Origin of the sequence: Rhizomicrobium sp., assembly GCA_037200045.1 — a bacterium.
Taxonomy (GTDB): domain Bacteria; phylum Pseudomonadota; class Alphaproteobacteria; order Micropepsales; family Micropepsaceae; genus Rhizomicrobium.
In genome coordinates this window covers 1-57,156 of sequence record JBBCHM010000002.1, presented here as the reverse complement: position 1 = coordinate 57,156, position 57,156 = coordinate 1, and the positions used below count along the sequence as shown (strand labels likewise).

Below are 57,156 nucleotides of genomic sequence, written 5' to 3'. Positions count from 1 at the left end.
AGCCGAGGTTCACCGGCGATCTGATCTTGATGGTGCCAGCCCCCTGCTCCCCGCGGTATTTGTCCGTGCTGAATTCGGCAAGAACATTGAGATTGTCGATCGGCGTGTGCCAGATCGCGCCTGCGAATACGCCCGTGTCCGGGCCATGAAAGAACTCGCCGAAATTCACCGCTCCGGTGGCACCGAAAGGCCGACGATCCTTGAACGACGGAAAGACTACTGCAAACACGTTGGGTATCGTCGCATCATCCGAGAGCCGGCCCCATCCAAGCCCGGCTGTGAATTCGACAGTCGAAAATTGCTTTGTCGCTGTCAGGTATTCAGAACTGTAGATTCCCGTGCCCAAAATGTCGCGAATGCCGAGCGAAATGTCGGGCATCAGACTGGATTCCTGGACCAACCGGACCTTAATTCCAAAACTGCGATCGAACTCGTTCTTTATTCCGCCGATGCTGGCGAGGTGACTGTAGCGAAAACTTGCTTGAAGCCAGGGAAGCGCTTGAAAGCTGAAATTGAATCGTTGCGCGCCCTGTACGGCTCCGACCGTGAAAAAAATGGTGCCGTCGGGGTCCATTCGGGCGCTCGGCATTTCGAGGATACCTGGGTCACCATAGGTCGTGCGATCGTTTGAATTTGCGACGGCCCCGGCGACTGCACAACTCGCTCCGGTAATCGTGGCGACGCACAAGGCCGCCGCGCCGAGCAGCAATCTCGCTCTGGACGCACCTCTCATCTGCACGAGCGCCTGTGCGCGGTTGAATACCGGTTAGCCACGGTCGCCGCGTGAAGTTTGTCCGAAGGTTGTAATACCCAACTGCAATGTATGTCGCGATTGGTTACGGCATGCAAGTGAACCACCCGCGTGCCCTAAGGACCGGGAGGCGGTGATTGCGCCTGCGTAATTCGGCCGACTGCATTTCGAATCGGACATGCGCCTTCCGGAGATTAGCCGATACGGCCATATTGCCATCGAATTCGGAGTGCGGGATTTGTCCGCCAAACGATTGTTTCCATTTGCAGTCTTGCGTGGCCATTGCGGGTTCGCTAAAAACCGTCGAGCCGCGGGCATGGGACGAACTATTGCATAGAAGATCGCATGCGAAATGGCGGGTGGCGCGTGCGGCTGGCCGCAGTCTGTCCGTCGTTGCGTTGGTGTTGGCCGGCGCAGTGGGTATTGCCGGCGCCCAAGATGTTTCGCCGGACCTGCTGCGTGCCCTCCAGCAAAGATCAGCGGGCGGTTCTGATTCCACGAACCCATTTTCCACAAGCCCGTATTCCACAAGCCCGGTTCCCACAAATCCATTGCCTGATAAGTCCGCAGTGCAGACCTATCAGCCGGTGACGGCCCAGCCACTTGCGCCGATCTCCCATCTGGAGGAAGCCTATTCGCGTCGTGCAGGTCGTCCGCTGGTCCAAATCGGCTACGAGACGCTTGGGGTGCCTGCCGCGGTGGCGGTTGTGCAGAACGGGGCTCTTCAGGACAGCTATATTCTCGGACCTGGAGACGAACTGATTTTCGATCTGAGAGGCCAGGAAAACGCCTCCTATCGTCAACATGTGGATAAGAGCGGGCTTATCGTTCTTCCAAAGCTCAATCCGATTCCGGCGACTGGCCGGACGCTCGCGGAATTTCGCCAGGCCCTCGCCGCGGAGGTCGGCCGCGCCTACGTCTCCACCTCAGCCTATGTCTCGTTGGGCGAGGTCCACCAGGTATCCGTGCTGGTCACCGGATACGTTCGCACGCCAGGTATGCGAATCGTCAGCGCGCTCACGAGTCCGATCGATGCTCTTCTCCTGTCGGGAGGCATCACCAAGGCAGGAAGTCTTCGCAACGTCGAGCTGATCAGAAACGGCGTCGCACACAAGATTGATCTCTATTCAATCCTTCTGGGTGGAGGAAGCGGTCACCTCGGAATGCTCCAGGAGGGAGATCGCATCTATGTGGCGCCGCTGGGTACGACCGTTGCAATTGCCGGCAACGTCGGCAGACCCGGCATCTACGAATTGCCCGCCGGTCTCTCGGCGATGCCTGCCCAGGCGCTAGTAACCTTGGCCGGTGGCGTGCTCATCGCCAATTCGTACGACATTTCAAAAACGATGCTGGACAGGGACGGCACGACGCGCCTCGTTCCGGTTCAGCGAAATGATATGGTCCGATCAGGTGAAATCGTGTTCGTCGATCCAAGCCGGACCGCCAATCTAGACCGCGTCTCGATCATGGGAGCCGTTCAGGAGCCGGGAACTCGCCCCCTTCCGGTGGTTCGGTCGACGGGTGGACTGTTTCGAAGCGTCAACGATCTTCTGCCAGAAGCCTATACGCCATTCGGTCTTATCGAACGGCATGATTTGCGTACCAACGCACTCCAGCTTTTGCCGTTTTCCCTGATCCGCGCGCTTGATCACCAGACGCCGTTAGCGCTTCAATCGAACGACATGGTCTATGTATTTACACTTGAAGAAGTGCGCGCCCTCGCGCGAATAGCCACCGCGAACACAAACACACCGTACTCCGCCGCTTCGCAGCCCGCTACCGAGCGCAACCCTGCTTCGCCCAATACCGCTTCGCCCAATATCGGGTCGCCCAATACCGGGTCGCCGAATACCGGGTCGCCGAATACCGGGTCGCCCGATACCATGTTGCCTAACACCGCCCCAAAGCCGTCTAGCATGACGTTGGGTTCGAATACCTCGGCATCGGCCTCTGATGTGGGGCTCGCCGCAAGTGATCCGCGCCTGCGTGCCGCAGCGCAATCCAGTTCGCCCGAGAGTGACGCGTTGGCGGCAGCGCAAGCGCTTAGTCGCTTGGACACGGGCGCAGGAACGGCCGCCCCCACGGCGATGACCGACGACCAGATAGCTGACCGAATCGCGGATAAACTGAGGGTTCCGCGCATGATGCTGGAAAACGCCGTCCGGGATCAGCTGGTCTGGGTGCTGGATGAGGTTCGCCTACCCGGCGTCTACGCTGCGGGTCCCGGAACCACGGTGCCGGAAATAATTCAGGCTGCGGGAGGTGTGCTGTCCCAAGCGGATCTATCGTCGGTCGAAGTGACGTCCACGCAGATCGACCGGCAAAACGGCGCCTCCCGCACGACCCGCAATTCGTACACCATGGCCGATGCCGGCTTTCAATCCGTGGTTCTCAACCCTTTCGATGTCGTTCGCTTGCGTCAGGTCTATTCAGATCGATCGGGCGGAACGATCGCCGTTGCCGGTGAGGTTCGATATCCCGGAATCTTCGACGTCACACGGGAGGAGAGGCTGTCGTCGGTCCTTCAACGCGCGGGCGGCGTGACCGAGGTTGCCTATCCCTATGGCGCGATCTTCACGCGACGGTCGGCGGCGGTGCATGAGAAAGAGGGTAACGCCAGATCCGCGCGCGAGTTGGAACAGCAATTGGCGTTCTTGGCAGCAAAGCCATCTCAAGGCAACAACCAGGCGAGTGATCTGCAATTCCTCACGGGTTTGGCGCAGGAGATCCGCGACACCCCTGCGTTGGGCCGCGTCGTCGTGACGGCCGATCCGGTCGTGCTTGCTTCCCGTCCCGATCTCGATGTCATCCTCGAGCCGGGCGATGCACTTTACATACCCAAGCGGCCATCGAGTGTGGCCGTGGCGGGGGAGGTTCTCAGTCCGGGCTCGTTCCAGTTCCGCGCCAATCTGAACATTGAAGATTATATCCGGATGGCTGGCGGACCTACGCAGACCGCCGATGACGACAAGACATTCATCGTGCTGCCGGATGGAAGCGCTATGCCGACGGAGCAAAGTTGGCTGACATTCCGGGATGGAGGTCATATCCCGCCAGGATCGACGATCGTCGTTCCGAGGGACTTGCGTCCGTTCGATTGGAGTATCTTTCTGAAGGATGCCACACAGATTGTCAGCCAACTCGCCATTGCGGCTGCGTCGCTGGCTGTGTTGCAGAACAACAACTAGCGAGGGCCGCGACTTCCGCGGCAACGCTAAGGCGCAGCAGTTACGGCATCAAGTTCTTGATCAGCATGCGCAAATGTGGGGCGATATCGGGACGCTGCAGTCCCACGGCGAGATTGGCCTGGAGGAAGCCGACCTTGTCGCCGCAGTCGTAGCGGGCACAGCTCGTCTTTGCGGCGTGAAAGGGCATGCGCCCGATCAGGCGCGCCATCGAATCCGTGAGCTGGATTTCCCCACCGGCGCCCTTTTCACGCCGCTCGAGTTCGGTGAATACCTGCGGCTGAAGGATGTAGCGTCCGATGACGCAAAGCCGCGACGGTGCCTCGGCGGGCTTGGGCTTTTCCACCATGGCGTTAATCTCGATGGCGTTACCCTTGATCGCGCCGGGTGCGATCACGCCGTAGCGGCTCACTTCCTCGAGCGGCTTTTCTTCCGCGGCGATGACGACGCCGCCTCCGACCGCATTGTAGACCTCCATCATCTGGCTCAGGCCGCCGGGCGTCCCAACCAGCAGATCGTCGACCAGCAGGACGGCAAAAGGCTCGTCGCCGACGAGATGGCGGGCGCACCACACGGCGTGCCCCAGGCCCAAAGGCTTCTGTTGGCGCGTAAAGGACACGGCGCCGCTGTCCGGCAGGCTTTCGAGCAGGCTTTTGAGTTCCTTGGTCTTACCGCGGCCGCTCAGCAGGGCTTCAAGTTCGTAGGCGTGGTCGAAGTGATCCTCGATGATGTGCTTGCCGCGGCCAGTAACAAAGATGAATTGCTCGATTCCGGCCTCGCGGGCCTCCTCGACGGCGTATTGCACGACCGGCTTGTCGATCACCGGCAGCATCTCCTTCGGCACGGCCTTTGTGGCCGGTAGAAAGCGCGTTCCTAGACCGGCGACGGGGAAGACTGCTTTGCGGACCGGCTTGGGTTTGACCATGGATCACCGAGGGCTTTATGTGGACCTTATTGGCATAGACGCTTTGGGCCGTCCATATTTCGACGGCCCGAGATGTAGAGCAATCGGGTGGCACTGGATATCGCAGTGCTTCGATGTCGCGGCTGAGGGCCCACAATCGGGCGCGCTGATGCGCTTGGCGACGTCCGGAGTGGGCGTTGATCGCGATGGCCGAACGATGAGGATTTTCGCAGGCCGGACCGTCCGGTTCGCGTTCTCGGCGGTTGCCGCCGCGATCTTCGTCTTGGTTTCGGTCCGATCTGCGATCGGGGCCCGGACGGCGCCCAAAGTCGTCGGGGACTGGGCGCCGTCCGCATTACGGACTATCGGGGTCGGGATCGGATCATGGAACGTGTCGATTGCATCGTGATCGGTGCCGGCGTCATCGGGCTGGCGGTGGCGCGCGCGCTGGCGGTCGCGGGCCGCGAGGTCTTCGTGCTGGAGCGTGAGCGCGCGATCGGCACCGGCGTGTCCTCGCGCAACAGCGAGGTGATCCATGCCGGCATGTACTACCCGAAAGACAGCCTGAAGGCGCGGCTTTGCGTCCGCGGCAATCGCCTGCTTCGCGATTACGCCCGATCGCACGGCGTGCCGTTCCGGATGACCGGGAAGCTCATTGTCGCGACGGATACGGACGATCATGCAAAATTGCGCGCCATCCTGGAGGCCGGCCGCGCGAACGGCGTGCCCAATCTTGTCGAGATCCCTGCCGCCGCGGCCCGCGAGATGGAGCCGGAACTGCATTGCACCGCCGCGCTTCATTCGCCGGACACCGGCATTGTCGACAGCCATGCCCTGATGCTTTCGTATCGGGGCGAGGCGGAGTCGAACGGCGCGTCCATCGCGCTGGATGCACCGCTGGTCGGCGGTCGCCTGCACAGCGACGGAATCGAGGTCCGCGTCGGCGGCGCGGAGCCCATCGCGCTGAAGGCGCGAAGCGTCGTCATCGCCGCGGGACTGGCATCGAGCGAGGTGGCCATCAAGCTGGGCATGCCGGACGTACCGACGCCGTATCTTTGCAAGGGCAACTATTTCGCGCTGACGGGCAAGGCGCCTTTCGGAAGGCTGGTCTATCCCTTGCCGAACAAGGATGGGCTCGGCACCCACTACACGCTTGACTTGGGCGACCGCGGCCGGTTCGGACCCGATGTCGAATGGATCGCGCATGAGGACTATGCCGTCGATCCGCGGCGCGGCGACCTGTTTTACGCCGCGATACGGGTCTATTGGCCCGGATTGAAGGACGGCGCGCTGGAGCCGTCCTACAGCGGCATACGTCCCAAGATCAGCGGTCCGGGAGAACCCGCGGCCGATTTCCGGATCGCCGGCCCGCGCGATCACGGCGTGTCGGGTGTCGTCGCGCTCTATGGCATCGAGTCTCCGGGTCTGACATCGTCCCTCGCAATTGCCGAAAGGGTCCGTGCTATCCTGCAGCCGGCCTAAAGGGCGTTTCGAACACCCGGTATGGATGCATCCTGCCACTTAAAGACGTCGAAGCCGTCCGAACCGGTCGGAGGAGTTCCGCATGTTCCTGTCCGATTTTCCGCAGATGAAGAACGGCCGAAATCCAGTCAGGCGGTTCGGTGGATCGCTTGCGGAACGAAGCGAGCGCGAAATCGCGCGTTGCTACTGCGACAATTTCGTGAAGCTGTTGGGCAAAGGGCTGGCATCCGACTTGCGCCGGCCCAAGCCTCTCGCCGCGACATAGCTTGGCCGCGCGTCGCAAACGAGATGCGACACAAAATCGTGGCCGCCGACAGCGTGAGCCGAAACCACCTGAAGTAAGACAGATCGCGGTAGGCAATGGACCATGTCCACCAATTCCTTGTCGGTTACTTTCGCAATTCCTTGAGCGTTTTCGCCGCAGTCTTGTGTGCATCGCAACATCGGGTAAGGTCTTACTCGGGCAGTGTTTGCGCGAGGGCTGAATGAGCAGGAACGGTTGGCTGGTGGGTGCCTGCTTGTGCCTTGCGCTGCTCTCTGCCTCGCGAGCGTTTGCATCGCCATGGGCCGAAGTGGGCGACCCGCAGCTTCGCTCCGATATCGAAATTCTGGCGGCGGCGCATGTCATCGACGGCATCACGACGCAATGGCCGCTCCCTTGGGCCGGCATCCTGAACCGCCTGCAAGATCCGGCGGCGCTTGCCGGACAGCCGGACTTCGTTCGCGGCGCCGCCGACCGCGTGTCGCAAATTGCGCAAGCGCAGATGCGCTTCGGCCAGGTGCGGTTTCAGGCGACTGTTGATGGGACGAACGAGCCCAGCCCAGTGCGCGGCTTCGACGGCCTCGGCCGGGAAACGGCGGTGACGCAGTTTTCCGGCGAATACATGGGAGCTACGACCGCCATCCGGCTGTCGGCGGGCGCCGAAATCCACGATCATACCGGGCGCACCGCCTTCGTTCCGGACGATAGCTATATCGCCCAGAAGATCGGCGGCGCGGTGGTCTATGGCGGTTACCTGACCCATTGGTGGGGGCCGGGCTGGATTTCGGCGATGTCGCTTTCCAACAACGCCCGTCCCATGCCGCAGATCGGCATCGCGCGGGACGAAACCGACGCCTTCGAATCACCGTGGCTGTCCTGGATCGGTCCCTGGCAGATGGAATTTTTCGTGGGTTGGCTCGACGATAGCCGCATAGCGACGAACACGCTCTACAACGCCCTGCGGGTTACGCTCAATCCGCTTCCCGGGCTTGAAATCGGGTTGGCGCGCACCGAGGAATTCTGCGGCAGCGGTCATCCTTGCAAGCCGCTGGCCTATTACTTCGAATTTGCCAACGACAATTCGCACGTCAACCACACGAACGACGAAGGCGTGATCGACATCAAGTACAGCGGCATTTTGGGCCGATCCCCCTATGAGGTTTATATGCAGGTGATGAACGAGGACTCCAATCCGATCGTTCACTCCGGCACGAGCTATGTGTTCGGCGCGAGCTATTGGGTGCCTGTCGATGGCAATCCTCTTCGGCTGACGGCGGAATACGCCGATAGCGTTCCCACGCTGAATCTCTTCAGCTTCGGCGACGTCCAACACGGCTTTGCATACAACAACGCGGGCTATATGGACGGCATGCGCTATCGCGGTCGCACACTCGGTTTCAGTCTGGATAGCGATTCGACACTTTTGACGCTGCAGGGCGCTTGGCGCGATGCCGACGATTGGGCCTATACGGTTTCGTTCCACCACGCTGCCGTATCGAATCCTAACAATCTTGCCGGGAACGTCGCGACGACGGCGCCCGTGCACATAAACATGGGTGAAGCCAGGGTTGCCGTTCCGTTCCGCAACGTCGACGTTGTTTTGGAGGGTCGGCTCCAGGATGACCAGTTGAGACCGCGGCATGGCTTTCAAGCCAGCATCGAGGCTTCCCTGAGCTATGCCCTTTAACGATGAATGCCGGTTGTCTGCCTTTCGAATTGCAGCAGAACAACGGCGTCCATGAGCCCACGCCTCGCGGCCATCAGTATTTCGATATGGCCGATTTCACAGTGCTCTTCTTGATGTGTTACAAATTGGACGATTTATCGGATCGAAGGGCATGACTTCCAGCGAGACCATCTATCCTGTCATTCTTTCCGGCGGCAGCGGGACGCGGCTTTGGCCGCTGTCGCGCACCGCGCGGCCGAAGCAGCTTTTGGCCCTGAGCGGCGCGCGGACGATGATCCAGGACACGGTCCTGCGGGCGGTCGTTCCGGGCGCCCAGCCGCCCATTCTTTTGTGCAGCGAAAGCCACCGCTTCCTGGTCGCCGAGCAGATGCAGGCCATCGGCCTGTCGCCCAAGACGATCGTGCTGGAGCCGTTTGGGCGCAACACGGCGCCGGCCGCGGCGATCGCGGCGCTGTTGGTTGCGGCCGAGGATCCCGCCGGCGTTATCCTGCTGTTGCCTTCCGACCACGTCGTGGGCGACGAAGAAGCGTTTCGCGCCGCCGTGGCGCGGGCTACGGCGGCTGCGCGGCAGGGGCGGATCGTCACCTTCGGCATCGCGCCCGATGGTCCAGAGACCGGTTATGGCTACATCCAAAGGGGCGATGCCGTCGCCGCGGGAGTCGATGCGGTCAGGCGTTTTACGGAAAAGCCCGACCGCGCGACCGCGCAATCCTATCTCGCGTCCGGCGACTATCTGTGGAACAGTGGCATGTTCGTGTTCCGGGCCGACGCACTGCTGGACGAATTGCGGCGGCACGAGCCGGGTCTCGTCGAGGCATGCGAGGCCGCGCTCGCCTCCGCTTCGCGCGATCTCGATTTCGTGCGGTTGGACGCGGCTGCGTTTGACAAGGTCAAGAACATCTCCATCGACTATGCCGTCATGGAACGAACCGACAAGGCGGCGGTCGTGCCGTGCTCCATGGGCTGGAGCGATGTTGGTGCGTGGTCGTCGCTCTGGGCGCTGCGCAGCCGCGACGAGAACGGCAATGTCCTGCAAGGCGACGTCCTGGTCCATGAAGCCCGCGATTCCTTTGTTCGCAGCGAGAAGGGCCTGACCGCACTCGTCGGCGTGAAGGACGTGGTCGTGATCGTCACCGAGGATGCCGTCCTCGTTGCCGACAAGCACCGGGCACAGGACGTGAAGGCGATCGTCGATCAGATGAAGCTGGCGGATCGTCCCGAGCTGAACGAGCACAAGGTCGTTTATCGGCCTTGGGGAAGCTACCAGGGCATCGACGCCGGCGACGGTTATCAGGTCAAGCAGATCGTCGTGAAGCCGGGCGGCCGGCTCTCGCTGCAGAGCCACGCCAAGCGGGCCGAGCATTGGATCGTTGTCCAGGGCACCGCGAAGGTGACCTGCGACGACAAGGTTTTCCTCCTGCAGGAAAATCAATCGACCTTCATTCCGCTCGGCGCGCGGCATCGACTGGAAAATCCGGGTAAACGGCCGCTGCGCCTCATTGAAGTTCAGTCGGGCTCATATCTGGGAGAGGATGACATCGTTCGCTACGACGACGCCTATGGCCGTGCGCCCGATAAGTCCGTGGCGAGTTCGTGAGCGTTCTCGTCACCGGCGGCGCCGGTTATATTGGCAGCCATACCGTCTTCGCGCTCCTGGAGCGCGGCAACGACGTCGTGGTTCTCGACAATCTCTCGACCGGCCTGCGCAGCCATGTCGGCGATGGCGCGACTTTCGTCCAGGGCGAGGCCGGCGACCAGGCGCTGGTGCGCGACGTGATCTCCACCCACAAGGTCGACTCGGTCATACACTTTGCCGGTTCGATCATCGTGCCGGAATCGGTTGCCGAGCCGCTCTGGTATTACAAGAACAACGTCGTTGCGTCGCGCGACCTGCTCGAAGCCAGCGTTACCGGGGGCGTGAAACACTTCATCTTCTCGTCGACCGCAACGGTCTTCGCGGAGGATGCGGCGCAGCCGCTCGCGGAAGACGAGCGCAAGGCGCCGATCAGCCCCTATGCGCGCTCCAAGCTGATGACGGAATGGATGCTCGACGATGTCTCGCGCGCCACCGGTCTGCGTCACATCGTGCTGCGCTATTTCAACGTCTGCGGCGCCGATCCCGCGGGCCGGACCGGGCAGATGTCGCGCGTGCCCACCCATCTGATCAAGCGCGCCTGCATGGTGGCGCTCGGCCGTATTCCCCATCTCGATGTCTTCGGGACCGATTATCCGACGCCCGATGGTACCGGCGTGCGCGATTACATCCATGTCACCGATCTCGCCAACGCCCACATCCTGGCACTGGAGTCCCTCAAGGGTGGCGCGCCCTCGACGTCGTACAATTGCGGCTATGGCCGCGGCCGGAGCGTGCGCGAAGTCGTCGCCGCGGTGGAAGGCGTCATCGGCAAGCCGTTGCCGGTGCGGGAGGGTCCCCGCCGCGCCGGCGACCCGCCCACGCTGATCGCCGATCCGACCCGTATTCGAAGCGCCTTGGGCTGGGTGCCGCGTCATGACGATATCGAGGAGATCGTCCGGTCGGCGCTCGCTTGGGAGCGGCGGCTAAACAATTGACCTGTCTTGCCGCTCCGCGAAAATCGTTCCAAATTACCCAGACTGCCTGCGGAAATTCGGCGTCTGTTGCACTGCCGCAACAGCCAAACCGGCGTTTAATGCGTTGATTTGATTGACTCACATCCGGGGTCACGGTATCCATTTCTCATCTTTTCGTGGAGGACGGTTCATGTCGCAGAAGCTGAGCACTCTGGTACTGGCAACAGCTCTTTTCGTTTCCAGTTCGCTCGGTGCGTTTGCCGCAAGCGCAGACCATCCCTCGCTCGCGCCGGGTAAGGCTGCGGGTGTCAAGGAAGCTGCCCTTCGTGCTCCTATCTGGGTGTGGGTTGCCGGCGTCGGCTTCGTCGCCCTTGGCGTCGGCCTTGTCGCAAGTGGCAATGGCAACGGCACATCCAGCGGTACGACAACTTCGACCCACCTTTGATCTTAGACGGGTCTTGTTACCAGGGCGTGTGGCCGGCAATGCCGGTTGCGCGCCCTGTTCATTTGTCCCTGTCTCTGCAATACATCCGCTCGTCGTTGCCGCTCGCCGCCGACAATTTGGAAGGCTCGCCTGCAATCTACCTCCGATCGGTTCGTTGGGCCGGTCGTTGATCATAGCGACGCAAGGCTAGTTGCTGTGTCATGCAGCCCCTGAAGTCCGTCATCGCCTTCGCGCATCAATATGAGCGCCATCTCTCCGCCGCCTCGCTGGTCGGCGGCTATGCCTTCGACAGCTACAGCTTCGGCCGAATCGACCACGCCACGACGCACATCGTCTTCCTCGCCTATCTGGCGGTGGCCGGCGTCGCCATCGCCGTCTCCCACCGCCTCGAATCGCGGCCGCCCGAGCGCCAGCCGTCGGAGCGCACGCGCACGATCCTGACCGCCGTCACGCAGTTCGCGCTCGGCTGCCTGCTCAGCGGCTTCTGCGTCTTCTACCTGCGCAGCGCCTCGCTGTGGGCCTCCTGGCCCTATCTTCTCGTCCTGGCCGGCATCTTCGTCGGCAACGAGTTCTTCAGGAAATACACGACGCGCTTCGCCCTTTCGCTGCTGCTGTATTTCTTCGCGCTCCTGTCCTACGCGATCCTGCTCGTGCCCGTCGTTATCGCGATGATGGGCATGGTGCCGTTCATCGCCAGCAGCGTCCTGGCCCTCCTGACCTTCTGGTTCTATGCCGATGTCCTGCGCTGGCTCGGGCGCGAGCGCTGGCAGTCCGTGCGCCCCTATGTCGCCGGCGGCGTGATTGCCATCACGGCCGCGGTGAACCTGTTCTATTTCCTGAAGGTCCTGCCGCCGCTGCCTTTGGCGCTGGCGGATGCCGGCATCTACCATTCGGTCAAGAAGGTCGGAAACGCCTATCAGGTGGTGGAGGAACCCGAGCCCTGGACGACCTTCTGGGGCGCTCCCCCCATGCTGCACCTTGGGCCGGACGAGAAGCTCTACCTGTATGCCTCGGTTTTCGCCCCGGGGCGGCTGGCGACCACCATCGTGCACCATTGGGAGTGGTTCGATCCGAAGAAGCGCCGCTGGATGCCGCTGTCCCGGGTGGCCTTCGTCATCCGCGGCGGCCGGGATGCCGGCTATCGGGCCTATTCGATCAAGAGCCGGCCCAAGGCGGGCGATTGGCGGGTGAACATCACGACCGGCGACGACCGGCCCATCGGCCGCATCCGGTTCGCCGTCGCGCTTGGGCCGCCGCCTCAGCCGCTCCAGACGAAGATTTTGAACTAGGCTCCGTCTTGCATCCCCCTGCCATGGGGCCTATTTCACACTAACTCTCTGGGGTCCGATTTTTTGTCCACCAAAATGCCTGTTATATCCCATCTGCGGCGCCTGGAGGCCGAGAGCATCCACATCATGCGGGAGGTGGCGGCGGAGTTCGCCAATCCGGTGATGCTCTATTCGATCGGCAAGGACTCCTCGGTGATGCTGCATCTGGCGATGAAGGCGTTCTATCCGGGCGTGCCGCCCTTTCCGCTGCTCCATGTCGATACGACCTGGAAATTCCGCGAGATGATCCAGTTCCGCGACGAGACCGTGAAGCGGCTCGGCCTCAAGCTGCTGGTCCATGTCAACGAGGACGGGGTGCGGCGCGGCATCAATCCCTTCGATTCCGGCTCGGCGCTGCACACCCAGGTGATGAAGACCGAGGCGCTGAAGCAGGCGCTGGACAAATACGGCTTCGACGCGGCCTTCGGCGGCGCGCGCCGCGACGAGGAGAAATCGCGCGCGAAGGAACGGGTGTTCTCGTTCCGCAACGCGAATCACGCCTGGGATCCGAAGAACCAGCGTCCCGAGCTCTGGCGCGTCTACAACACCCGCATCAACAAGGGTGAGAGCATCCGTGTCTTCCCGCTGTCCAACTGGACCGAGCTCGACATCTGGCAATACATCCTTGCCGAGAACATCCCGATCGTGCCGCTGTATTTCGCCAAGAAGCGCCCGGTGGCGGAGCGCGACGGAACGCTCATCATGGTCGACGACGATCGGATGAAGCTGAGGCCCGGCGAAACGGTGCAAGACCGTCTGGTCCGGTTCCGCACGCTCGGCTGCTACCCGCTGACCGGCGCCATCGATTCCGACGCCGATACGTTGGAAGGCATCGTCACCGAGATGTTCACCGCGCGCACCTCGGAACGCCAGGGCCGGCTGATCGACTCCGACGAGAAGTCCTCGATGGAGAAGAAGAAGAAGGAGGGGTATTTCTGATGAACGCCCCGACCGACCTCGCGCAATTCCTTACCCAGCAGGAAAAGAAGTCGTTGCTGCGCTTCCTCACCTGCGGCAGCGTCGACGACGGCAAATCCACGCTGATCGGCCGGCTGCTCTACGATTCCAAGCTGCTGTTCGAGGATCATCTGGCGACTCTCGAAAAGGATTCGAAGAAGCACGGCACCACCGGCGGCGACATCGATTTCGCGCTTCTGGTCGACGGGCTGGAGGCCGAGCGCGAGCAGGGCATTACGATCGACGTCGCCTACCGCTTCTTCGCCACTGAAAAGCGCAAATTCATCGTCGCCGACACGCCCGGCCACGAGCAGTACACGCGCAACATGGCGACCGGCGCGTCGAATTCCGAGCTCGCGATCATCCTGATCGACGCGCGCAAGGGCGTCCTGGTCCAGACCCGCCGCCACGCCTATATCGCCTCGCTGCTCGGCATTCGCCACATCGTCCTGGCCGTCAACAAGATCGACCTTGTCGGCTTCTCGCAGGATCGGTTCGACGCCATCGTGCGCGAATTTACGCTGTTCGCCGAGCGCCTCGGCTTCTTCACCGTCGTGCCGATCCCGATCTCGGCGCGCTTCGGCGACAATGTGATCGCCAAGAGCGCGAGCACGCCCTGGTACGACGGACCCGCTTTGCTCGACCATCTCGAGACGGTCGATGTCGATACCGCGCTCGCGGCCAAGCCATTCCGCTTTCCGGTGCAATGGGTCAACCGTCCCAATCTCGATTTCCGCGGCTTTTCCGGCACGGTGGCGAGCGGACGCATCGCGCCCGGCGACGCCATCGCGGTCGCCAAGTCGGGCCGCACCAGCACGGTCAAGCGCATCGTCACCCTGGACGGCGATCTGGCCGAGGCGACGGCCGGCGCGGCGGTCACGCTGGTCCTCGACGACGAGGTCGATATCTCGCGCGGCGACGTGCTGTGCGCCCCGGTGGCGCGGCCCGACGTCACCGACCAGTTCGCCGCCCATCTGCTCTGGATGGCGGAGGACGAGTTGCTGCCCGGCCGGCAATATCTCCTCAAGCTTGCGACCACGACGGTGCCCGTCACGGTCACCACGCTCAAGCACAAGATCGACGTCGACACGCTCGACCAGCATGCCGCCAAGACGCTGCAGTTGAACGAGGTCGGCTACGGGAATTTCTCGACCTCGCAGCCGATCGCCGTCGATCCCTATCGCGAAAACCGCGACATGGGCGGCTTCATCCTGATCGACCGCTTCACCAACGCGACGGTCGGCGCCGGCATGATCGATTTCGGCCTGCGCCGTGCCACCAACGTCCATTGGCAGGCGCTCGATGTCGACAAGCTGGCGCGCGCCGGTCAGAAGGGCCAGAAGCCGGCCGTGCTGTGGTTCACCGGCCTGTCGGGCTCGGGCAAGTCCACCATCGCCAACCTCGTGGAGCGCGCGCTGTTCGCCGAAGGCCGCCACACCTATCTGCTGGACGGCGACAATGTCCGCCACGGGCTCAACCGCGATCTCGGCTTCACCGATGCCGACCGCGTCGAGAACATCCGCCGCGTCGGCGAGGCGGCGAAGCTGTTCATCGACGCCGGCCTGATCGTGCTCGTGTCGTTCATCTCGCCCTTCCGCTCCGAGCGGCGCATGGCGCGCGAACTCCTGGGCGCCGGCGAGTTCATCGAGGTCTTCGTCGACACGCCGATCGAGGTCTGCATGCAACGCGATCCCAAGGGCCTCTACCAGAAGGCCAGGGCCGGCGAGATCAAGAACTTCACCGGCATCGACAGCCCCTATGAGGCGCCGGAACGGGCCGAGCTGCACATCGAGACCGTGAAGGGCGACGCCGCGGCGCATGCCGCGGCCATCGTGGCCCATCTCCGCGAGCGCGGATTCCTGACCTAATAGACGCCGGGGAGAAGCCGCGCCGTCCGGCGCCGATAGGCGTCATAGGCCGGATAAGTCTGTGCCAGGATGTCTTCCTCGAAAGCCATCCGGCGCAGTTGCAGCGCCACGGTCGCCAGCACGATCAGGATCGCCCAGGGCTGGCGAAAGCCCAGCATGATGCCGAGCATCGAAACGATCTCCGCCAGATAGAGCGGGTGGCGCGCGAACCGATACGGTCCTGTGCGCACGAAATCTCGCGCTTCCGGAAATACCGCGAAGGCACGGCCGAGCCGGATGAGGACGGCGATGGAGCCGATCGTGCCGGCCATCGTCAATGCGAAGGAAACGCTGGTCCACGCCGCGCCCAAGGTTGCGCGTGGCAACAGCAGCAGTGTCAGATTGAAGTTCGCGCCGAGTACGGCCGCGACGCGGGGCCAGATGCCGTCGGACTTGGCGACCGGGAGGCGGCGGACCAGGAACAGGCACGCTTGCAGGCCGAAGAACAACAGGGTCGCGATCTCGTTCGCGATCGTGAAGCGGGACGGCATATCCACCGCGTTCTGCCACTGATGCGCGATCCGTATGCCGTTTCCGGCCACCGCGAAGGCGTAGAGCACGGCCACCGGCGCGGCGAAGGCGAGGTCGTACGCCCGCGAATGCGCGAAAGCCCTGGCCGCCTCAGGGACCGACGGTGGCGCGTCCGACGCTGACATAGGTGAAGCCCGCCGCCGCCATCTGGGCGGGGTTGTAGATGTTGCGAAGATCGACCATCAGCGGCCGCTTGAGCAGGGATTTCATCCGGTTGATGTCGAGGGCGCGGAATTCGTTCCATTCGGTCAGAATGGCGACGCCGTCGGCGCCGTCGAGCGCATGATACGCGTCGTCGCACAATTCGATATTGAGCAGCTTACGCGCCTCGCGCGCGCCCTGCGGATCGAAGGCGCGGATCTTGGCGCCCGCCTTCTGGAGCCACGGAACGATGACGAGGCTCGGCGCGTCGCGCATGTCATCGGTGTTCGGCTTGAAGGTCAGGCCCAGCACGGCGATCGTCTTGCCGCTCACGCCGGAAAAGGCCCGTTCGATCTTCTCCGCCATGGAGAGCTTGCGCGCGTCGTTCACGGCGACCACCGCTTCGACCAGCCGCGACGGGGCGCCGGCTTCCTGCGCGGTCTGCAAGAGGGCCAGCGTATCCTTCGGGAAGCATGAACCGCCGAAGCCGGGGCCGGCATGCAGGAACTTGTTGCCGATGCGGCCGTCCAGCCCGATGCCGCGGGCGACGTCCTGCACATCGGCGCCGACCTTCTCGCACAAAGACGCCATCTCGTTGATGAAGGTGATCTTGGTCGCGAGGAACGCGTTGGCGGCGTATTTGATGAGCTCCGAACTCTCGCGGCTGGTGAACAGCATCGGGGTCTCGTTCAGGTAGAGCGGGCGGTAGACCTCGCGCATCACCTGGCGCGCGCGGTCCGTGTCGCAGCCGACCACGACGCGGTCGGGCCGCCGGAAATCGTCGATCGCCGCGCCTTCGCGCAGGAATTCCGGGTTCGAGGCCATGTCGAATTCCGCCTTGGGATTGATCTCGCGAATGATCTTCTCGACTTCGCGGCTGGTGCCCACCGGCACCGTCGACTTCGTCACCACCACGGCATAGCCGTCGAGCGCGGCCGCGATTTCCCGTGCGGCGGCATAGACATAGGAGAGGTCGGCATGGCCGTCGCCGCGCCGGCTGGGGGTGCCGACCGCGATGAACACGGCGTCGGCGCCGCGCACCGCAGCCCCGATCTCGGTCTCGAATTTGAGCCGGCCGGCCTTGGCATTGGTCTCGACCACTTGGTCCAGCCCAGGCTCGAAGATCGGAATCTCGCCGCGCTTCAGGGCGGCGATCTTCTCCGCGACCTTGTCGACGCAGACGACCTCGTGGCCAAACTCCGACAGACAGGCGCCGGAAACCAGGCCCACATAACCCGTGCCGATCACTGCGATGCGCATCGTTTACCTTTTCCTAACCGTAAAATTGCCGAAATGAAGTACTAGCACAGCCTATCCCGGACAATAAGACGACAATTCGAAGCTTTCCGGAACCACTTGTTAAGCACGTTTGGGGAGACTGCAAAGGTCGAAAAGGACCCCGAGCCCATGAGCAAACCTGCCGTCGCCTTCGCGCGCACGCAGTTCGCATCCGAGCCGCCCCCCGCCGCGCCGCCACCGCTGTTTCGCGACTTCAGCCAGCCCTGGCTCGATCTGAACGACAAGTCCGTGCTGGTTACGGGCGGCACCGGCTCCTTCGGCAAGCACTTCTTGAAGACCGTCGTGGCGCGCTACAAGCCCCGGCGCGTGATCATCTATTCGCGCGACGAACTCAAGCAGTCCGACATGCAGCTCGAGTTCCCGATGTCGCAATATCCTTTCATCCGGTATTTCATCGGCGATGTCCGCGACCGCGACCGCCTCGACCTTGCCTTCCGGGATGTCGACTACATCGTCCATGCCGCCGCGCTGAAGCAGGTGCCGGCCGCCGAGTACAACCCGTTCGAGTGCATCCGGACCAACGTGTTCGGCGCCGAAAACATCGTCTACGCCTCCCTGCGCCGGAACGTGAAGAAGGTCATCGCGCTGTCCACCGACAAGGCGGCGAACCCGGTGAACCTCTACGGCGCCTCCAAGCTCGCCTCCGACAAGATCTTCGTCGCCGCGAACAACCTCGCCGGCGCGGATGGGACGAAATTTTCCGTCGTGCGCTATGGCAACGTCTTCGGCTCCAGGGGCTCGGTCGTGCCGTTCTTCCGCAAGCTGATCGCGGACGGCGCCGACAGCCTGCCGATCACCGATCCCAGGATGACCCGGTTCTGGATCACGCTCGGCCAGGGCGTGAATTTCGTGCTCTCCAGCATGGAGATGATGCGGGGCGGCGAGATCTACGTGCCGAAGATCGCCTCCACCACGATCACCGATCTTGCCAGGCTGATCAGCCCCAAGCACGCGCAGAAGATCGTCGGCATCCGACCCGGCGAGAAGCTGCACGAGACGATGATCCCGGCGGACGATTCGCACTGGACCGTCGATCACAACGACCGCTATGTCATCCTCGCGAGCTTCGCCACCGCGGCTCGCGAAGCCTATCTGGCGCGCGGCGCGGTGCCCGTTCCGGAAGGGTTTTCCTACTCCAGCGACACCAATCCCGAGGCGCTCGACGTGCGCGGGCTGCAAGCGCTTCTGCAGATGGCCTATGACTGAGCGCCAGGCGCGCCGGCCGGGGCGCTTTGGCGCTTGTCGAAAATCCGTTTACTGTCTATTGCACATTCAAGCTGCGGCGTTCACCACGATTTAGCGGCGCGGGATGTGTTGGGGCATGATCTTGGCCGAGAACAAAAAAACCGCTCTTGTCACGGGTATTACCGGCCAGGACGGTGCCTATCTGACGGAACTCCTGCTCCAGAAGGGCTACGAGGTTCACGGCGTCAAGCGACGCTCCTCGTCGTTCAATACGGGGCGCATCGACCGGTTCTACCAGGACCCCCATGAGGCCCATCCGAGGCTGCATCTCCACTACGGCGACATGACGGATTCGACGAACCTCATCCGCATCGTGCAGGAGACCAAGCCCGACGAGATCTACAATCTGGCGGCGCAATCGCATGTGCATGTGAGCTTTGAGACGGCGGAATACACGGCAAACGCCGACGCGATCGGAACGCTTCGCCTTCTGGAGGCCATTCGACTTCTCGAACTGTCCAAGACGACGCGGTTCTACCAGGCCTCGACATCGGAGCTGTACGGCAAGGTACAGGAAGTGCCGCAGCGCGAAACGACCCCTTTTTATCCGCGTTCGCCTTATGGCGCCGCGAAGCTTTACGCCTATTGGGTTACGGTGAACTATCGAGAAGCCTATGGCATGCATGCCTCGAACGGCATCCTGTTCAACCATGAAAGCCCGCTTCGGGGAGAGACTTTCGTCACGCGGAAAATCACCCGCGCGGTCGCCGCGATCGAGCACGGTCTGCAGGAATGCCTCTACCTCGGCAATCTGGATTCGTTGCGCGATTGGGGACATGCGCGCGACTACGTCAAGGGCATGTGGCTGATGCTGCAGCAGCCCGAACCCGACGATTTTGTATTGGCGACGGGCGAGATGCATTCGGTCCGGGAGTTCGTCGAGGCATCATTCGCCCATGTCGGCCGCAAGATCGCGTGGTCCGGCGCCGGGGCGGAAGAAGTCGGCGTGGATGCCAAGACGGGAACGGTCGTCGTGCGGGTCGACCCGCACTATTTTCGGCCGACGGAGGTCGACCAGCTCCTCGGCGATCCGCGCAAGGCACATCAGAAATTGGGCTGGCGGCACGAAACGACATTCTCGCAGCTCGTTTCTGAAATGATGAAGGCCGATCTCGATGCGGTCGCCCGCGAAGACCGCAACAACCGGCGCGATTGAGCCGATGTCAGCCGCATCCGAATCGAAGCCGTTTTCGCTCGCTGGAAAGCGCGTCTGGGTTGCCGGCCATCGCGGAATGGTGGGTTCGGCGATCGTTCGCCGGCTCGCAAGCGAGAATTGTATCGTGCAGACGGTCGCGAGATCCGAGCTCGATCTGCTCGACCAGCACGCGGTCGCGGCCTGGCTGCGCCAAAATCGCCCGCATGCCGTCTTTCTCGCGGCTGCCAGGGTCGGCGGCATTCTTGCCAACGATTCCTATCCCGCGGAATTCCTGCACCAGAATTTGGTGATCGAGACGAATATCATCGAGGCGGCCCGCCTGGCGGGCGTGGAAAAGCTCCTGTTTCTCGGCTCGAGCTGCATCTATCCCAAATTGGCCGAGCAGCCGATCCGCGAGGACCGGCTCCTGACCGGGCCGCTGGAGCCGACAAACGAATGGTATGCGATCGCCAAGATCGCCGGGCTCAAGCTGGCGGAAGCCTATCGTCGCCAATATGGCTGCGATTTCATTTCCGCGATGCCGACCAATCTCTACGGGCCGTTCGACAATTTCGATTTGCAGTCCAGTCATGTCCTGCCCGCGCTGCTGCGCAAGGCGCATGAGGCCAAGAATTCCGGTGCGCCAGAGCTGTTGATTTGGGGCACCGGTACGCCGCGGCGCGAATTCCTTCATGTCGACGACTGCGCCGACGCCTTGGTCCATCTGATGAAGGTTTATTCCGGCGCGCAGCACGTCAATGTCGGCACCGGCGAGGACATCGCCATCGCCGACCTGGCGAGGCTCGTGGCAAAGACCGTTGGTTTCACGGGCTCGATCGTGCACGACACGAGCAAGCCCGACGGTACGCCGAGAAAGCTTCTCGACGTGTCCAAGCTCAATGCGCTCGGCTGGACGCCCCGCATCGACCTGAGCGACGGGATCAGGAATACGTATCGCTGGTTCTTGGAGAACCGCGGCTAGCCGCTCACCAGCGCGACGGCGTGAGCACGATCTCGTCGTCGAGCGCGCAGGCGCTCCAATCGAGTTCGGGTGCGGGATGCGCCGCCGCGTCGAGAATCTCTTCGAATTCCGCCGGCGCGGTCACGCCGACCAGCGCGACATCGATCTCGGGCCGGCTCAAAGCGAAGGCGAGGGCGGCGGCCAGCGGGGTCGATCCGGCCACGGCGATCCGCGCGCGCAAGGCGCCCAGATGCGGCGCCGCCGGGCGAAGCTTCGGCGGCAGCTTGTCCTCCGAGAGGAACAGCAGGCCCTGCAGGAAGATCGACCGGGCGTGGATCTCGACGCCGAGATCCTTGATGGCGCCGAGCGCGCCGCTTCGGATCAGGCGCTGGTCCAGCAGGCTTGCCGGTATCTGCATCGCGTCGGGCCGGAAGCGCCGCGCCAGCGCGACGGGATCGTCCGCGACATAGGCCGAGATTCCGATGCCGCCGAACAGGCCTTCCTCGCGCAGGTTCAGCAAGGCGTGCCACAGCGTCTTGCCCTCCGCGCCCACCAGATCCTGTGCCGCGTGGACCAGCAGCAGATCGACCGGCTTGCGCCCCAAGGTTTCGGCCGATTGCCGCGCCCGCGCCACGACGGCGGCGAGCCCGTTCTTAAGGGCGATGGTCTTGGTCACGATGCGAAACGAAGCAGTAAGACCGCTGTTCGCGCCCAGCACGGCTTCCGCCTCGCCATAGCCGGCCGCGGTGTCGAGCGTGCGCAGGCCCGCCGAGGCCGCCCGGCGCAGGATCGCGCCGACGCCGTCGGCCGGCACGCGGCCCGTTGCGTTCGATATTCCATAGGCCTGACCGAACTGCACCGTGCCCAGTCCCAGCCTTGCGAAGATGCCGCCGCGAGTCATGCCGCTATTCCGTCATAGTGCCGCCCGATATGATAGGTCTTGTTCCGCCCTGGGAAACGCGCTCGTCCATGATCGAAGTCGAGGACCTCGTCTACGAATACCCGAACGCGCGGGCCTTGAAGGGCGTGTCGCTGAAGGTCGCCGACCGCACGATCACCGCTCTGGTCGGCCCCAACGGGGCGGGCAAGACGACGCTTCTGCGCTGCCTGGCGGCGCTCGAATACCCCTATTCCGGGCGGGTCCTGGTGAACGGCCTGGATACGACCCAGGCGCCGCGCGACATCCATGCCGGCATGGGCTATCTGCCCGACTTCTATGGCCTCTACAACGATCTCACGGCGCGCCAGTGCCTGATCTACGCGGCGCGTTCGCACGGCATCGCCTCGGCGCTCACTGCCGCGGCGGTCGAGAAGGCGGCCGGCCGCGTCGGGCTGCTGGACCGGCTCGAATCGCGGGCCGGCGAATTGTCGCGTGGCCTGCGCCAGCGCCTCGCCATCGGCCAAGCCATCGTGCACGAGCCCAAGGTGCTCCTGCTGGACGAGCCGGCCGCCGGGCTCGACCCGCAGGCACGGCGCGATCTCTCCGCGCTGCTGATCGCGCTGCGCGACACCGGCATGACGCTGGTCGTCTCCTCGCACATCCTCGCCGAGCTCGAGGATTACTGCTCGGAGATGGTCATCATCGAGAACGGCAGAATCGCCGGCGGCAAGGCGATCAAGGTGCGCGACGACGCGCGCCCGCGCTACATGATCGAGCTCGCCACGGCGCGTAGCGACCTCAAGGACTTCCTCGCGGGCAAGGGCGCCGACGTGGTCGAGGCCGACCAGAACCACGCGCTGATCGCGTTTACGCGCAATGCCGGGGCGCGCGCCAAGTTGCTGCGCGATCTGATCGGCGCCGGCTTCGACGTCGCGAGCTTTTCGGAATCGAGCAAGGCGCTGGAAGACGCCTATTTCGCGCAGGTGGGCCGGTGAATCCCGAATTCGAACGCAATGTCTGGCTGGAACTGACGCCGCGCCGCGTGCTCCTGATGATCGGGCTGCTGGCGCTGATCTTCTTCGCCACCGCGCTGGTCGGCGACAATTGGACTCCCTCGGAGGCCGCGTCCTGGCTCTATTATCTGATCGTGGTGGTATGGGGCTCGCGCAGCGCCGCGCTGAGTGTGGTCGGTGAGATCCGCGACCGCACCTGGGACGGCCAGCGGCTTTCCTCGCTCGGCGCCGGCACCATGACTTGGGGCAAGCTGTTCGGCTCCACGATCTACAACTGGCTGGGCGGCGCAATCTGCCTGGCGCTCATCCTCGTCAATGTCGTGACGCATCTGGGGCCGGTGACGGCCGTGCTGGAGCTCGCCTATTACCTGGCCATCGGCGTCATCGCCCAGGCCGCGGCGCTGCTCGCGAGCCTCGTGGCGGTCGGCCGCGGCCAGAACCATTCGCGCTTCGAGATCTTCGTCTATCAGATGGTCGGCCTCGTCGCCGCCGCCGTAGTCTATTGGGTGTGGAGCATGGCCGATCCGGTCGCCGCGCTGCTGACGCACAAGCCGGCGGTCGATTTCATCCTGTGGTGGGGCATCAGCCTCGACGCGCGGGCTTTCCTGCTTGCCTCGGTCGCGATCTTCGCGGGCTGGACGCTGATCGGCTGCTATCGCGAGATGCGGCTCGAGCTCAAGATGCGCAACGGCCCGCTGGTGTGGCTGGCCTTCCTGGCTTTCATGGGCGTCTATGTCGCCGGCTTCGACGCCTGGCTGTCGGCCGATCTGGCGAACTGGGACGCGGTGGCGCTGCGCCTTTTGCTCGCCGCGTCGGCGTTCGGTGTCCTGACCTATGTGATGGTGCTGCTGGAGCCGAAGGACCGCGTGCACTACCGCTGGATGGCGGGGCAGTTCGCCCAGGGCCACATCGCCAATGCGCTGTCCGGTCTCCAGGCCTGGATGATGAGCTATGGCGCGGGCTTTGCCGTCGCCGCGGCGCTGGCGCTCTGGCTGCTGCGCGATCCGTCGGCGGCCGCGACCGGCCAGCCGCTGGTGCTCGCGACGGTCGGTTTTGCGACCCGCGACGTCGCGCTGTTCGTGCTGATGCAGACGCTCCCCGGCAAGCGGCGCGGCGATTTCGGAGCGCTCGCGATCCTGTTCGCGCTCTATGTGCTGACGCCGGCGATCCTGACCGGCCTGCACGCCAATGGCCTGCTGTTTCTCTTCTATCCGCAGGTCCAGGCGCCCGACTGGATCGGTGCTGCCGCTGCCTGGATCGAGGGCCTCGTCGTCGCCGGCCTGGCGATCGGCCGCCTCGCCCTGCCCGAGCGTGAAGCCAAGGCCGTGCCGGCCTAATCGGCGAGGAAGCGCTTCAATCCGCTATAGTTCGGCTGGTCGATCGCGACCTTGTCGCGGGTCGTCAACGCCAGATGGTCGGCGAGGCCGGGCGTTTCGAGACCGATATGTCCCTGCCGGATCTGCCGGCACAGTTCGCGGTTCAGCTCTGTCAGCGCGCCGTCATGGCCAAGCAGTTTCGCGAGTCTCGCGCGTTCGGCGTCCGCGGATTTGGAGCCCTGCTCCAGCTCGCGCGCCACGATACCGAGCGCGTTCGCCGCCACGCGCGCGTGAAAGGCGGTGTGGCCCTTCAGTTCCGGCATGGCGTGCTGTTCGAGGAAGTCGCGCACCGCGCCGACCAGTTCGAGCATCGAAGGCTGATCCATCATGGCTCAGAGCTTTCCCCGGATGATGAGGTTCACCAGATCGATCTCGTTCTCCGAGGCGCGCCGGCCGATCGCGGCGCGCTCGACGGAGTGGTCGCGCACGAAGCCCTGATACATGCTCATGCACATGATTCCCCATTTGAGCGAGCCGTAGACGATCCAGGTGCGGGCCTCCTCCTCCGAGACGCGTCCGCCGCCCGCCGCCGCGTAGCCCATGAGAAGATCGGCGAGGTCGCCGAAGCCGCCCACCACCTTGTCCTGCACGCCGAAGCGCCAGGAATTGGTGCAGATCCAGCCGATATCCTCCAGCGGATCGCCGATATGGACCAGCTCCCAGTCGAGCGCGGCCTCCACGCCCCTGGGCGAGATGAGCAGATTGCCGTGCCGGAAATCGCCGTGCACCAGCGCCTGCCGCCGCGCGCCCGCCATCCGCGGCTCCAGCCATTTGAACGCCATCTCGAACACCGGATGGGGATAGTCGTAGAGATCGTAGGTGTCGCGGTAGCGGCGAAGCTGCGTCGGGCCGTCCGCGACCGGCAGCACCGCGCGCAGCGCGGGCGTCAGTTCGACGGCATGGATGCGCGCCAGGATCTCGCCGCATTGCCGCGCGAGGTCGGGGCGGACGGCATCGAATTCCTTGTCGCGCAAAATCTTGCGCGCGATGGTCTCGCCGGGGAGCCGATCCATCACATAGCCCTCGCCGAGGCCGTCGGCCTTGTTGAGCACATAGCGCACGCGCGGCGCGGCGACGCCGGCGGCCCGCGAAGCCTCGATCGCGATGGCCTCGGTCCGCAGCGGCACCGAGGCCGATGTCTCGCTCGCGCGGGGCGCGCCGCCCGGTGTGCGGCGCAGGATCAATGGGATCGCCACGCCGTTGCAATCGGCGTCCAGCGCCCAGGTCTCCTGGCTGGCGCCGCCGGAGAGCCGTGTCAGGCCGGTCAGCCGGATGAAGCCCGGAAGAACCGGACGCAGCGCCGCTTCGAGCGCGGATCCAAGATCGTTCATGAGACGAATCATACAGCCTGACGTTCGGTAATCCGCAATGGGCGATCCGCGTCCGATGACGGCGGGTTGGCCTTCGGCCTCGGTTTGAAATACAGGTTCTAGGCTGGGTACGCAGACGGATGCCCTGCGGTGTCGTCGGAGAAAAGGTCCGGTGCCGGGAATTCGCATGAAGTCAATCCTGCTGGGCACGATCCTGCTTTGCGCGGCGGCCGTGCCGTTGACCGGGTCCGACGCCGCTTCTCCGACGGTCGATGAAGTCTCCGTCGCATTGCACGCCGGCGACGCGTCCGGTGCGCTCGCCCTGGCGACCCAGGCTTTGGCCGGTACGAGCTTGGCGCCGTACGATCGCGCGCGCCTTCTCATCGAGCGAGGCCTCGCCCATGATACGCTGGGCGAGCGGGACGACGCCCTTGTGGACTTTACCGAGGCTCTCAACAGCCATGCCTTGACCTCGCCGGAAGTAGCGCTCGGCCTGTACTATCGCGGTGCCGTGCTCGACGAGCTGTCGCGGACGGAGGATGCGATCGGCGATTACTCGGCCGCCATCAGGATCGAGCCGGACCTGTCCGGTGCCCTCAACAACCGCGGCAATGTCTATCGCAGATCGGGGCGGCTTGCCGAAGCGCGCCGGGACTACGAAGCTTCCATCGCGGCGGGCAATCCGCATCGCGAATACCCCGATTTCGGACTGGGCCAGATCGCCGAAGCTTCCGGCGACGCCGAGGCCGCGCGGGCCTACTATCAGGCTGCGCTGATCGCCGATCCGGCGTTCGACCCGGCGAAGGAGCGGCTCGCCGCGCTTGGCGCGGCCGCCGACGGCAGTGACGCACCGATCGTGCTTCGTCGGCCGGCGGAGGGCGTCATCCACCTGAAGCCGCCGGGGCGGCACCGCGAACCGGCGATCCCGGCGCCGGCGACCGAGGTGCCCGTTTTGCGCTCGGCACTGAACGACGGCGCGGTGAACGGCGCCGCCGTCGTCCAACTCGGCGCCTGGCGCAGCCAGGGCGAAGCCGCCATCGCCTGGAGCAGGATCGCGCGCGTTGCCACCACCGAATTGGTCGGGCTTACGCCGCAGGTGATCTCCGTCGATCTGCCGGGCAAGGGGCGCTACTACCGTCTGCGGACCAATCCGGCCAAGGGGGCTTTGGCGTTGTGCGCGGTGCTGAGAGCAAAGGGGCTGGCGTGCATCGTCGTAAGGGATTGACCGGCGCAGCCCGTCCGGCAGCCGCCTAGCCGGCGCGCAGATAGCGCACCGCTTCGTCCCGTCCAAAGAGGTAGAGCAGCGTGCGCAGCCGCTGGCCGCGTTCGCTTTGCAGGTCCGGATCGCGAGTCAACATGAGCTGGGCATCGTCGCGCGCCGTCGCCAGCAGGTCGGCATGGACGGTGAGATCGGCGAGGCGAAATTCCGGCATGCCGCTCTGGCGCGTGCCGAGCAGTTCACCGGCGCCGCGCAGGCGCAAATCCTCTTCCGCGATGACGAAGCCGTCGTCGGTGTCGCGCATGGTCTTCAGCCGCGCCTTGGCGGTTTCGCCGAGCGGGCCGTGATAGATCAAGAGGCAGCTCGATCGGCCCGAGCCGCGCCCGACGCGGCCGCGCAATTGATGAAGCTGGGCCAGGCCGAAGCGCTCGGCATGTTCCACCACCATGATGGTCGCCTCCGGCACGTCGACGCCGACCTCGATGACGGTGGTGGCAACGAGAATCGAGAGTTCGCCCGCCTTGAACTTCGCCATCTCGGCGTCGCGCTCGGCGCCTTTCATGCGGCCGTGCACCAGGCCGACCGAGGGGCCGAGCACGCGCTTGAGCATCGCGGCGCGTTCCTCGGCGGCGGCGAGGTCGATCTTCTCGGATTCTTCCACCAGCGGGCACACCCAATAGGCGCGGGCGCCGCTGGCGGTTGCCTTGCGCAGATGCTCGACGACCTCGTCGAGGCGCTCGTCCGAGATCGTGCGGGTCTCGACCGGCTTGCGGCCCGGCGGCCGTCCGGTGAGGCGCGAGACATCCATGTCGCCATAGGCCGTCAGCGCCAGCGTGCGCGGGATCGGCGTCGCGGTCATCACCAATACGTCGGCGGGCCGGCCGCCCTTGCCCTGCAGCGCCATGCGCTGGTGCACGCCGAAACGGTGCTGCTCGTCGATCACGGCAAGGCCGAGATCGGCGAAGGCGACGTCGTCGGAGAACAGCGCATGCGTGCCGACCAGGATGTCGATCTCGCCGGCGGCCAGCGCCGCCAGCGTCGCCTCGCGGCCCGCGCGCTCGCGCCCGGTCAGGAGCGCCAGGCGCACGCCCGTCGCCTGCGCCAGCGGGGCGAGCGATGCCATGTGCTGGCGCGCGAGGATCTCGGTCGGCGCCATCAGCGCGCCCTGGGCGCCCGCCTCCACGGCGTTCAGCAGCGCCAGGAACGCGACGATGGTTTTTCCGGCGCCGACATCGCCTTGCAGCAGCCGCAGCATGCGCGTCGGGGCGGCGATGTCGGCCTCGATTTCGGCAAGGGCGGCGAGTTGCGGCTCGGTCAGCGCGAAGGGCAGGGCGGCGATGGCTTTCGCCTTCAATCGCCCATCGCCGTGCAGCGCGCGGCCCTTCTTGGTCTGGCGCATCTGGCGGCGGATCAGGAGCAGGGCAAGCTGGTTCGCCAGAAGCTCGTCATAGGCCAGGCGCATCCGCGCCGGCGTTTCGGGATTGAGATCGGCCTCGTTCGCGGGCGCGTGCGCGGCGAGCAGGCTTTCGTGGAACGGCTTCCAGCCGCGTGTTTTCAAAAAAGCCGGATCGTCCCATTCGGGCAGGTTCGGCACCTTGTCGAGCGCGCCGCGGATCGCCTTGGCGAGCGGCTTGTTCGTCAGCCCCTCGGTCAGCGCATAGACCGGCTCGTGCAGCGGCAGACTGGCTTCGTCCTCCGGCGCCACGATGTGGTCGGGATGGTTGATCTGCAGCGTGTCGCGAAAGCGCTCGATCTTGCCGCTCACGATGCGCCGCGCGCCGACCGGGAGCATGCGCAACAGATAATCCGCCTGGCCGTGGAAGAAGGCGAGTTCCAGCATCGAGGTCTCGTCGGAACAGGTGACGCGATAGGGCTGGCGCCGGTTCGGCGGCGGATGGTGGCTGAGCACGTTCACCGCCACGGTCGCGATCCGCCCGATCTCGGCGCGCGCGAGCTTGGGGCGATAGGAGCGGTCGATCAGCCCGACCGGCAGGTCGAAGGCGAGGTCGGCCAGCCGCGGCCCCACCAGCTTGGAGATCGCCTTCTCCAGCTTGGGGCCCACGCCGGACAGCGTGCGGATTTCGGCGAAAAGCGGGAACAGAATCGCGGGGCGCATCGGCTGGGAACAATATGGCCGCAGGGCGTTGTGCTCAACGCAACGCGTGCTATATCCGGCCCATGACGAGCGATGAAAACGGTGGGTCTTTCGGGGCCCGCCGCAAAAGGCTTTTGTTCCGGGCCCAGCGGCGCGGCTTCAAGGAGGTCGACCTGATTTTCGGCGCCTTCGCGGCCGAGGAATTGGCCGGGCTCGACGATGCCGAACTCGACCAGTTCGAGGCGCTGCTGAGCGCGCCCGACCAGGAGGTCTATGCCTGGCTGCGCGGCCATGCCGAGCCACCGGCGCAATACGACACACCCCTGTTCGCGCGGCTGAAGGCCGTGTGCGGCCGCAAAGACCCGAAATGGAACGTGTAGATTACATCGCCAAACAGCCGGGCCGCTTCGCGGTCACCGGCGCGCCATCGGGCTACGACGCCTGGCTGGGCGTCGAGGCGGCGCGGCGCACCGAAGGCCTCGTGGTGTTCGTCGCGTCCGACGATGTCCACGCCGCCGCAGTGATGGAAGCCGCGCGGTTCTTCGCGCCGGGGCTTGCCGTTCTGTCCTTCCCGGCCTGGGATTGCCTTCCCTATGACCGCGTTTCGCCCAAGCCGGATATCGAGAGCACGCGGCTGGCGACGCTGGCGGCGCTGGCGCGCGACGACGGCCCCCGCGTCGCGCTGGTCGTGACGACGGTCAATGCGGTGACGCAGCGCGTGCCGCCGAAGGATTGGGTCGCCCGGGCGAGCTTCTTCGCCCGCGCCGGCCATGCGGTCGACCGCGAGCGCATGGTCGCGTTTCTCGCCGGCAACGGTTACGTGCGCGCCTCGACGGTGCGCGAGCCGGGCGACTTCGCCTTGCGCGGCGGCATCGTCGATCTGTGGCCGCCGGGGATCGCGCAGCCGCTGCGGCTCGATTTTTTCGGCGAGGAGTTGGAGGCGATCCGCCGCTTCGATGCCGAGACCCAGCTCTCCAACGACAAGATCGACGCGATCGAGCTGTTGCCGGCCAGCGAGGTGCCGCTCGGCAAGGACGAGATCAGCCGCTTCCGCGCCGGCTATGTCGCCGCCTTCGGTCCCGCGAACACCGACGACGTTCTCTACGAAAGCGTCAGCGCCGGGCGCAAGCATCCGGGCATGGAGCACTGGCTGCCGCTGTTCTACGAGCGGCTCGACACCTTCTTCGATTTCGTGCCGCGCGCGCTCATCCTGCTCGGCCACGAGACCGAGGAGACCAAGAACGCCCGCCTCGAACTGGTGAAGGACTATTTCGAGACCCGCGAGCAGTTCCGCCGGGCCGCGCGTGGCGAAGAGAAGACGGCGATCCAGGCGCCGCCCTACAAGCCGCTGAAGCCGCAAACGCTCTATCTGACCGACAAGGAATGGGCCGACGCGCTGGCGCGGCACAAGGTGCGCGACCTGTCGCCGTTCCAGGCGCCCGAGTCGAACAAATCCGTCGATGCCGGCGGCAAGCAGGGCCGCGACTTCCAGCCCGAGCGCGCGACGGGCAAGACCAATGTGTTCGAGGCGGCGGTGGCGCATATCGATGCGCTGCAGGCGGCGAAGAAACGCGTCGTCGTCGCCTCGTGGAGCGCCGGATCGTCCGAGCGCATGGGCGGCGTGCTGTCGGATCACGGCCTGGCGGCGATCCGCTCGGTCGCCAACTGGACCGACGCGCAGAAGCTGCACGACGCGGCGGTTGGCATCGCGGTGCTGGGGCTGGAGCGCGGCTTCGAGGCGCCGGACTTCGCCGTCGTCTCCGAGCAGGACATCCTCGGCGACCGCATGGTGCGGGCGCAGACCCGCGCGCGGCGGGCGCAGAACTTCCTCACCGAGGCGTCGGCGCTGGCACCGGGCGATCTGGTCACGCATATCGAACATGGCGTCGGCCGTTATCTCGGGCTCAAGACCATCGACGCGCTGGGCGCGCCGCACGATTGCCTCGAACTGCAATATGACGGCGGCAAGCTGTTCCTGCCCGTCGAGAACATTGAACTCCTGACGCGCTACGGCGCCGATGACAGCGGGGCGCAGCTCGACCGGCTGGGCGGCGCCGGCTGGCAGCTCCGCAAGGCGCGCGCCAAGGAACGGGTGCGCGAGATCGCCGCCGAGCTGATCCGCATCGCCGCGGCGCGCGAATTGAAATCGCTGCCCTCGGTCGATCCGCCGTCCGGCCTTTATGACGAGTTTTGCGCCCGCTTCCCCTGGCAGGAGACCGACGACCAGGAGAAGGCCATCGCCGACACGATGGAGGATTTCGCGCGAGGCCGCCCGATGGACCGGCTGGTCTGCGGCGATGTCGGCTTCGGCAAGACCGAGGTCGCGCTGCGCGCCGCCTTCGTGATCGCGATGAGCGGCCAGCAGGTCGCCGTGGTGGTGCCGACCACGCTCCTGGCGCGGCAGCATTTCCGCAATTTCTTCGAGCGGTTCCAGGGCTTTCCGGTCACGGTGCGCCAGCTTTCGCGGTTCGTGGACGCCAAGGAAGCCAAGCAGACCCGTGCCGAACTGGCGGACGGCAAGGTCGATATCGTGGTCGGCACCCATGCGCTGCTCGCCAAATCGATCAGCTTCAAGAATCTCGGCCTCGTGATCGTCGACGAGGAGCAGCATTTCGGCGTCACGCATAAGGAACAGCTCAAATCGCTCAAGGCCGACGTGCATGTGCTCACCCTGACCGCGACGCCGATCCCGCGCACGCTCCAGCTTGCGCTCAGCGGCGTGCGGGACCTGTCGCTGATCACCACGCCGCCGATCGACCGCCTGGCGGTGCGTACCTTCGTCACGCCGTTCGATCCGCTGGTGGTGCGCGAGGCGCTGCTGCGCGAGCATTATCGCGGCGGCCAGAGCTTCTATGTCGCGCCGCGCATCGCCGATCTGCGCGAGGCGGAGGAATTCCTCAAGGCCACCGTGCCCGAGGTGAAGGTCGCGGTCGGCCATGGCCAGATGTCGGCCTCGGTGCTGGAGGAAGTGATGACCGCGTTCTACGAGCGCAAGGTCGATGTGCTGATCTCCACCAACATCGTCGAGAGCGGTCTCGACATCCCGACCGCCAACACCATGATCGTGCACCGCGCCGACATGTTCGGCCTGTCGCAGCTCTATCAGCTGCGCGGGCGCATCGGCCGCGCCAAGCAGCGCGCCTATGCGTATCTGACGACGCCGGCCGACCGGAAGCTGACCGACACGGCGGCGCGGCGGCTCGAAGTGCTGCAATCGCTCGACCAGCTCGGCGCCGGGTTCTCGGTCGCGAGCCACGACATGGACATTCGCGGCGCCGGCAATCTCTTGGGCGAGGAACAGTCGGGCCATGTGCGCGAGGTCGGCATCGAGCTCTATCAGGAGATGCTGGAAGACGCGGTGTCGCAGATGCGGCTGGGCGAAGGCGCCGCCGAGATCGCCGACCAGTGGTCGCCGACCATCAATATCGGCGCCGCCGTGCTCATTCCCGAATCCTATGTCGCCGACCTCAATGTCCGCATGGCGCTGTACCGCCGGCTCGCGACCATCGAGAGCCGCGAGGACATCGACCGCTTCGCCGCCGAGCTGATCGACCGCTTCGGCCCCTTGCCCGACGAGGTGAAGCATTTGTTCGACATCGTGGCGATCAAGCAGCTCTGCCGCATCGCGCTGGTCGAGAAGATCGACGCCGGGCCGAAGGGCGGCACCATCGCGTTCCGCGGCAGCCAGTTCCCCAACCCGCTGGGGCTGGTGAAGCTGATCAGCCAGCACGCCGGCACGATGCGCGTCAGGCCCGACCAGAAGATCGTCGTGACCCGCGACTGGCCGTCGCCGGAGAGCCGGCTGAACGGGGTGAAGAACTTGATGAACCAACTCGCCAAGCTCGCCGTGGCGGCGTGATTCGAACGCAAAACGCGGTTCGAATGGCAATTTGCGGCCGCACGTGTCTGCTAAGACTTTGGCGCGACGATATTCTCCGCGCGGGCGCGGCATGGATAGCTGCTCCATTCGGGTCTTCCATCGGTTCGGTGCGAATATTTTTTGCGGCGCCCATGCGTCCGTCTCACGCCGACGCAAAAGCAAAGGAAGCGGCGCCTCTTTCGAGGGCCGCTTCGGCCTGCCTACATCTGTGGGGATTTAACGGAAATGGTGCTTGGACCGACTCGGTTCAAGGGGGGGGTGCTGGCCGGTTTCGGGGTCAAGTGGCCTAGTTTCATTTTCCAGTGGCTCATTTTGAATTGCCGCCATCGATTACGGTGAAGCGCCCAACCTTGCGGCCCGCAGGCATTGGCGAAGGGTCCGGTGTGTTAACTGTGGGCGGAATAGGTGCGGCCTTCAAGGCCACGTCAACGAGTTCCGTAATCGTCCAGACATGATCGGTCACGCCAAGCTGCATCGCGGGCGTGACGCGCAAGGCTTCATGCACGCGGCACAGATTGTAATGCGCGACATACAGGGCGACGGCAGCACAGTGGTTCAGGTAGTTCTTGCTAAAGCCGTTTGTCAGGCGCGTGAAGCGGCGCTGCTGCATCCGCAACGTCAGGTTCTGGCGTTCCACAAACGACGTGCTGATATGCTCAGGAGCGCCCTGTGCCGCATGATACTTTACCGTCGTTACCCGACCCGGCGAATAGCGGCGCGCGGCTTCGGGGGAGCCGTTTACTGCGTAGTGCTTTTCGACCACGCCATGCGCAACGTTCTCGCCAAAGGCATGGCGGATACACCACGGATGCGTTGAAGCCGTCCGTTGAAATCTCAGGCGAACCGATCACGCGGGCGCGGAGGTCGTCGGCAAAGTCCTGCGTATTGATCGCGGTGCGCTTGCCGGTGCGATAGGTGATGATTGCCTTCGCGGAGTCGGCCAGTGCGATGAATGTGTACTGATCCCCGACCATGTCGCTGTCATCGTGCGTCACAAGGCGCTGCTTCTTGCCGACGAAGGCCCAAATCTCGTCTAACTCGATCCGGTTGACGTGCAGGCCCCGCATCATGGCGCTGTGGAGCTTCAAGCAGCCCTCTCCCGACGCGGACGCCAAGGGACAGGATGGTTCCGCGATTGACGCCCGTAAGGCGTTCCGTGGCCCGGACGCTGACGCCCTCCACCAGGGCGCAGATCGCGGCCACCTGTTTCTCGCGGACAAAATGTTCATTACACAAATCCCTCAAAACTGGCTCCCCGGCTGGGTGTCGATCCCAAGTCTTCCGGCTGTAAGTCGTCTGTCCTACCGTTAGACGACCGGGGAGTTCTCTCGTTTTCGTGACCTAACGAATATGGGAGGTTTGAGAGGGGTTGTCAAGCGCGATCTAACGAATATAATAGGTCACGAATTTGATAGGATGGCACAATGGCTTACGCAAAGACTGAGGAAGAGTGGGGCCAACGGGCCGCTGTCCACCTCAAGGCAGAGATGAAGAAGGCGGAGGTGACCTATGCCGAATGGTCAAACGCCTGAAAAAGCACGGATTCCGCGAGACTGAGGCTTCCCTGACCATGAAGCTCAAGCGGGCGGCCTTTTCGGCCTCGTTTTACTTGGCCTCTCTAGCGGCCTTGGAATTGTCAGGCGTAAGCTTGGAGGATGTTTAGGGACGAAGGGGCGAATGTCAGGAGCGATGAAGGCGGCGATGTCGGGGGAGAACGCGGCAATGAGTATCCCGATGACGAGCGGCGGTATGCTGAGCAAGAGATAGCGTGGTCGGAGTCTGGCCGCTCCGACGGAACCAGCAATCGCGCTGGCGATAGCCATGACTGTGCCAAGAGCCAAAGCGCGATTGGATAGACTACCTCACGGTCATCGCGCTCATTGCAACCTTCGTGGCTGCATCGATTGCTGCTGTTGAAGCTGACAGGCTGGCCCGTGACACCGAAAGAGCTTGGGGTGACGCTAGACTCGCCGCTCAGACCGCGCACAACGACAATGTGGCCGCGTTGGACAATACTGCTAATGCCATCGGACAGGCTCAGGCTGCTGCCAATCTCGCGCACTCTGACAACACTGCCGCCCTCCAAGCGGCCAATGATGCAAACACCGGCAGTGGAGAGGCTGCAAGAGTCCAAGAGCGCCTTACTGCCATAAGCAACGATATAACAAGCAGGCTTTTACCGCCGTTCAGCGTGCATTTGTCGTTGTGGACACCTTGGGAACATCTGATGTATTCCACAAAACGCCCGCCGGTCCGGCATTTTATGGAGAGTTTTTCTTTCCATTATCCAAAATAGCGGCAACACGCCTGCGCTTATCATCAAGGCAGTTCTTTTGACCCCAAGGACACGCCCTGAGGTGATCGGGGTTGCAGCGGCAGAGCAGGCCGCATTTATTGGCGCGCCACCTGACCCATCTAAAATGCTAAGAGCCGATCCACGAAGTTTGGATTCATGTTGAGGGATTTGGCTTTGTGAGGCGCCGGAGCATGATGCGGACCATGGCGAGACGGATGAAGGCCGCGACGGTGTTTGCATAGCGTTCGAAGTCGCGGCAAAGGCGTCGATTGCGGCTGATCCAGGCGAAGGTTCTCTCGACCACCCATCGTTTGGGCAAGACAACGAAGCCCTTTGCGATGTCGGATCGTTTGACGATCTCGATCTTCCACGTGCCGGTTCTTGCGGCAGCGGCGCGAACGCGTGGCCCCCGATAACCGCCATCGGCGTAGATGCGCTCGATGAAGGGAAACAGCGCCCGCGTCCGTTTGGTCGAGCACCAGCGCCGCGCCGTCGCGGTCCTGGATGCCGGCGGAATGAACGGCAACGCTCAGCAACAGACCGAGCGTGTCGACAAGGATGTGGCGCTTGCGGCCCGTAACCTTCTTGCCCGCATCGAAGCCCTGCGGATCGAGGCTTTTGCCCCTTTTTGAGCCGCCTTGGCGCTCTGGCTGTCGATGATGGCCGCGGTCGGGCTGGCCTCGCGGCCTTCCTTCTCGCGCACCGCCACATAGAGCGCATGGTGGATGCGCTCCAGCGTGCCGTCCCAATCCCACAGCATGAAATAGAAATGCGCCGTGCTCTTCGGCGGCAGGTCTTTGGGCAGCGCCTTCCACTGGCAACCGTCGAGAGCACATAGAAGATCGCGTTCAGAACTTCACGAACATCGATCTCGCGCCGACGGCCCGCCGCGCTTGGCGGGCGGAATCAGCGGCGCGATCAACGCCCACTCCGCATCCGTCAAATCGTTGGGATACCGCAATCCAACCAGCGCCGCCGCCCGGCCGATGCTCCGGCTTCCACATCTGGTGCCTCCTTCCGAATCAGGCACCGTCACAGAATCACAACCGATTCCCTCGATTCAATAACTTCCTGGATTGGCTCTTAGAGCCGATCCACGAAGTTTGGATTCATGTTGAGGGATTTGGCTTTGTGAGGCGCCGGAGCATGATGCGGACCATGGCGAGACGGATGAAGGCCGCGACGGTGTTTGCATAGCGTTCGAAGTCGCGGCAAAGGCGTCGATTGCGGCTGATCCAGGCGAAGGTTCTCTCGACCACCCATCGTTTGGGCAAGACAACGAAGCCCCTTTGCGATGTCGGATCGTTTGACGATCTCGATCTTCCACGTGCCGGTTCTTGCGGCAGCGGCGCGAACGCGTGGCCCCCGATAACCGCCATCGGCGTAGATGCGCTCGATGAAGGGAAACAGCGCCCGCGTCCGTTTGTCGAGCACCAGCGCCGCGCCGTCGCGGTCCTGGATGCCGGCGGAATGAACGGCAACGCTCAGCAACAGACCGAGCGTGTCGACAAGGATGTGGCGCTTGCGGCCCGTAACCTTCTTGCCCGCATCGAAGCCCTGCGGATCGAGGCTTTTGCCCCTTTTTGAGCCGCCTTGGCGCTCTGGCTGTCGATGATGGCCGCGGTCGGGCTGGCCTCGCGGCCTTCCTTCTCGCGCACCGCCACATAGAGCGCATGGTGGATGCGCTCCAGCGTGCCGTCCCCAATCCCACAGCATGAAATAGAAATGCGCCGTGCTCTTCGGCGGCAGGTCTTTGGGCAGCGCCTTCCACTGGCAACCGGTCGAGAGCACATAGAAGATCGCGTTCAGAACTTCACGAACATCGATCTCGCGCCGACGGCCGCCGCGCTTGGCGGGCGGAATCAGCGGCGCGATCAACGCCCACTCCGCATCCGTCAAATCGTTGGGATACCGCAATCCAACCAGCGCCGCCGCCCGGCGATGCTCCGGCTTCCACATCTGGTGCCTCCTTCCGAATCAGGCACCGTCACAGAATCACAACCGATTCCCTCGATTCAATAACTTCCTGGATTGGCTCTTAGAGCCGATCCGGAAAGAAGTTGAGTCGGGTGAATCGGTTGTGATTCCGTTGTGGGTGCTGATTCGCAACAGGAGCACCCGATGTGGAAGCCGGAGCACCGGCTGTCGGCGAGACGCAATGGTCTTCGCTATTCCAGCGACATGACGGATGAGGAATGGTCACTTGCGGCGCCGTTGATACCCCCGGCCAAGCGCGGCGGGCGCAAGCGCACGACGGATGTGCGTGAAGTCTTGAACGCCATTTTCTATGTGCTTTGGACGGGCTGCCAATGGCAGGCGCTGCCGAAGGATTTTCCGCCCAAGAGCACGGTTCACGACTATCTCGAACTGTGGAACTGGGACGGGACGTTGGAGCGCATCCATCACGCGCTCTATGTGGCAGTGCGCGAGAGCCAAGCGCCGCGAGGCCAGCCCCCACCGCCGCCATCATCGACAGCCAGAGCGCCAAGGGAGCGCTCAAAGGGGGGGCTCTGCTCGATCCTTCAGGCTACGACGCGGGCAAGAAGGTCAAGGGCCGCAAGAGGCACATCCTCGTCGATACGCTCGGCCTGTTGCTGAGCGTCGCCGTCCACAGCGCCGACATCCAGGATCGCGACGGCGCAGCGCTGGTCCTCGACAAGCGGACGCGGCGATCGTTTCCCTTCATCGAACGTATCTTCGCCGACGGCGGTTACAACGCCAAAAAGACCGCCGATGCCGTCGCCGCCACCGGAACCTGGGTCATCGAGATCGTCAAGCGCAGCGATGCCCACCGCTTCGTGGTCATGCCAAAACGCTGGATCGTCGAACGCACCCTGGCCTGGGATCAGCCGCAACCGACGCCTGGCGCGCGACTTCGAGCGCTACGCCACAACCGTCGCGGCCTTCATCCGCCTCGCCATGATCCGCATCATGCTCAGGCGACTTGCCGCAAATCCCTCAAAATGATTCAGTTCTTTCCGGATCGGCTCTTAGCACCACAAATCCGACCGCAAGCTACATCTACAACGCAGTTATCGGTCCCAAAGGCATTGTGCAGCCTCAAGAGGGTTTGGTTCCGAAACCATCGCGGTAAATGACGCATTCACCATGGTGCCCAACTCTTTTGGACCATTCTTTTTCGGTGCAATTGAGTATCGAGACATTTTCAAGCGACAACCACTTGGAGATGTACTGCTTCCGAACCAACAACATGATGGTGAACGGTGGAACGGGCACTCATATTCAGCCCGAGCGATGCTCCCACTGGAATTGTGCTGACGAGCAATGCAGCGCCGATAGACAGGCTTATGAAATAGAAGTGAGTGCACTCAAGCCAAAAGAACGACCAGAGCCGATACCACCACTTCCTCCACCACCGCCAGTGAAGACGTTCATCGTCTTCTTCGACTTCGACAAGTCGAATCTCACTGATGCGTCGCGGTCCGTCGTTGCCGAGGCCGTGCGAACTGCAAAGGCAAATCGATTCACAAGGGTCAGGGTGATTGGACACACCGACACTGTTGGAACCGATATTGACGACCAGCGCCTTTCCCTGAGTCGGGCACAGATTGTTAGAGATGAAATGGTGCGAGACGGTGTCATTAGGCGCCGCATTCGGGCCGAAGGAAGAAGCTTCCATGAGCCCCTGGTGCCAACACCTCCAAATGTTCGTGAACCACAGAACAATCGCGTCATTATAGACTTTAGTTCGACTCCTTAATAACGCGGCGACCGCCGCCCACGCGCGCACGGCGCTTACTCCAATCTCACCTCGCTATTCATGTGGGGGTCGCTCCGATGCAAGGAGTGGCCGGATTTGAAATCCAAGTGGCCGAAATCGGCCAGTACCCGCCCCTTGAACCGAGTCGGTCCACGCACCAAATCTCTCAAATCCCGACAATTCCGCTCAGACTGTCATGGCCCGCGAATGCGGGCCACCCAGGTGACATCTACTCGATCTTTCGCGTTGATGTTCGAGCGGGATTTCGTCCGTCGCGCCGGACTTCAACTGGATGGCCCGCAGTCGCGGGCCATGACATCGAAGGGTCTGAGGGCGCCGCTACGACGCAATCACGTCCTTCTTCAAGTCCGGAAACACCTTGCCGACCTTGCCGAGAAGATATTCGCCATAGGTCCCGGTGAATGCGTGCACGCTTTCCTTGTCCCAGCGCGTCTCGCGGTCGTCGTTCGCCACCGCGTGCGCCGGCAGCTTCACGATCTCGGCGTCGAACGACGGATCGAAGAAGAACGGGAAGGACAGCCTGCCGCGCGCGCTGGCATTCTTCGCGCGATGCGGCGTCGAGCGGTAAAGCCCGCCGGTCAACCGGTCGAGCATGTCGCCGATATTGCACACCAGCGTGCCGGGGATCGGCGGCGCCTCGATCCAGCCCTCGGGCGCGCGCACCTGAAGCCCGCCGCAATCGTCCTGCGCCAGGAGCGTGAGCAGGCCGTAATCGGTGTGCTCGCCGACGCCCCATTGCAGCGAGCCGGGATCGTCCGGCGGATAGTGGAAGATGCGGAACAGGATCGTCGGATCGGAGGTGTAGGTGTCGCGGAAATATTGCGCGTCGAGGCCCAGGCTGAGCGCGATGCCTTCCAGGATCGCATGCGCCGCCCGCGTATTGGCATCGAGATAATCGAGCACCGCGTCGCGCAATCCGGCCGGCCGCGCCGGAAACTGGTTGGCACCGTGCATCGGCGTGCCGGCGCGCACGCGGCTGTCGTGCTCCGGAAGCTCGCTGCCGAAATAGAGGCCTTCCTTGCGGTCGGGCTTGTCCGAGGTCAGTTCGCCGCCGACCGGAAAGAACCCGCGCCAGGCCTTGCCGCCGCGCGCCATGCCGATCCGGTGTTTCTCCTCTTCCGGCAGCGCGAAGAATTCGCGCGCCAGCCGGTCGAGCCGCGCCGGATCGACGCCGTGCCCGGTCGCGTAGAAGAAGCCGTTGTCCCGGCACGCCCGTCCGATCGCCTCGGCGACGGCGGCGCGCGCGGCGGTGTCGGCGCCGAACAGCGGCGAAACGTCGATGACGGGAAGTGTCTGGAGCATAACGTAACGTATCACCTCCCCCTTGTGGGAGGTCGAAAAATCGCAACGCGATTTTTCGGGCGGGTTGCGCCCAATAAAGAGCGGCCCAGTGTCCTGAACCGGAAGTTCGCTGCATTCAAAATACAGGTGTCATGGCCCGCGAATGCGGGCCACCCAGTTGAAATCTGCACCGCCGCCGCAGATTTCAACTGGGTCCGCCGCATTCGCGGCGGATGACACCGAGTTGAGCGAACTTCTGACTCGGGACGCTAGACCCTCACCAGATCAGCGGGATGACGGCCCAGGTCCGCCGCCGATGGGCTTCGAATTCCGCGCCGAAGCGCTCGCGCAGCGCGGCTTCCTCGACATGGATGCGCCAGGCATAGGCGATGACCGCCGAGAGCGGCGCGATCAGGGTCGAAACCCAGTTGCCCGTCGCGAGGCCAAGGCCGGTGAAGAGCAGGATGCCGCCGCTATAGGCGGGATGGCGCAGCAGGCGATAGGGCCCGCGCCGCACCAGGCGCTGGCCGTCCAGAAGCTGCACCGAGGTCCGGAAGAACGCGCCCAGGGTCAGCACCGCCCAGATGTAAAGCAGGAGCCCGATCCAGATCAGCGCGATCGCGGTCGCGAACACCGGCTCCGGCGGCAGATCGATACGCGCGGACGGCAGCAGGGAGGGCGCCGCGAAGATGCCGGAATATCCGATCAGCGAGACGGCATAGACGACGGCCTTGCTGCCGCGGTCGCGCATGGCGCCGCGCGGCGCGTTCCGTTCGCGGCTCTGCACCCAGCCGGTCGTGGCGAAAAACGCGACGAAGGTCGCCCAGTAGATCGCGCTCCACAAGGGGCGCTCGGCGAAGAGATAGTCCGGAACGACGGCGTGCATGCCGGCCCCCTATTGCGCCGCGACCCGCGCATCCGGCGCGCCGGACAGATCGTAGTCGTCGGGGTTCGGGGCGCGCGTTGCGCTCCAATAATCGACCAGCGGCCACGGCCAGTTCTGCGACACGCGGCCCTTCTTGTTCTTGTACCAGCTCGTGACCTGCGGCACGCCCCAGGCCATCTGCCGGTTCATCGCGTCGACCTTTTCATTGAAGTCGTCGTGCACGCCCTGTTTCACCTCGATGGCGCTGGCGTTCGAGCGCAGGAGCAGTTCGAGCAGGCCCTGGATGTAGCGCATCTCGCATTCGGAGAAGAAGATGATCGAGCCGTTGACCACGATATTGGTGTTGGGGCCGTACATGATGAAGAGGTTCGGGAAGTTCGGCACCGTCACGCCGAGATAGGCCCGCGCGTCGCCGGCCCATTGCGCGTGCAGATCGACGCCGCCCTTGCCGGTGAACCGCATCGGTTCGAGGAACTCGCTGGCGGTGAAGCCGGTGCCGTAGATGATGACGTCGACGGGAAATTCGCGCCCGTCCTTGGTCTCGATGCCGGTCGGCGTGATCCGCGCGATGCCGTCGGTGACGGTTTCGACGTTCGGCCGCTTCAGCGCCGCGAGCCACACGCCGTTGTCGCGCACGCTGCGCTTGCCGCCCGGCGGATAGTTCGGCGTCGCCGCGTCCTGCAGGTCCGGCCGGCCTTCGAGCTGGCTCCTGGTGTATTGCGTCAGCATCTCGCGCAGCATGTCGTTCATCGCGCCGACGGAATCGGCCCGCGCGGTCCAGGCCGGATCGGCCTTGACGAAGTCATAGATGCCGTCGGTCAGCATCCACCACAGCCAGAAGCGATACCATTTGGCATAGAAGGGAACGTGCTTGAGCAGCCACTTTTTCCCGTCATCGACCTTGTCGTGATAGTTCGGCGTCGGGCCGAGCCAGGGCGCGTTGCGCTGAAAGACGGTGAGCCGCGCCACCTTGGGCGCGATCTCCGGCACGAACTGGAACGCCGAGGCGCCGGTGCCGATCACCGCGACCCGCTTGTCCTTGAGATTTACCGAATGATTCCAGGTCGCTGAATGGAAAGATTGGCCTTCGAACCGCTCAATGCCTTCGATTGCCGGCAGGTGCGGCCGCGAAAGCTGCCCCACCGCCGTGATCACCGCGTTGGAGACCAGTGTCTCCTCCGTGCCGTCCGCGCCGCGCACCCGCGTGTTCCACACGGCATGCGCTTCGTCATAGGCCGACCCGATCACTTCGGTGTTGAACCGGATCCGCGGCCGCAACCCGTATTTGTCGGCGACGCCCTGGAAATACTTCCACAGCAGCGGCTGGGTCGAGAAATGATACGGCCAGTCATGGTTCGGCTCGAAGGAATAGGAATAGAGATGGTTGGGATTGTCGACGCGGCAGCCGGGATAGGAATTGACCATCCAGGTCCCGCCGACATCGCCGTTCTTCTCGACCACGGTGTAGGCGATACCGGCCTGCTGCAGGCGGATGGCGGCGAGCAGCCCGGACATCCCGGCGCCGATGATCAGCACCTTGAAGTCGCGCTTGGCGCTGGCCGGCAGTTGTTCCAGGCCATGGACCGCTTTCAGGTCCTCGCCTTCCAGCGCCAGCTCCTCGCGCAGGAACGGGATATAGCGTTCGGGAATCTCCGCGCCGGCGACGAAATTCATCAGCTTGCGCACCGTGTCGGACGAAGGCTGCGGCGCCGGCTTCGCCCCGTCGCGCAAGGCCTTCAGCGCCTCCAGCGCCCGCGCCTTGGTGGCGGCGCGCTGCTCCGGCGTCAGGCCGCCCTGGCCGTCGCCGAAGAAATCGTAGGCCGGCTTGATCGCGCCGGTGACCAGGCCCTCGTCGCCGGTGATGTGCACCAGGGCCGCGATCAGGCTGGGCAGATGCGCCTGTTCGAGCGCGGTCTTGAGGACGTCGTCGCTTTCGGTGATCGGTGCGGTGTCCGACATGGCGTTCTCCCGGTATTTTCCGCGAGCTTAGGACCGATGCCGACGGTTTGAAAACAGCCTGCCGTGGCAAGATTGCCGAGCCGGCTCCCGACTTAGGGATTGTGTCTGACGCCGCAAGGTAGACAATGCCGCGCGGATTCGGGGGGTACCCCATGGTGCGCCGCGTGCTGAGACGGGAGATCGTTGCCGTTCTGCTCGGCAAGCTCGTTCTGCTGACCGCCTTGTTCCTGTTGTTCTTCAGCCATCCGACCGCGAACGACGCGCCGCAGGTTTCGGCGCGCGTCCTGGGAACGGTGAGGTAAGCCATGGACATCGTCCTGCTCTCCCGCCTGCAATTCGCGATCACCGCGCTCTATCACTTTCTCTTCGTGCCGCTGACGCTCGGCCTGTCGGTGATCCTGGTCATCATGGAATGCGTCTACGTCATGACCGGCCGCACCATCTGGCGCGACATGACGAAGTTTTGGGGCACGCTGTTCGGCATCAATTTCGCCATGGGCGTCGCCACCGGCATCACGATGGAATTCCAGTTCGGCACCAACTGGGCTTATTACGCGCATTATGTCGGCGACATCTTCGGCACGCCGCTCGCGCTGGAGGGCCTGATGGCCTTCTTCCTGGAATCGACCATGGTCGGCCTGTTCTTTTTCGGCTGGAACCGGTTGTCGAAGGTCGGCCATCTGGCGGTGACCGCCTGCGTCGCGATCGGCAGCAATCTGTCGGCGCTGTGGATCCTGATCGCCAATGGCTGGATGCAGTTCCCGGTCGGCGCCAAGTTCAATCCCGACACGATGCGCATGGAAGTCGCCGACTTCTCGGCGGTGCTGTTCAACCCCGTGGCGCAGGCCAAGTTCGTGCACGCCGTCGCCGCCGGCTACGTCACCGGTTCGGTCTTCGTGCTGGCGATCTCGGCGCTGTATCTGTTGCAGGATCGCTTCCGCCCGCTCGCGCTGCGCTCGATGACGGTCGCCGCCAGCTTCGGCCTCGCCGCCGCGCTCTGCGTCGTCGTGCTGGGCGACGAGAGCGGCTACACCGCGTCGGCCAACCAGAAGATGAAGATCGCCGCCATCGAGGCGATGTGGGAGACCGAGCCCGCGCCGGCCTCGTTCACCCTCGTCGGCATCCCTAACCTTGCCGGCAAGCGCACCGACTATGCCGTGACGATCCCCTGGGTCCTGGGCCTGATCACCACCCGCTCGGTCGATACCGTCGTGCCCGGCATCAACGACCTCGTGAAGCTCGCGGACCAGCGCATCCGCAACGGGCTGGTCGCCTACGAGGCACTCGCCAAACTGCGCGCCGACCGCGGCAACGCGCAATTGCGCGCGCTGTTGGATGCCCATGTCGCCGATCTCGGCTATGCGCTGCTGCTGAAGCACTTCCGTCCCGATATCGAACACGCCACCGACGCCGACATCGCGCGCGCCGCGGAATCGACGATCCCCAACGTGCCGGTGCTGTTCTGGGCCTTCCGCCTGATGGTCGCCTGCGGCTTCTGGTTCATCGCGCTGTTCGCCGCGGCGTTCTACCTGTCGGCGACGCGCCGGCTCGACCGCTACCGGATCTTTCTCATCGTCGCGTTCGCCAGCCTGCCGCTGCCCTGGCTCGCCGCCGAGCTTGGCTGGATCGTGGCGGAGTACGGCCGCCAGCCCTGGGTGATCGAGGGCGTGTTGCCGACCTTCCTCGGCGTCTCCGGCACCGATGCGCACAATGTGCTGTTCAGCCTGATCGGCTTCGTCGTCTTCTATTCCGGCCTCGCCGTCGCCGACGTCTATCTGATGGTCAAGTACATCCGGCTCGGCCCCGACGAGACGCTCGGCCATCCCGTCGCCGCGCCCGGCGTCCACAGCGAGGTGATCGCATGAGCTACGAACTCCTCCGCCTCATCTGGTGGGCGCTGCTCGGCATCCTCTTGATCGGCTTCGCGGTGACCGACGGCTACGATTTCGGCAGCGCGGCGCTGCTGCCTTTCGTCGCCCCGAGCGATCTGCGGCGGCGCCAGGTGATCAACACCATCGGCCCGTTCTGGGAGGGCAGCCAGGTCTGGTTCATCCTCGGCGGCGGCGCGATCTTCGCGGCCTGGCCGGCGCTCTATGCCGCGTCGTTCTCGGGCTTCTATCTGGCGATGTTCGCGGTGCTGGCGTCGCTGATCTTCCGCCCGCTCGCCATCGTCTATCGCAGCAAGCTGACCAACCCGCTCTGGCGCAACTGGTGGGACGGAACTTTGTTCGTTACGGGGCTGGTGCCGGCGCTGATCTTCGGCGTCGCCTTCGGCAACCTGTTCCTCGGCGTGCCCTTCGGCTTCGACGCGGATTTGCGTTTCCATTCGGATATTACACTGTTGTCGCTGCTCAGGCCCTTCCCGCTGCTCGTCGGCCTCGTCAGCCTTTCGATGCTGCTCCTGCACGGTTCCACCTGGCTCGCGCTGAAGGCGGAAGGGCCGGTCGGCGCGGCGGCGCGGTCGCTCGCGCCGCTGCTGGCCGCGACCTTCGTCGCGCTGTTCGTCATCTCCGGCTTCTGGCTCCTGAGCTTGGACGGCTATGTGATCACCGCGCCCATGGCGCATGACGGCGCCTCCAACCCGACCCTGAAGCATGTGATGCAGACCTCGGCCGGCTGGTTCGCGAATTACTTCGCCCATCCGCTGCTCTGGCTCGCACCCGTGCTCGCCGTCGGCGGCGCGGGGCTGGCCGCGCTTCTCGGACGCCGCCCGCTGCTCGCCTTCCTGTCGTCGGGCCTCGCCGTCGCGGCGACCATCGCCACCGCCGGCTTCGCGCTTTTCCCCTTCCTGCTGCCGTCGTCGAGCGAGCCGAATGCCAGCCTCACCGTGTGGGATGCCTCGTCGAGCAAGCTGACGCTCGAGATCATGCTCGGCTGCGTCGTGCTCTTCCTGCCGCTGGTGCTGGCCTACACCGCCTGGGTCTACCGCGTGATGCGCGGTCCGGTTCACACCAAGGACATCGCCGGCGATCATGGCGGCTACTATTAGGAGACGGTCATGTGGTACTTCGCCTGGATCCTGGGCCTGGGCTTCGCGGTCGCCTTCGCCGTGCTGAACGCGATGTGGATCGAGTTCGACGAAGAGAATCGACCCTCCCCGTGAGCGCGGGTGGCTCGCCTATATGATCCTGAACTGCCGCGTCTCGTCGTCCTGCCGCGCCCGCACGCCGTTGCGGGTCGTATAAGCGCCATCAGGCGCATATTGCAGGATATACGCCTTGCGCACCGAACCCTTGACCAAATTCGGCCCCGTGCGATGCGGCGCCAGGGAGGAGAACGCGATGACATCGCCAACCTTGCCCGGCACGCACACCGCGTCCGGCACGGTCTCCAGGCATTTGAATCCCAGCGGAGTCAGCCAATGCTCCAGCGTGCCCTTCTTGTGCCAACCCGGCGCGATCCAGGGGCAGCCGTTTTCCGCATCCACGTCGACCAGCGGAATCCACAGCGTCAGGTATTGCTGCGGCTCGATGAAGGTGTAGCCGTTGTCCTGGTGCCAGGGGAATTCCTGCGCCTTGCCGGTCTTCTTGTAGACCGACTGGTCCCAATAGAGCCGCACCGCGCCGCCGATCAGGTCGTGGCAGATGGCCTGGATCTTGGGATGCGCCGCGAAGCGCTTCAGCACCTCGGATTTTGTCACCATGTGGATCGTGAAGGTGATGACGTCGGCCTCGGAGATCGAAATACGCCCGCCCATGCCGCGGAGATGCTCTTCCGCCAACGCCTCCAACGGATCGATCGCGGCGGTGACGGCCGCGATGTCCTGCGGCGCGAACACGCCTTCGAGCTTGACGAAACCCTGTTGGTCAAACTGCGCGTACTGCTCCGGCGTCAGCGCCCGCAGATCCTCCGGCGCCGGCATCGACCAGGTGAAGTCCCTGTTGAGCGGATGCGGCTTGATCTCGCGGACGGCCATCCTCAACCCCGCATATAGGTCACGCCGCCGTCGACGATGATCGTGGAGCCGACGACATAGTCGCCGGCGCGGCTGGCGAGGAAGATCGCGGCCCCCGCCATGTCCTCGGTCGTGCCGATGCGGCGGGCCGGGATCACCTGAGACACGGTGTCGCCATGATCCCGCGCCTCGCGGTTCATGTCGGAGGCAAAGGCCCCCGGCGCGATCGCGCTCACCGCGATATTGTCGCGGATCAGCCGCATCGCCATCCGCTTGGTCAGATGGATGAGGCCCGCCTTCGACGCCGCGTAGGAATAGGTCTCCTGCATGTTCACCGAAATCCCGTCGACGGAGGCGATGTTGATCACCTTGGCCAGCCGCTCCTTGGCGCCGGCGGCGCGCAGCGCGTGGTGCAGCGCCTGGGCCAGGAAGAACGGCGTCTTGACGTTCAGGTCCATGACCTTGTCCCAGCCGCTCTCGGGGAATTCGTCGAACTCCGCGCCCCAGGCCGCGCCGGCATTGTTCACCAGGATGTCGAGCTTGCTCTCGTGCTTGAGATAGGCGTCCGCCATCGCTTTGGCGCCGTCTGCGCCCGATGCGTTGGAGGTGATCGCGATGCAGGGTCCAATGCTGGACAGCTCCTTCGCCGTCTCCTCGAGCTGCCCGCCCTTGCGGGCCGAGATGTAGACCTTGGCCCCCTGGTGCAGGAAGCCCTCGGCGATCATCCTGCCGATGCCCCGGGAGCCGCCGGTGATCAGCGCCGTCTTGCCGGCGAGCGAGAATAGGTCCTTCATCGTGGGTCTCCGAAATAGCGTTGGCGGCGATGTTTTACGCTGGCGCTGTTGCTGTCAAACCGCCCCGTCGCTATGAGGAAGGCCGGAAACAGGGGCTTTCGCCATGGTCCATCCCGAGCTGCTGCGGCTGCGCGACAGCATCGACAATATCGACGCCGCGCTGATCCACATGCTGGCCGAGCGCTTCCGCTGCACCCAGGCGGTCGGCGAGTACAAGGCGGCGCACGGCCTGCCGCCCGCCGATCCGGCGCGCGAGGCGCAGCAGATCGCCCGCCTGCGTCAACTTGCGGATACCGCCAAGCTCGATCCCGATTTCGCCGAGAAGTTCCTCAATTTCATCGTCACCGAAGTGATCCGCCACCACGAAGCGATCCGGAAGCAGCGTTCCTGACCCGCCCTTGAAGGGCGGCGCGCGGTCGCTATCATACACTGACAAAAAATCGCCCACCCCCGGGAGCCGTCCATGGACCTTTCCTTTTCGCCCGAAGAAGAAGCCTTCCGCCAGGAGGTCCGCGCCTTCATCGCCGAGGCCAAGCCCAAGCTGCCGAACACGGTCGGGGCGCCCGAAGCGGCGACCCGTTCCAAGGAGGATTACCTCGCTTGGCACAAGCTCCTCTACAAGAAGGGCTGGGTGGCGCCGCTCTGGCCCAAGCAGTACGGCGGAACGGGCTGGAACGTGACGCAGCGTTACATTTTCAACGAGGAAGTCGCCAACGCAGAGATGCCGACCACGCTGCCTTTCGGCCTCAACATGGTGGCGCCGGTGATTTTCACCTTCGGCAATGACGAGCAGAAGCAGAAATACCTGCCGCGCATACTCTCCGGCGAGGATTGGTGGTGCCAGGGCTATTCCGAGCCGGGCTCGGGCTCCGACCTCGCCAGCCTGCGCACCAAGGCGGTGCGTGAGGGCGATTTCTATATCGTCAACGGCCAGAAGACCTGGACCACGCTGGCGCAATACGCCGATATGATCTTCTGCCTGGTGCGCACCGATCCGAACGTGAAGCAGCAGGAAGGCATCACCTTCCTCCTCATCGACATGAAATCGCCCGGCATCACCGTCAAGCCGATCATCGTGCTGGACGGCGCCCATGAGGTGAACGAAGTCTTCTTCGACAACGTCAAGGTGCCCGTCGCCAACCGCGTCGGCGAAGAGAACAAGGGCTGGACCTACGCCAAGTTCCTGCTCGTCAACGAGCGCACCGGCATCGCCGGCACCGCGCGGTCCAAGAAGGCGACGCAGCGGCTGAAGGAGATCGCCCGCGCCGAGACGCTGGACGGCGTGCCGCTGATCGAGGACGAGGATTTCGCACGCAAGATCGCCGATCTGGAGATCGACCTCGCGGCCCTGGAATATACCGAGCTGCGCACCCTGGCGCAGGAATCGAAGGGCCACTCGGCGGGTCCCGAAAGCTCGATCCTCAAGATCCGCGGCACCGAGATCCAGCAGCGCATCACCGAACTGACGGTGGAGGCGATCGGCTACTACGCCTATCCCAACGAGCGCGGTCTCGGCTCGAACGAGTTCATCGGCCCGGATTACGCGCTGGGCGAGGCCGGCCATTATTTCAACATGCGCAAGGCCTCGATCTACGGCGGCTCGAACGAGATCCAGCGCAACATCATCGCCAAGGCCGTTCTCGGCCTCTGAGGAACACGACCATGGATTTTGCCTTCACGGAGGAGCAGACGCTCCTGCGCAATTCGGTCTCGAAATACCTGGCCGACAATTACAAGTTCGAGCAGTGGCGCAAATTCACGCGCGGCGAGGCCGGGCGCGATCCGGGCCACTGGAAGCAGTTCGCCGAGCTCGGCCTGTTCGCCGCGGCGCTGCCGGAGGAATATGGCGGGCTGGGCGGCGGCGCGGTCGAGAACCTCGTGATCCTGGAGGAATTCGGCAAGGCGCTGGTGGTCGAGCCCTATGTGCCGACCGTCGTGATCGGCGGCGGCCTCGTGCGCGACGGCGGCAGCGAGGCGCAGAAATCCGAATGGCTGAACAAGATCGCGGCCGGCGAATCCATCCTCGCCTTCGCCTTCGCCGAACCCAAGGGCCGCTACAATCTCGCCGATCTCACGACCACGGCGAAGAAGCAGGGCTCGGGCTATGTGCTGAACGGCCAGAAGGCCGTGGTCCTCGGCGCGCTCTGGGCCGATACGCTGATCGTCACCGCGCGCACCGCCGGCGGCCAGCGCGAACGCAGCGGCGTCAGCGTGTTTCTCGTCGACAAGAAGGCCAAGGGCATCACCACGCGGGACTATCCGACGGTCGATTCTTACCGCGCCTCCGAAGTCACCTTCGAGAATGTCGAGGTGCCGGCCTCCGCCTTGATCGGCCCGGCGGACGGCGCGCTGCCGCTGGTCGAGAAGGTGGTCGACGAGGCGATCGCGGCGATCTGCGCCGAGGCGACCGGCGCCATGAAGGTCCTGGTCGATACCACGGTCGAATATTCAAAGACCCGCAAGCAGTTCGGTGTGCCGATCGGCAAGTTCCAGGTGCTGCAGCACCGCATGGTCGACATGTTCGTGCAGTACGAGCAGTCGGTCTCGATCACGCTGATGGTGACGCTCAAGCTCGGCGAGAGCGATGCGGAGCGCGCCAAGGCGGCATCGGCCGCGAAGGTGACGATCGGCAAGGCCGGCCGCTATGTCGGCCAGCAGGCGGTGCAGGTCCATGGCGGCATCGGCATGACCGACGAGCTCAATGTCGGCCACTATTTCAAGCGGCTGACCCTGATCGACACGCTGTTCGGCAACACGGACCACCACCTCAAGCGCTTCGCCGCGCTGGGTTAGCCCGCGGCCTTCAGCCGGGCCCGTGCCCGTGCCCGCTCGCGCGGCAGGACGACGGTGATGCGCGTGCCTTCGTTCGGCGCGCTCTGCAGCGTGACGCGGCCGCCATGCGCCTCGGCCAGCCCCTTGACGATGGGAAGGCCGAGCCCCGTGCCCTTGTCGGCCAGGATCGCATCGTGACGGCCTTGTCCGAAGCTCTCGAACACCTTGGCGTGCTCGTCCGGCGGGATGCCGATGCCGCTGTCGTCGATGCCGAAGGCCAGCGAGCCGTCCAGGAGCACGTTCGCGAATGCCGTCACGCGGCCGCCGGGCTGGGTGAACTTGATCGCATTGGACGCGAGATTGACGAGGATCTGCCGAACCGCCCGCTCGTCGGCCAGGACATTGGGAAAGGCGCGCTCGACATGCACCGCCAGGGTCAGGCCGCCGGCCACCGCGCGCGGTCCCATCATGTGCGCGACGTCGTCCATCGACACGCGCAGGTCCAGTTCGGCTTCGCGCAGGCTGAGCCGCCCGGACTCGATCTTCGCCAGATCGAGGATGTCGTTGATCAGCGACAGCAGGTGCTCGCCTGAGCTGTGAATGTAGCCGCCATACTCGGAATATTGCTCCATCGCGGCGGGGCCCATCGCCTTGGTGGCGATGATCTCCGAGAAGCCGAGTATGGCGTTCAGCGGCGTGCGCAGCTCGTGGCTCATATTGGCCAGGAAGGCGGACTTGGCCTGGCTGGCCTGCTCGGCCCGGTTGCGCGCCGCGTCGGATTCGTCCTTGGCCGCCTTCAGGTTGCCGATCAGGCCGGAGCGCTCGTGCTCCAGGAGCAGCATGCGCTCGCGCGTGGTGTAGTTCAGCATCAGATGCGTGCGCATCAATATCCAATAGCCGATCGCCATCCCCGCGATGAGGAGGCCGCCCGAATGGCTCGCGACCAGCGGTATGGCGATGAGGCTGATCAGATAGCTCGGCATCGCCGCCACCGCCGAGGCCAGATGATAGGCGCCGATCGAGGTCCAGGCCGACAGCGAGCAGGCCAGCGCGGTGAACATCACCGCTTCGCTCACGATATTGTCCGGCACCAGAAGATCGAAGCACATCGCGCACCAGACGGCGCTCAGCACCACGGTGAGGCGGGCGAAGGCACGGGCCCGGCGCCGGATGTCCTCGGGCGAATGGTCGGATATCGCGAGCAGCCTTTGGTAATATGCCGTGCCGGCCGCATAGCAGATGGTCAGCGCGCAGGGCCACAGCAGCAGATGCCAGAGCGGAAGCAGATGATATTCCGCGAGCGAAAGCAGCGTCGCCGCGAGCGGGGCCACCAGCATGTTGGCCCAGGTGCCCTTGTGCGCCATGGCGAGCTGCTCGTCGACCAGCCGGAACTCCAACGGCGTCGCGGGAAACAGCGAACGCCGCAGGTCGGCACGGAAGTCCGCGACGGTCCTGACGATCTGTCCGGCCAAGGCGGCGATCGATGCCAACGTCCACTCCGCGATGCGTACCCCCCGCCAGGATGCGCCGCCACCCGTTAATGGAGCTTTTCGCCTCGCGGCCCGAAGAGTGGTAAATCCGCGTTTACGCTATTGGGAGAACAACGCCATGTCCGCCTTGCTGGTCGAGAAGAACGGCTTCGTCGTCACGCTCACGATCAACCGCCCGGAGAGCCGCAATCCGCTGGGCGAGGAGGGCGACGGCCCGCTCTTTGCCGCGGCTTGCGACGCGATCAATGCCGACCGCGAGGTGCGCTGCGCGATCCTGACGGGCGCCGGTTCCGCCTTCTCCGCCGGCGGCAACGTCAAGGCGATGCGCGAACGCTCCGGCAGCTTCGCCGGCGCCGGCGTCCACATCCGCGAGCGCTACCGCACCGGCATCCATCGCATCGTCAAGAGCCTGTGGAATCTCGAAGTGCCCCTGATCGCCGCCGTGAACGGCCCCGCCATCGGGCTGGGCAACGACGTCGCCTGTCTCGCCGACATGCGGCTTGCCGCCGACACCGCGGTCTTCGGCGCGACCTTCCTGCGCATCGGTCTGGTGCCGGGCGACGGCGGCTCCTGGATCCTGCCGCGCACCATCGGCCATGCCCGTGCCGCCGAGCTGTTCTTCACCGGCGACACGATCGACGCGCCGACCGCGCTCGCCTGGGGCCTCGTCAGCCGCGTCGTGCCGGCCGCCACGCTGATGGACGAGGCGCGCGCCCTGGCGGCCAAGATCGTGCGCCAGCCGCCGGACGTGCTGCGCATGACCAAGCGCATGATGCGCGAGGGCCAGAATGTCAGCTTCGACATCATCATGGAGATGTCCGCCGCCTATCAATCCCTGGCGCACCTGACCGAGGATCACCAGGAAGCCGTCGCGGCCTTCTTTGAGAAGCGCCCGGGCGTCTATAAGGGAAGGTGAAGTTCTAGACCGCGACGGCCATCGCAGCGACGACGCGGCCGGCGGGCAGGTACACCATCACCGTTGTGCCTTCGCCGACCGTGCTTAAGAGCTCGATGCGGCCGTCATGCGCCTCGACCAGGCCCTTGACGATGGGCAGGCCGAGGCCCGTGCCCTTGTCGGCGGTGACCACGTCGTGGCGGCCCTGGCCGAAATTCTGGAACACGCGCTCCTGGTCCTCGGGCGCGATGCCGATGCCGGTGTCGCTGATGCCCAGCACGATGCCGCCGTCCTCGCCGGTCCGCGCGAACACGGTGACGCGCCCGCCTTGCGGAGTGAACTTGATCGCGTTGGAGAGAAGATTGAGCAATATCTGCTTGACCGCGCGCTCGTCGCAGCGCGCGCGGGGAAGGCCGCGCTCGATCCTCGTCTCAAGGCTGTTGCCGTTGGCGTCGGCGCGGGGCCGCACCATTGCGGTCGCCTCGATCACCAGCGCCTCCAGATCGAATTCGGCCCTCGCGCAGCGTCCAGCTTCCCGCCTCGATCTTGGCGAGGTCCAGGATGTCGTTGATCAGCGTCAGCAGATGGAAGCCGGAATCGTGGATCAGCCCGGCATATTCGTAGTGCTTCTCCGCCTTGTCCGCGAAAATCCGCGACGTGATCATCTCGGAGAAGCCCAGGATGGCGTTCAGCGGCGTGCGCAGCTCATGGCTCATATTGGCGAGGAATTGTGACTTGGCGCGGCTCGCCGCCTCCGCGGTCTCCCGGGCGCGATCCGATTCCGCCTTGGAGCGCGCCAGCGCGTCGATCAGGTCGTTCGTCTCGTAGCGCAGCAGCAGCATGTCGCGCGCCGTCAGGAATATCTGCCGCGACATGTAGACCATATAGGCGATGTAGAGCACTGCCAGCAGCGCGAGCCCGTCATAGATCGCGCCGCCGTTCTGCAGCGGCGCCAGCACCAGCGAAAGGCCGTAGCAGCCATAGGATACGATCGTCAGGGCCCGGCTCGCGCCGACCAGCGCGCCGTTTCCCGCGACGGTGCAGGCCAGCAGCATGACGACGATCAGGCAGGCGAGATCGTTATGCGGTACCCAAAGGAAGAAGCCGAGCGACGCCCATCCGGCGGCGAACAGGAAATAGGCGGCCACGGCGATCGGCAGGGGCCGGCCGCCTTCCGGCATGCGCGCGCCATAGCTACGCGACACCAGCGCGAGCGGAATGCCGCCGACCACGACAATGGCGAACCACAGGGCGAGGCGTCCGGCCGGCAGCCATTGGTGGAACAGGATGCAGATCACGGCGGCGAGCGCCGGCATCATCCACGCATTGGGCTGAAGGTTACGTAGCGCCATGCCGAGCTGATCCAGCACGAGCTTTTGCTCGCGCGCGCCGGTACTTGTGCTCGGCGGATTGGCGGACATCCCCTTCCCCGGAAGGTGTGACGCCGCGACGATGGGGCAGGGCGGGTTAAATTGGACTAAAGGCGCTTTGCGCTTCGCTAATGGTCGGTTTACCGTCCGTCCGGCTCGACCATTGGAGGACTGCATGGCTATCGGCGTGATCGCGACGATCAAGATCAAGGAAGGCACCAACGAGGCGTTCGAGACCGCGGCGAAGGGATTGATGGCGGCGGTGCGCGCCAACGAACCGGGCAACGAGATCTACCGGTTCTGCAAGGCCGATGCGACGACTTATGTCGTGATGGAGATCTATGCCGACCAGGCCGCGCTCGACGCGCACCGCAACTCCGATCACTTCAAGTCGATCGGCGCGACGTTGGGGCCGTGCATGGCCGGCCGGCCCGACATTCAGGTTCTGGAGACCGTCTAGCACCTCGCAAACGGCGCGGGCTGAGGGGGGCCTTCAGAACGCAATGGCCTTGGCATGGCGGACGTGCGGAATCTTGCGGATCGCGGCAAGCACCTTCTCGTCCACCGCACCATCGACTTCGACCAGGCAGATCGACTCGCCGCCCGGCTCGCCGCGCCCCAGGTTGAAGTTCGCGATATTCACCTTGGCATCGCCCAGAAGCGTGCCGAGCCTGCCGATGAAGCCCGGTTTGTCCTCGTTCACGACGTAGAGCATGTTCGGCGCGAACTCGCCGTCGAGATTGATGTCCTTGATCTGGATGAAGCGCGGCCGCCCGTCGGAGAATACCGTCCCGGCGACGCGGCGCTTCGTGCCGCCCAGATCCACCGCCACGCGGATATAGCCTTCGTAAATGCCCTGGCGCGGCCGGCGTGATTCGGTGATGACGATGCCGCGTTCCTTCGCGACGATGGGCGCATTGACCATGTTCACGCCCGACAGCGTCGGCTTGAGCAGCCCCGCGAGCACGGCCTGGGTCAGCGCGCGCTGGTTCAATTCTGCCGCGACGCCTTCGTAGAGGATCTCCACGCCCAGGATGCTGGTCTCCGTCACCTGGCCGCAGAACGAGCCGAGCTTTTCGGCGAGCGAAATCCACGGGCGTACCTTCTGCGCCTCCGCCGCGGTGATCGCCGGCATGTTGAGCGCGTTGGTGATCGCGCCGGCCAGAAGATAGTCCGAGATCTGTTCGGCGACCTGCAGCGCGACATTTTCCTGCGCCTCGCTGGTCGAGGCGCCCAGATGCGGCGTCGCGATCACCTTCTCGTTGCCGAACAGGATGTTGCTCTTGGCCGGTTCCTCGTCGAACACGTCGAGCGCCGCGCCGGCGACGTGGCCGGAATCGAGCGCCGCCTTCAGCGCCGCCTCGTCGATCAGGCCGCCGCGCGCGCAATTGATGATCCGCACGCCCTTCTTCGTCTTGTTGATCGCGTCCGCCGACAGGATGTTCCTGGTCTCCGCGGTCAGCGGCACATGCAGCGTGATGAAATCCGCCCGCGCCAGAAGGTCCGCGAGTTCGACCTTTTCGACGTTCAGATCCTGCGCCCGCTCCGGCGAGAGATAGGGGTCATAGGCGATGACGCGCATCTTGAGGCCGCGCGCCCGGTCGGCGACGATCGAGCCAATATTGCCGGCGCCGATCAGGCCGAGCACCTTGCCGGTGATCTCCACGCCCATGAACCGGTTCTTCTCCCACTTGCCCGCCTGGGTGGAGGCATTCGCAGCCGGGAGCTCCCGCGCAAGCGCGAGCATCAAAGAAATCGCGTGCTCGGCGGTGGTGATGGAGTTGCCGAACGGCGTGTTCATCACGATGACGCCGGCGGCGGTCGCGGCGGGAATGTCGACATTGTCGACGCCGATGCCGGCGCGGCCCACGACCTTCAGGTTCCTGGCCGCCTTGATGATCTCGGCGGTGATCTTCGTCGCCGAGCGGATGGCGATGCCGTCATATTGGTCGACGATCTTGAGCAACTCGTCTTTCGAAAGGCCGGTCTTCACGTCGGCTTCGACGCCGCGCTCCTTGAAGATGGCGACGGCGGCCGGCGACAGCTTGTCGGCGATAAGGACTTTGGGCATCGGACTAGACTTTCTTCACTTGGCCCCAGGCCCAGTCGAGCCAGGGCGTCAAGGCTTCGAGATCGGATTTGTCGACGGTCGCGCCGCACCAGATGCGCAGGCCCGGCGGCGCGGAGCGGTAGCCGCCGATGTCATAGGCGACGCCTTCTTTTTCCAGCAGCGACGCGATCTTCTTGGCGACCTCGGCCTGGGCGTCGTCGCCGAGCCCCTTGAACCAGGGATCGACGATCTTCAGGCACACGCTGGTGTTGGAGCGCGCGCCTTGTTCGCGGGCAAGGAAGTCCGCCCAGCCGGCCTCGCGGATCCAGCGGTCCAGTACGCCGAGATTGGCCTGCGAGCGGCCGATCAGCGCCTTCAATCCGCCGATGCCTTCCGCCCAACTCAGCGCGTCGAGATAATCCTCCAGCGCCAGCATGGACGGCGTGTTGATCGTCTCGCCCTCGAAGATGCCGTCGACGATCTTGCCGCCCTTGGTCATGCGGAAGATCTTCGGCATCGGCCAGGGCGGCGTGTAGCTTTCCAGCCGCGCCACCGCGCGCGGGCTGAGCACCAGCATGCCGTGCGCCGCCTCGCCGCCCAGCACCTTCTGCCAGGAGAAGGTCGCGACATCGAGCTTGTCCCAGGGCAGGTCCATCGCGAAGGCGGCGCTGGTCGCGTCGCAGATCGTCAGGCCCTCGCGGTCCTTGGAGATCCAATCGGCGTCCGGCACGCGCACGCCGCTGGTCGTGCCGTTCCACAGGAAGACGACGTCATGCGTAGGGTCGGCTTGGGTGAGATCGGGCAGTTCGCCATAGCCCGCCTTGAGGATGCGCGCGTCTTTCAGCTTGAGCTGCTTGACGGTGTCGGTGACCCAGTCCTCGCCGAAGCTTTCCCAGGCGAAGCAGTCCACGGGCCGCGGCCCCAGCAGCGACCACAGCGCCATCTCCACCGCGCCGGTGTCCGATGCCGGCACGATGCCGACGCGATAGTCCGCCGGAATGCCCAGCAGCACCTTGGTGCGGTCGATGGCGTCTTTGAGCTTGGCTTTGCCCGGCTTGGAGCGATGCGATCGCCCCAGCAACGCGCCGTTCAGCGCTTCAGGCGTCCAACCTGGCCGCTTGGCGCAGGGTCCGGACGAAAAAAAAGGCCGTGCGGGTCGCACGGCCGGCATATTCCCGGTCAT

General features: G+C 64.4%; 49 protein-coding genes, 1 tRNA gene and 3 pseudogenes (1 of these 53 only partly in view). 29 read left to right on the top strand and 24 right to left on the bottom strand.

Annotated elements, in window-relative coordinates:
• Positions 1 to 709, bottom strand: partial view of a YjbH domain-containing protein gene (locus tag WDM86_15570; protein ID MEI9991448.1) — the 5' portion only. It extends 1,742 nt beyond the left edge of the window; the window shows 709 of its 2,451 coding nt (coding positions 1–709); it begins with the start codon at positions 707 to 709; its stop codon lies off the left edge, out of view.
• Positions 710 to 1,320: 611 nt separating this feature from the next.
• Between WDM86_15570 and WDM86_15565 the strand changes: the two genes are divergently transcribed.
• Entirely contained in the window at positions 1,321 to 3,939 is a 2,619-nt protein-coding gene (locus WDM86_15565; GenBank protein ID MEI9991447.1) for an SLBB domain-containing protein, read from the top strand.
• A 40-nt stretch (positions 3,940 to 3,979) separates the two neighbouring features.
• Here the strand turns inward: WDM86_15565 and galU are convergent, their stop codons facing one another.
• Positions 3,980 to 4,861 carry a UTP--glucose-1-phosphate uridylyltransferase GalU gene (gene galU / locus WDM86_15560; GenBank protein ID MEI9991446.1) on the bottom strand — a complete coding sequence of 294 codons (882 nt, stop codon included), beginning with the start codon at positions 4,859 to 4,861 and terminating at the stop codon, positions 3,980 to 3,982.
• Between the two features lie 363 nt (positions 4,862 to 5,224).
• Between galU and WDM86_15555 the strand changes: the two genes are divergently transcribed.
• From WDM86_15555 to cysN, 9 genes are all read left to right on the top strand, one after another.
• Positions 5,225 to 6,322, top strand: coding sequence for an NAD(P)/FAD-dependent oxidoreductase (locus WDM86_15555; GenBank protein MEI9991445.1), 1,098 nt, complete (start codon positions 5,225 to 5,227; stop codon positions 6,320 to 6,322).
• An 82-nt stretch (positions 6,323 to 6,404) separates the two neighbouring features.
• Positions 6,405 to 6,587 carry a hypothetical protein gene (locus tag WDM86_15550; GenBank protein MEI9991444.1) on the top strand — a complete coding sequence of 61 codons (183 nt, stop codon included), beginning with the start codon at positions 6,405 to 6,407 and terminating at the stop codon, positions 6,585 to 6,587.
• A 220-nt stretch (positions 6,588 to 6,807) separates the two neighbouring features.
• Positions 6,808 to 8,271, top strand: a complete 1,464-nt coding sequence (locus WDM86_15545; protein ID MEI9991443.1) for a capsule assembly Wzi family protein — start codon at positions 6,808 to 6,810, stop codon at positions 8,269 to 8,271.
• 151 nt (positions 8,272 to 8,422) lie between these two features.
• A complete protein-coding gene (locus WDM86_15540) occupies positions 8,423 to 9,868 on the top strand; it encodes a mannose-1-phosphate guanylyltransferase/mannose-6-phosphate isomerase (GenBank protein MEI9991442.1) in 1,446 nt (481 codons plus the stop codon).
• Positions 9,865 to 10,842 carry a UDP-glucose 4-epimerase GalE gene (galE, locus tag WDM86_15535; GenBank protein MEI9991441.1) on the top strand — a complete coding sequence of 326 codons (978 nt, stop codon included), beginning with the start codon at positions 9,865 to 9,867 and terminating at the stop codon, positions 10,840 to 10,842. Before WDM86_15540 ends, galE begins: the two co-directional genes overlap by 4 nt.
• 169 nt (positions 10,843 to 11,011) lie before the next feature.
• A complete protein-coding gene (locus WDM86_15530) occupies positions 11,012 to 11,266 on the top strand; it encodes a hypothetical protein (GenBank protein MEI9991440.1) in 255 nt (84 codons plus the stop codon).
• A 200-nt stretch (positions 11,267 to 11,466) separates the two neighbouring features.
• A complete protein-coding gene (locus tag WDM86_15525) occupies positions 11,467 to 12,555 on the top strand; it encodes a DUF2914 domain-containing protein (protein ID MEI9991439.1) in 1,089 nt (362 codons plus the stop codon).
• Between the two features lie 75 nt (positions 12,556 to 12,630).
• Entirely contained in the window at positions 12,631 to 13,533 is a 903-nt protein-coding gene (gene cysD / locus WDM86_15520) for a sulfate adenylyltransferase subunit CysD (protein ID MEI9991438.1), read from the top strand.
• A complete protein-coding gene (gene cysN / locus WDM86_15515; GenBank protein ID MEI9991437.1) occupies positions 13,533 to 15,419 on the top strand; it encodes a sulfate adenylyltransferase subunit CysN in 1,887 nt (628 codons plus the stop codon). The genes cysD and cysN overlap by 1 nt, the downstream gene beginning before the upstream one ends.
• Here cysN and WDM86_15510 read toward each other — a convergent pair.
• Positions 15,416 to 16,114, bottom strand: a complete 699-nt coding sequence (locus WDM86_15510; protein ID MEI9991436.1) for an isoprenylcysteine carboxylmethyltransferase family protein — start codon at positions 16,112 to 16,114, stop codon at positions 15,416 to 15,418. The genes cysN and WDM86_15510 overlap by 4 nt on opposite strands.
• Positions 16,080 to 17,390, bottom strand: coding sequence for a UDP-glucose/GDP-mannose dehydrogenase family protein (locus WDM86_15505; protein MEI9991435.1), 1,311 nt, complete (start codon positions 17,388 to 17,390; stop codon positions 16,080 to 16,082). Before WDM86_15505 ends, WDM86_15510 begins: the two co-directional genes overlap by 35 nt.
• Before the next feature lie 147 nt (positions 17,391 to 17,537).
• Here WDM86_15505 and pseB point away from each other — a divergent pair, with 147 nt between their 5' ends.
• The 3 genes from pseB to WDM86_15490 all read left to right on the top strand — a co-directional run bounded on the left by pseB (position 17,538) and on the right by WDM86_15490 (position 20,791).
• Positions 17,538 to 18,635 (top strand): UDP-N-acetylglucosamine 4,6-dehydratase (inverting), encoded by a 1,098-nt coding sequence (gene pseB / locus WDM86_15500; GenBank protein ID MEI9991434.1) that lies wholly within the window; start codon positions 17,538 to 17,540, stop codon positions 18,633 to 18,635.
• Positions 18,636 to 18,756: 121 nt separating this feature from the next.
• Positions 18,757 to 19,830, top strand: coding sequence for a GDP-mannose 4,6-dehydratase (gene gmd, locus WDM86_15495; GenBank protein MEI9991433.1), 1,074 nt, complete (start codon positions 18,757 to 18,759; stop codon positions 19,828 to 19,830).
• Positions 19,831 to 19,834: 4 nt separating this feature from the next.
• Positions 19,835 to 20,791, top strand: a complete 957-nt coding sequence (locus tag WDM86_15490) for a GDP-L-fucose synthase (GenBank protein ID MEI9991432.1) — start codon at positions 19,835 to 19,837, stop codon at positions 20,789 to 20,791.
• 4 nt (positions 20,792 to 20,795) lie between these two features.
• On the opposite strand, the gene WDM86_15485 is transcribed toward WDM86_15490, so the two are convergent.
• Positions 20,796 to 21,671 carry an aldo/keto reductase gene (locus tag WDM86_15485; GenBank protein MEI9991431.1) on the bottom strand — a complete coding sequence of 292 codons (876 nt, stop codon included), beginning with the start codon at positions 21,669 to 21,671 and terminating at the stop codon, positions 20,796 to 20,798.
• A gap of 68 nt (positions 21,672 to 21,739) precedes the next feature.
• Here WDM86_15485 and WDM86_15480 point away from each other — a divergent pair, with 68 nt between their 5' ends.
• Positions 21,740 to 22,645, top strand: a complete 906-nt coding sequence (locus WDM86_15480; GenBank protein ID MEI9991430.1) for an ABC transporter ATP-binding protein — start codon at positions 21,740 to 21,742, stop codon at positions 22,643 to 22,645.
• Positions 22,642 to 24,000: a hypothetical protein gene (locus tag WDM86_15475; protein MEI9991429.1), complete on the top strand. Its 1,359-nt coding sequence runs from the start codon at positions 22,642 to 22,644 to the stop codon at positions 23,998 to 24,000. The genes WDM86_15480 and WDM86_15475 overlap by 4 nt, the downstream gene beginning before the upstream one ends.
• Here WDM86_15475 and WDM86_15470 read toward each other — a convergent pair.
• Positions 23,997 to 24,368: a DUF6285 domain-containing protein gene (locus WDM86_15470; protein ID MEI9991428.1), complete on the bottom strand. Its 372-nt coding sequence runs from the start codon at positions 24,366 to 24,368 to the stop codon at positions 23,997 to 23,999. The two genes, WDM86_15475 and WDM86_15470, sit on opposite strands and share 4 nt — an antisense overlap.
• A 3-nt stretch (positions 24,369 to 24,371) precedes the next feature.
• On the bottom strand, positions 24,372 to 25,370 hold the full coding sequence (locus WDM86_15465; GenBank protein ID MEI9991427.1) for a phosphotransferase family protein: 999 nt from the start codon (positions 25,368 to 25,370) through the stop codon (positions 24,372 to 24,374).
• Between the two features lie 166 nt (positions 25,371 to 25,536).
• Between WDM86_15465 and WDM86_15460 the strand changes: the two genes are divergently transcribed.
• Positions 25,537 to 26,574, top strand: coding sequence for a tetratricopeptide repeat protein (locus WDM86_15460; protein ID MEI9991426.1), 1,038 nt, complete (start codon positions 25,537 to 25,539; stop codon positions 26,572 to 26,574).
• Positions 26,575 to 26,599: 25 nt separating this feature from the next.
• On the opposite strand, the gene recG is transcribed toward WDM86_15460, so the two are convergent.
• The gene (gene recG / locus WDM86_15455) at positions 26,600 to 28,684 is read right to left on the bottom strand and encodes an ATP-dependent DNA helicase RecG (GenBank protein ID MEI9991425.1); all 2,085 of its coding nucleotides are present in this window, start codon (positions 28,682 to 28,684) and stop codon (positions 26,600 to 26,602) included.
• A 113-nt stretch (positions 28,685 to 28,797) separates the two neighbouring features.
• On the opposite strand from recG, the gene WDM86_15450 reads away from it, so the two are divergent.
• On the top strand, positions 28,798 to 29,043 hold the full coding sequence (locus WDM86_15450; protein MEI9991424.1) for a succinate dehydrogenase assembly factor 2: 246 nt from the start codon (positions 28,798 to 28,800) through the stop codon (positions 29,041 to 29,043).
• A complete protein-coding gene (gene mfd, locus WDM86_15445) occupies positions 29,031 to 32,522 on the top strand; it encodes a transcription-repair coupling factor (GenBank protein ID MEI9991423.1) in 3,492 nt (1,163 codons plus the stop codon). The genes WDM86_15450 and mfd overlap by 13 nt, the downstream gene beginning before the upstream one ends.
• A gap of 328 nt (positions 32,523 to 32,850) precedes the next feature.
• Here the strand turns inward: mfd and WDM86_15440 are convergent, their stop codons facing one another.
• The 3 genes from WDM86_15440 to WDM86_15430 all read right to left on the bottom strand — a co-directional run bounded on the left by WDM86_15440 (position 32,851) and on the right by WDM86_15430 (position 33,865).
• Positions 32,851 to 33,180 (bottom strand): hypothetical protein, encoded by a 330-nt coding sequence (locus WDM86_15440; protein MEI9991422.1) that lies wholly within the window; start codon positions 33,178 to 33,180, stop codon positions 32,851 to 32,853.
• Between the two features lie 19 nt (positions 33,181 to 33,199).
• Positions 33,200 to 33,631: a hypothetical protein gene (locus WDM86_15435; GenBank protein MEI9991421.1), complete on the bottom strand. Its 432-nt coding sequence runs from the start codon at positions 33,629 to 33,631 to the stop codon at positions 33,200 to 33,202.
• Between the two features lie 160 nt (positions 33,632 to 33,791).
• A tRNA-Val gene (locus tag WDM86_15430) sits at positions 33,792 to 33,865 on the bottom strand.
• 569 nt (positions 33,866 to 34,434) lie between these two features.
• Between WDM86_15430 and WDM86_15425 the strand changes: the two genes are divergently transcribed.
• Positions 34,435 to 34,839 (top strand): hypothetical protein, encoded by a 405-nt coding sequence (locus WDM86_15425; GenBank protein MEI9991420.1) that lies wholly within the window; start codon positions 34,435 to 34,437, stop codon positions 34,837 to 34,839.
• 154 nt (positions 34,840 to 34,993) lie between these two features.
• Here the strand turns inward: WDM86_15425 and WDM86_15420 are convergent.
• A pseudogene (locus tag WDM86_15420) lies at positions 34,994 to 35,827 on the bottom strand (IS5 family transposase).
• 121 nt (positions 35,828 to 35,948) lie between these two features.
• Positions 35,949 to 36,798 (bottom strand): annotated as a pseudogene (locus tag WDM86_15415) (IS5 family transposase).
• A 162-nt stretch (positions 36,799 to 36,960) separates the two neighbouring features.
• Between WDM86_15415 and WDM86_15410 the strand changes: the two are divergent.
• Positions 36,961 to 37,806, top strand: a pseudogene (locus WDM86_15410) (IS5 family transposase).
• A gap of 199 nt (positions 37,807 to 38,005) precedes the next feature.
• Here the strand turns inward: WDM86_15410 and WDM86_15405 are convergent.
• The 4 genes from WDM86_15405 to WDM86_15390 all read right to left on the bottom strand — a co-directional run bounded on the left by WDM86_15405 (position 38,006) and on the right by WDM86_15390 (position 42,707).
• Entirely contained in the window at positions 38,006 to 38,479 is a 474-nt protein-coding gene (locus tag WDM86_15405) for a hypothetical protein (GenBank protein MEI9991419.1), read from the bottom strand.
• A 420-nt stretch (positions 38,480 to 38,899) separates the two neighbouring features.
• The gene (locus tag WDM86_15400) at positions 38,900 to 39,898 is read right to left on the bottom strand and encodes a 2-oxoglutarate and iron-dependent oxygenase domain-containing protein (GenBank protein MEI9991418.1); all 999 of its coding nucleotides are present in this window, start codon (positions 39,896 to 39,898) and stop codon (positions 38,900 to 38,902) included.
• A gap of 241 nt (positions 39,899 to 40,139) precedes the next feature.
• Positions 40,140 to 40,748, bottom strand: a complete 609-nt coding sequence (locus WDM86_15395) for an isoprenylcysteine carboxylmethyltransferase family protein (GenBank protein MEI9991417.1) — start codon at positions 40,746 to 40,748, stop codon at positions 40,140 to 40,142.
• A gap of 9 nt (positions 40,749 to 40,757) precedes the next feature.
• Complete coding sequence (locus tag WDM86_15390) at positions 40,758 to 42,707, bottom strand: NAD(P)/FAD-dependent oxidoreductase (protein ID MEI9991416.1); 1,950 nt, start codon at positions 42,705 to 42,707, stop codon at positions 40,758 to 40,760.
• A 152-nt stretch (positions 42,708 to 42,859) separates the two neighbouring features.
• Here WDM86_15390 and cydP point away from each other — a divergent pair, with 152 nt between their 5' ends.
• From cydP to cydX, 4 genes are read left to right on the top strand one after another with little or no spacing between them, the layout of a single operon-like run.
• Positions 42,860 to 43,009: a cytochrome oxidase putative small subunit CydP gene (gene cydP / locus WDM86_15385; protein ID MEI9991415.1), complete on the top strand. Its 150-nt coding sequence runs from the start codon at positions 42,860 to 42,862 to the stop codon at positions 43,007 to 43,009.
• Positions 43,010 to 43,012: 3 nt separating this feature from the next.
• On the top strand, positions 43,013 to 44,572 hold the full coding sequence (locus tag WDM86_15380; GenBank protein MEI9991414.1) for a cytochrome ubiquinol oxidase subunit I: 1,560 nt from the start codon (positions 43,013 to 43,015) through the stop codon (positions 44,570 to 44,572).
• Entirely contained in the window at positions 44,569 to 45,696 is a 1,128-nt protein-coding gene (gene cydB, locus WDM86_15375) for a cytochrome d ubiquinol oxidase subunit II (GenBank protein ID MEI9991413.1), read from the top strand. The genes WDM86_15380 and cydB overlap by 4 nt, the downstream gene beginning before the upstream one ends.
• Before the next feature lie 9 nt (positions 45,697 to 45,705).
• Positions 45,706 to 45,810, top strand: a complete 105-nt coding sequence (gene cydX / locus WDM86_15370; GenBank protein MEI9991412.1) for a cytochrome bd-I oxidase subunit CydX — start codon at positions 45,706 to 45,708, stop codon at positions 45,808 to 45,810.
• A 15-nt stretch (positions 45,811 to 45,825) separates the two neighbouring features.
• Here cydX and WDM86_15365 read toward each other — a convergent pair whose 3' ends face one another.
• Together WDM86_15365 and WDM86_15360 are read right to left on the bottom strand one after the other, a co-directional pair.
• Positions 45,826 to 46,623 carry a phytanoyl-CoA dioxygenase family protein gene (locus tag WDM86_15365; protein ID MEI9991411.1) on the bottom strand — a complete coding sequence of 266 codons (798 nt, stop codon included), beginning with the start codon at positions 46,621 to 46,623 and terminating at the stop codon, positions 45,826 to 45,828.
• Between the two features lie 2 nt (positions 46,624 to 46,625).
• Positions 46,626 to 47,396 carry an SDR family oxidoreductase gene (locus WDM86_15360; GenBank protein ID MEI9991410.1) on the bottom strand — a complete coding sequence of 257 codons (771 nt, stop codon included), beginning with the start codon at positions 47,394 to 47,396 and terminating at the stop codon, positions 46,626 to 46,628.
• A gap of 103 nt (positions 47,397 to 47,499) precedes the next feature.
• Between WDM86_15360 and WDM86_15355 the strand changes: the two genes are divergently transcribed.
• The 3 genes from WDM86_15355 (at position 47,500) to WDM86_15345 (ending at position 50,189) form a co-directional block, all read left to right on the top strand.
• Positions 47,500 to 47,787 carry a chorismate mutase gene (locus WDM86_15355; protein MEI9991409.1) on the top strand — a complete coding sequence of 96 codons (288 nt, stop codon included), beginning with the start codon at positions 47,500 to 47,502 and terminating at the stop codon, positions 47,785 to 47,787.
• A gap of 72 nt (positions 47,788 to 47,859) precedes the next feature.
• Complete coding sequence (locus WDM86_15350) at positions 47,860 to 49,047, top strand: acyl-CoA dehydrogenase family protein (protein MEI9991408.1); 1,188 nt, start codon at positions 47,860 to 47,862, stop codon at positions 49,045 to 49,047.
• An 11-nt stretch (positions 49,048 to 49,058) separates the two neighbouring features.
• Positions 49,059 to 50,189 (top strand): acyl-CoA dehydrogenase family protein, encoded by a 1,131-nt coding sequence (locus WDM86_15345; protein MEI9991407.1) that lies wholly within the window; start codon positions 49,059 to 49,061, stop codon positions 50,187 to 50,189.
• Here WDM86_15345 and WDM86_15340 read toward each other — a convergent pair.
• Complete coding sequence (locus WDM86_15340) at positions 50,186 to 51,658, bottom strand: ATP-binding protein (GenBank protein ID MEI9991406.1); 1,473 nt, start codon at positions 51,656 to 51,658, stop codon at positions 50,186 to 50,188. The genes WDM86_15345 and WDM86_15340 overlap by 4 nt on opposite strands.
• Positions 51,659 to 51,776: 118 nt before the next feature.
• Here WDM86_15340 and WDM86_15335 point away from each other — a divergent pair, with 118 nt between their 5' ends.
• Complete coding sequence (locus tag WDM86_15335; GenBank protein MEI9991405.1) at positions 51,777 to 52,574, top strand: crotonase/enoyl-CoA hydratase family protein; 798 nt, start codon at positions 51,777 to 51,779, stop codon at positions 52,572 to 52,574.
• 4 nt (positions 52,575 to 52,578) lie between these two features.
• Here WDM86_15335 and WDM86_15330 read toward each other — a convergent pair whose 3' ends face one another.
• Together WDM86_15330 and WDM86_15325 are read right to left on the bottom strand one after the other, a co-directional pair.
• Entirely contained in the window at positions 52,579 to 53,025 is a 447-nt protein-coding gene (locus WDM86_15330; GenBank protein ID MEI9991404.1) for an ATP-binding protein, read from the bottom strand.
• Positions 52,985 to 53,974 (bottom strand): histidine kinase dimerization/phospho-acceptor domain-containing protein, encoded by a 990-nt coding sequence (locus tag WDM86_15325; protein ID MEI9991403.1) that lies wholly within the window; start codon positions 53,972 to 53,974, stop codon positions 52,985 to 52,987. The genes WDM86_15330 and WDM86_15325 overlap by 41 nt, the downstream gene beginning before the upstream one ends.
• A gap of 124 nt (positions 53,975 to 54,098) precedes the next feature.
• Here WDM86_15325 and WDM86_15320 point away from each other — a divergent pair, with 124 nt between their 5' ends.
• The gene (locus WDM86_15320) at positions 54,099 to 54,383 is read left to right on the top strand and encodes a putative quinol monooxygenase (protein ID MEI9991402.1); all 285 of its coding nucleotides are present in this window, start codon (positions 54,099 to 54,101) and stop codon (positions 54,381 to 54,383) included.
• Positions 54,384 to 54,416: 33 nt separating this feature from the next.
• Here the strand turns inward: WDM86_15320 and serA are convergent, their stop codons facing one another.
• On the bottom strand, positions 54,417 to 55,994 hold the full coding sequence (serA, locus tag WDM86_15315; protein MEI9991401.1) for a phosphoglycerate dehydrogenase: 1,578 nt from the start codon (positions 55,992 to 55,994) through the stop codon (positions 54,417 to 54,419).
• Positions 55,995 to 55,998: 4 nt separating this feature from the next.
• Positions 55,999 to 57,144 (bottom strand): phosphoserine transaminase, encoded by a 1,146-nt coding sequence (locus tag WDM86_15310; GenBank protein ID MEI9991400.1) that lies wholly within the window; start codon positions 57,142 to 57,144, stop codon positions 55,999 to 56,001.
• Positions 57,145 to 57,156 lie beyond the last annotated feature (12 nt).

Excerpts from the sequence above, each read along its gene's own strand:
- WDM86_15525 (MEI9991439.1), top strand. The coding sequence starts at position 11,467 with ATGCAGCCCCTGAAGTCCGTCATCGCCTTCGCGCATCAATATGAGCGC.
- WDM86_15510 (MEI9991436.1), bottom strand. The coding sequence starts at position 16,114 with ATGTCAGCGTCGGACGCGCCACCGTCGGTCCCTGAGGCGGCCAGGGCT.
- WDM86_15395 (MEI9991417.1), bottom strand. The coding sequence starts at position 40,748 with ATGCACGCCGTCGTTCCGGACTATCTCTTCGCCGAGCGCCCCTTGTGG.
- WDM86_15320 (MEI9991402.1), top strand. The coding sequence starts at position 54,099 with ATGGCTATCGGCGTGATCGCGACGATCAAGATCAAGGAAGGCACCAAC.
- WDM86_15360 (MEI9991410.1), bottom strand. The coding sequence starts at position 47,396 with ATGAAGGACCTATTCTCGCTCGCCGGCAAGACGGCGCTGATCACCGGC.
- WDM86_15355 (MEI9991409.1), top strand. The coding sequence starts at position 47,500 with ATGGTCCATCCCGAGCTGCTGCGGCTGCGCGACAGCATCGACAATATC.
- WDM86_15505 (MEI9991435.1), bottom strand. The coding sequence starts at position 17,390 with ATGCGCATCGCAGTGATCGGCACGGGTTATGTGGGCCTGGTTTCCGGC.
- WDM86_15325 (MEI9991403.1), bottom strand. The coding sequence starts at position 53,974 with ATGTCCGCCAATCCGCCGAGCACAAGTACCGGCGCGCGCGAGCAAAAG.
- WDM86_15405 (MEI9991419.1), bottom strand. The coding sequence starts at position 38,479 with ATGGAAGCTTCTTCCTTCGGCCCGAATGCGGCGCCTAATGACACCGTC.
- WDM86_15465 (MEI9991427.1), bottom strand. The coding sequence starts at position 25,370 with ATGAACGATCTTGGATCCGCGCTCGAAGCGGCGCTGCGTCCGGTTCTT.
- cysD (MEI9991438.1), top strand. The coding sequence starts at position 12,631 with ATGCCTGTTATATCCCATCTGCGGCGCCTGGAGGCCGAGAGCATCCAC.
- mfd (MEI9991423.1), top strand. The coding sequence starts at position 29,031 with ATGGAACGTGTAGATTACATCGCCAAACAGCCGGGCCGCTTCGCGGTC.
- pseB (MEI9991434.1), top strand. The coding sequence starts at position 17,538 with ATGAGCAAACCTGCCGTCGCCTTCGCGCGCACGCAGTTCGCATCCGAG.
- cysN (MEI9991437.1), top strand. The coding sequence starts at position 13,533 with ATGAACGCCCCGACCGACCTCGCGCAATTCCTTACCCAGCAGGAAAAG.
- cydB (MEI9991413.1), top strand. The coding sequence starts at position 44,569 with ATGAGCTACGAACTCCTCCGCCTCATCTGGTGGGCGCTGCTCGGCATC.
- WDM86_15330 (MEI9991404.1), bottom strand. The coding sequence starts at position 53,025 with ATGGTGCGGCCCCGCGCCGACGCCAACGGCAACAGCCTTGAGACGAGG.
- WDM86_15310 (MEI9991400.1), bottom strand. The coding sequence starts at position 57,144 with ATGCCGGCCGTGCGACCCGCACGGCCTTTTTTTTCGTCCGGACCCTGC.
- cydX (MEI9991412.1), top strand. The coding sequence starts at position 45,706 with ATGTGGTACTTCGCCTGGATCCTGGGCCTGGGCTTCGCGGTCGCCTTC.
- cydP (MEI9991415.1), top strand. The coding sequence starts at position 42,860 with ATGGTGCGCCGCGTGCTGAGACGGGAGATCGTTGCCGTTCTGCTCGGC.
- galU (MEI9991446.1), bottom strand. The coding sequence starts at position 4,861 with ATGGTCAAACCCAAGCCGGTCCGCAAAGCAGTCTTCCCCGTCGCCGGT.
- WDM86_15480 (MEI9991430.1), top strand. The coding sequence starts at position 21,740 with ATGATCGAAGTCGAGGACCTCGTCTACGAATACCCGAACGCGCGGGCC.
- WDM86_15335 (MEI9991405.1), top strand. The coding sequence starts at position 51,777 with ATGTCCGCCTTGCTGGTCGAGAAGAACGGCTTCGTCGTCACGCTCACG.
- WDM86_15470 (MEI9991428.1), bottom strand. The coding sequence starts at position 24,368 with ATGATGGATCAGCCTTCGATGCTCGAACTGGTCGGCGCGGTGCGCGAC.
- WDM86_15530 (MEI9991440.1), top strand. The coding sequence starts at position 11,012 with ATGTCGCAGAAGCTGAGCACTCTGGTACTGGCAACAGCTCTTTTCGTT.
- WDM86_15390 (MEI9991416.1), bottom strand. The coding sequence starts at position 42,707 with ATGTCGGACACCGCACCGATCACCGAAAGCGACGACGTCCTCAAGACC.
- WDM86_15460 (MEI9991426.1), top strand. The coding sequence starts at position 25,537 with ATGAAGTCAATCCTGCTGGGCACGATCCTGCTTTGCGCGGCGGCCGTG.
- WDM86_15550 (MEI9991444.1), top strand. The coding sequence starts at position 6,405 with ATGTTCCTGTCCGATTTTCCGCAGATGAAGAACGGCCGAAATCCAGTC.
- WDM86_15545 (MEI9991443.1), top strand. The coding sequence starts at position 6,808 with ATGAGCAGGAACGGTTGGCTGGTGGGTGCCTGCTTGTGCCTTGCGCTG.
- WDM86_15350 (MEI9991408.1), top strand. The coding sequence starts at position 47,860 with ATGGACCTTTCCTTTTCGCCCGAAGAAGAAGCCTTCCGCCAGGAGGTC.
- WDM86_15485 (MEI9991431.1), bottom strand. The coding sequence starts at position 21,671 with ATGACTCGCGGCGGCATCTTCGCAAGGCTGGGACTGGGCACGGTGCAG.
- WDM86_15365 (MEI9991411.1), bottom strand. The coding sequence starts at position 46,623 with ATGGCCGTCCGCGAGATCAAGCCGCATCCGCTCAACAGGGACTTCACC.
- WDM86_15380 (MEI9991414.1), top strand. The coding sequence starts at position 43,013 with ATGGACATCGTCCTGCTCTCCCGCCTGCAATTCGCGATCACCGCGCTC.
- WDM86_15490 (MEI9991432.1), top strand. The coding sequence starts at position 19,835 with ATGTCAGCCGCATCCGAATCGAAGCCGTTTTCGCTCGCTGGAAAGCGC.
- WDM86_15345 (MEI9991407.1), top strand. The coding sequence starts at position 49,059 with ATGGATTTTGCCTTCACGGAGGAGCAGACGCTCCTGCGCAATTCGGTC.
- serA (MEI9991401.1), bottom strand. The coding sequence starts at position 55,994 with ATGCCCAAAGTCCTTATCGCCGACAAGCTGTCGCCGGCCGCCGTCGCC.
- WDM86_15555 (MEI9991445.1), top strand. The coding sequence starts at position 5,225 with ATGGAACGTGTCGATTGCATCGTGATCGGTGCCGGCGTCATCGGGCTG.
- recG (MEI9991425.1), bottom strand. The coding sequence starts at position 28,684 with ATGCGCCCCGCGATTCTGTTCCCGCTTTTCGCCGAAATCCGCACGCTG.
- WDM86_15540 (MEI9991442.1), top strand. The coding sequence starts at position 8,423 with ATGACTTCCAGCGAGACCATCTATCCTGTCATTCTTTCCGGCGGCAGC.